This is a genomic window from Anaerospora sp. (assembly GCF_032013335.1).
GTDB lineage: Bacteria > Bacillota > Negativicutes > Sporomusales > DSM-15969 > Anaerospora.
The window spans coordinates 1-57,671 of the sequence record NZ_DALZUO010000006.1 but is presented as its reverse complement, the minus strand read 5'-3'; the positions used below and the strand labels follow the sequence as shown (position 1 = coordinate 57,671).

At 46.7% G+C, this 57,671-nt stretch carries 50 protein-coding genes (1 of these 50 running past the window's edge); all 50 read right to left on the bottom strand.

Annotation, left to right across the window (positions count from 1 at the left end; translation table 11 throughout):
• Positions 1-594, bottom strand: the 5' portion of a protein-coding gene (locus RTR76_RS07180) for a hypothetical protein (RefSeq protein WP_312518491.1). It extends 318 nt beyond the left edge of the window; 594 of the gene's 912 nt are visible here — the first part of the coding sequence; it begins with the start codon at positions 592-594; its stop codon lies beyond the left edge, outside the window.
• Between the two features lie 248 nt (positions 595-842).
• Complete coding sequence (locus tag RTR76_RS07175) at positions 843-1,280, bottom strand: hypothetical protein (protein ID WP_312518488.1); 438 nt, start codon at positions 1,278-1,280, stop codon at positions 843-845.
• Positions 1,281-1,401: 121 nt separating this feature from the next.
• Positions 1,402-2,385, bottom strand: coding sequence for a hypothetical protein (locus RTR76_RS07170; RefSeq protein WP_312518486.1), 984 nt, complete (start codon positions 2,383-2,385; stop codon positions 1,402-1,404).
• Between the two features lie 430 nt (positions 2,386-2,815).
• Complete coding sequence (locus tag RTR76_RS07165; RefSeq protein WP_312518484.1) at positions 2,816-4,192, bottom strand: S-layer homology domain-containing protein; 1,377 nt, start codon at positions 4,190-4,192, stop codon at positions 2,816-2,818.
• Between the two features lie 864 nt (positions 4,193-5,056).
• Entirely contained in the window at positions 5,057-5,473 is a 417-nt protein-coding gene (locus tag RTR76_RS07160; RefSeq protein ID WP_312518482.1) for a pre-16S rRNA-processing nuclease YqgF, read from the bottom strand.
• Positions 5,474-5,721: 248 nt separating this feature from the next.
• The gene (locus RTR76_RS07155) at positions 5,722-6,684 is read right to left on the bottom strand and encodes an aminopeptidase (protein ID WP_312518479.1); all 963 of its coding nucleotides are present in this window, start codon (positions 6,682-6,684) and stop codon (positions 5,722-5,724) included.
• A gap of 14 nt (positions 6,685-6,698) precedes the next feature.
• A complete protein-coding gene (locus RTR76_RS07150; RefSeq protein WP_312518476.1) occupies positions 6,699-7,067 on the bottom strand; it encodes a hypothetical protein in 369 nt (122 codons plus the stop codon).
• A 28-nt stretch (positions 7,068-7,095) separates the two neighbouring features.
• The gene (locus RTR76_RS07145) at positions 7,096-7,428 is read right to left on the bottom strand and encodes a PqqD family protein (protein ID WP_312518473.1); all 333 of its coding nucleotides are present in this window, start codon (positions 7,426-7,428) and stop codon (positions 7,096-7,098) included.
• On the bottom strand, positions 7,428-9,353 hold the full coding sequence (locus RTR76_RS07140; RefSeq protein ID WP_312518471.1) for an OPT family oligopeptide transporter: 1,926 nt from the start codon (positions 9,351-9,353) through the stop codon (positions 7,428-7,430). Before RTR76_RS07140 ends, RTR76_RS07145 begins: the two co-directional genes overlap by 1 nt.
• 155 nt (positions 9,354-9,508) lie before the next feature.
• Positions 9,509-11,197, bottom strand: a complete 1,689-nt coding sequence (locus RTR76_RS07135) for a PucR family transcriptional regulator ligand-binding domain-containing protein (RefSeq protein ID WP_312518468.1) — start codon at positions 11,195-11,197, stop codon at positions 9,509-9,511.
• A gap of 220 nt (positions 11,198-11,417) precedes the next feature.
• The gene (locus tag RTR76_RS07130) at positions 11,418-12,533 is read right to left on the bottom strand and encodes an S-layer homology domain-containing protein (protein ID WP_312518465.1); all 1,116 of its coding nucleotides are present in this window, start codon (positions 12,531-12,533) and stop codon (positions 11,418-11,420) included.
• 1,198 nt (positions 12,534-13,731) lie between these two features.
• Positions 13,732-14,979, bottom strand: coding sequence for a DUF3084 domain-containing protein (locus tag RTR76_RS07125; protein ID WP_312518463.1), 1,248 nt, complete (start codon positions 14,977-14,979; stop codon positions 13,732-13,734).
• A gap of 39 nt (positions 14,980-15,018) precedes the next feature.
• Positions 15,019-16,107 carry an LptF/LptG family permease gene (locus RTR76_RS07120; protein WP_312518460.1) on the bottom strand — a complete coding sequence of 363 codons (1,089 nt, stop codon included), beginning with the start codon at positions 16,105-16,107 and terminating at the stop codon, positions 15,019-15,021.
• A gap of 48 nt (positions 16,108-16,155) precedes the next feature.
• Complete coding sequence (lptB, locus tag RTR76_RS07115) at positions 16,156-16,875, bottom strand: LPS export ABC transporter ATP-binding protein (protein WP_312518457.1); 720 nt, start codon at positions 16,873-16,875, stop codon at positions 16,156-16,158.
• A 39-nt stretch (positions 16,876-16,914) separates the two neighbouring features.
• Positions 16,915-17,628 (bottom strand): LptA/OstA family protein, encoded by a 714-nt coding sequence (locus RTR76_RS07110; protein WP_312518454.1) that lies wholly within the window; start codon positions 17,626-17,628, stop codon positions 16,915-16,917.
• Positions 17,625-18,185: an LPS export ABC transporter periplasmic protein LptC gene (gene lptC, locus RTR76_RS07105; RefSeq protein WP_312518452.1), complete on the bottom strand. Its 561-nt coding sequence runs from the start codon at positions 18,183-18,185 to the stop codon at positions 17,625-17,627. The genes RTR76_RS07110 and lptC overlap by 4 nt, the downstream gene beginning before the upstream one ends.
• The gene (locus RTR76_RS07100) at positions 18,182-19,078 is read right to left on the bottom strand and encodes a lysophospholipid acyltransferase family protein (protein ID WP_312518818.1); all 897 of its coding nucleotides are present in this window, start codon (positions 19,076-19,078) and stop codon (positions 18,182-18,184) included. The genes lptC and RTR76_RS07100 overlap by 4 nt, the downstream gene beginning before the upstream one ends.
• Before the next feature lie 65 nt (positions 19,079-19,143).
• Positions 19,144-19,689, bottom strand: coding sequence for an HAD-IIIA family hydrolase (locus tag RTR76_RS07095; RefSeq protein WP_312518449.1), 546 nt, complete (start codon positions 19,687-19,689; stop codon positions 19,144-19,146).
• Positions 19,689-20,657 carry a KpsF/GutQ family sugar-phosphate isomerase gene (locus tag RTR76_RS07090; protein ID WP_312518446.1) on the bottom strand — a complete coding sequence of 323 codons (969 nt, stop codon included), beginning with the start codon at positions 20,655-20,657 and terminating at the stop codon, positions 19,689-19,691. The genes RTR76_RS07095 and RTR76_RS07090 overlap by 1 nt, the downstream gene beginning before the upstream one ends.
• Positions 20,658-20,801: 144 nt before the next feature.
• Entirely contained in the window at positions 20,802-21,626 is an 825-nt protein-coding gene (gene kdsA / locus RTR76_RS07085) for a 3-deoxy-8-phosphooctulonate synthase (protein ID WP_312518443.1), read from the bottom strand.
• 25 nt (positions 21,627-21,651) lie between these two features.
• Complete coding sequence (gene kdsB, locus RTR76_RS07080) at positions 21,652-22,377, bottom strand: 3-deoxy-manno-octulosonate cytidylyltransferase (protein WP_312518440.1); 726 nt, start codon at positions 22,375-22,377, stop codon at positions 21,652-21,654.
• A gap of 10 nt (positions 22,378-22,387) precedes the next feature.
• Positions 22,388-23,530: a tetraacyldisaccharide 4'-kinase gene (gene lpxK / locus RTR76_RS07075; RefSeq protein WP_312518438.1), complete on the bottom strand. Its 1,143-nt coding sequence runs from the start codon at positions 23,528-23,530 to the stop codon at positions 22,388-22,390.
• A 15-nt stretch (positions 23,531-23,545) separates the two neighbouring features.
• Entirely contained in the window at positions 23,546-24,850 is a 1,305-nt protein-coding gene (locus tag RTR76_RS07070) for a 3-deoxy-D-manno-octulosonic acid transferase (RefSeq protein WP_312518434.1), read from the bottom strand.
• Between the two features lie 27 nt (positions 24,851-24,877).
• Complete coding sequence (locus tag RTR76_RS07065; RefSeq protein WP_312518431.1) at positions 24,878-26,602, bottom strand: ABC transporter ATP-binding protein; 1,725 nt, start codon at positions 26,600-26,602, stop codon at positions 24,878-24,880.
• A complete protein-coding gene (gene lpxB, locus RTR76_RS07060; RefSeq protein ID WP_312518429.1) occupies positions 26,589-27,728 on the bottom strand; it encodes a lipid-A-disaccharide synthase in 1,140 nt (379 codons plus the stop codon). The genes RTR76_RS07065 and lpxB overlap by 14 nt, the downstream gene beginning before the upstream one ends.
• Before the next feature lie 71 nt (positions 27,729-27,799).
• Positions 27,800-28,609: a UDP-2,3-diacylglucosamine diphosphatase LpxI domain-containing protein gene (locus tag RTR76_RS07055; protein WP_312518426.1), complete on the bottom strand. Its 810-nt coding sequence runs from the start codon at positions 28,607-28,609 to the stop codon at positions 27,800-27,802.
• A 63-nt stretch (positions 28,610-28,672) separates the two neighbouring features.
• Positions 28,673-29,494 carry an acyl-ACP--UDP-N-acetylglucosamine O-acyltransferase gene (gene lpxA, locus RTR76_RS07050; protein WP_312518423.1) on the bottom strand — a complete coding sequence of 274 codons (822 nt, stop codon included), beginning with the start codon at positions 29,492-29,494 and terminating at the stop codon, positions 28,673-28,675.
• 230 nt (positions 29,495-29,724) lie between these two features.
• Positions 29,725-30,165 carry a 3-hydroxyacyl-ACP dehydratase FabZ gene (fabZ, locus tag RTR76_RS07045; RefSeq protein WP_207900795.1) on the bottom strand — a complete coding sequence of 147 codons (441 nt, stop codon included), beginning with the start codon at positions 30,163-30,165 and terminating at the stop codon, positions 29,725-29,727.
• A 20-nt stretch (positions 30,166-30,185) separates the two neighbouring features.
• Positions 30,186-31,010: a UDP-3-O-acyl-N-acetylglucosamine deacetylase gene (gene lpxC / locus RTR76_RS07040; protein WP_312518421.1), complete on the bottom strand. Its 825-nt coding sequence runs from the start codon at positions 31,008-31,010 to the stop codon at positions 30,186-30,188.
• 121 nt (positions 31,011-31,131) lie between these two features.
• Positions 31,132-31,905 (bottom strand): amino acid ABC transporter ATP-binding protein, encoded by a 774-nt coding sequence (locus RTR76_RS07035; RefSeq protein WP_312518418.1) that lies wholly within the window; start codon positions 31,903-31,905, stop codon positions 31,132-31,134.
• Between the two features lie 121 nt (positions 31,906-32,026).
• A complete protein-coding gene (locus tag RTR76_RS07030) occupies positions 32,027-34,354 on the bottom strand; it encodes a hypothetical protein (RefSeq protein WP_312518815.1) in 2,328 nt (775 codons plus the stop codon).
• Positions 34,355-34,549: 195 nt separating this feature from the next.
• Complete coding sequence (locus tag RTR76_RS07025) at positions 34,550-35,416, bottom strand: lysophospholipid acyltransferase family protein (RefSeq protein WP_312518415.1); 867 nt, start codon at positions 35,414-35,416, stop codon at positions 34,550-34,552.
• A gap of 29 nt (positions 35,417-35,445) precedes the next feature.
• Complete coding sequence (locus RTR76_RS07020; RefSeq protein WP_312518411.1) at positions 35,446-36,075, bottom strand: YjbH domain-containing protein; 630 nt, start codon at positions 36,073-36,075, stop codon at positions 35,446-35,448.
• 124 nt (positions 36,076-36,199) lie between these two features.
• Positions 36,200-37,225 (bottom strand): UDP-3-O-(3-hydroxymyristoyl)glucosamine N-acyltransferase, encoded by a 1,026-nt coding sequence (gene lpxD / locus RTR76_RS07015; protein WP_312518408.1) that lies wholly within the window; start codon positions 37,223-37,225, stop codon positions 36,200-36,202.
• A 113-nt stretch (positions 37,226-37,338) separates the two neighbouring features.
• Positions 37,339-37,770 (bottom strand): OmpH family outer membrane protein, encoded by a 432-nt coding sequence (locus tag RTR76_RS07010; RefSeq protein ID WP_312518405.1) that lies wholly within the window; start codon positions 37,768-37,770, stop codon positions 37,339-37,341.
• A gap of 90 nt (positions 37,771-37,860) precedes the next feature.
• Positions 37,861-38,805 carry a molecular chaperone Skp gene (locus tag RTR76_RS07005; RefSeq protein ID WP_312518403.1) on the bottom strand — a complete coding sequence of 315 codons (945 nt, stop codon included), beginning with the start codon at positions 38,803-38,805 and terminating at the stop codon, positions 37,861-37,863.
• Positions 38,806-38,880: 75 nt separating this feature from the next.
• On the bottom strand, positions 38,881-39,348 hold the full coding sequence (locus RTR76_RS07000; RefSeq protein WP_312518401.1) for an OmpH family outer membrane protein: 468 nt from the start codon (positions 39,346-39,348) through the stop codon (positions 38,881-38,883).
• 75 nt (positions 39,349-39,423) lie between these two features.
• Positions 39,424-40,722 (bottom strand): hypothetical protein, encoded by a 1,299-nt coding sequence (locus RTR76_RS06995; RefSeq protein WP_312518398.1) that lies wholly within the window; start codon positions 40,720-40,722, stop codon positions 39,424-39,426.
• A gap of 243 nt (positions 40,723-40,965) precedes the next feature.
• The gene (locus RTR76_RS06990; RefSeq protein ID WP_312518395.1) at positions 40,966-42,711 is read right to left on the bottom strand and encodes a BamA/TamA family outer membrane protein; all 1,746 of its coding nucleotides are present in this window, start codon (positions 42,709-42,711) and stop codon (positions 40,966-40,968) included.
• Between the two features lie 19 nt (positions 42,712-42,730).
• Positions 42,731-43,300: a hypothetical protein gene (locus tag RTR76_RS06985; RefSeq protein ID WP_312518392.1), complete on the bottom strand. Its 570-nt coding sequence runs from the start codon at positions 43,298-43,300 to the stop codon at positions 42,731-42,733.
• A gap of 140 nt (positions 43,301-43,440) precedes the next feature.
• Complete coding sequence (locus RTR76_RS06980) at positions 43,441-44,079, bottom strand: sigma-70 family RNA polymerase sigma factor (RefSeq protein ID WP_312518390.1); 639 nt, start codon at positions 44,077-44,079, stop codon at positions 43,441-43,443.
• 14 nt (positions 44,080-44,093) lie between these two features.
• A complete protein-coding gene (locus RTR76_RS06975) occupies positions 44,094-48,389 on the bottom strand; it encodes a translocation/assembly module TamB domain-containing protein (RefSeq protein WP_312518387.1) in 4,296 nt (1,431 codons plus the stop codon).
• 198 nt (positions 48,390-48,587) lie between these two features.
• Positions 48,588-49,883 carry a TolC family protein gene (locus tag RTR76_RS06970; RefSeq protein ID WP_312518384.1) on the bottom strand — a complete coding sequence of 432 codons (1,296 nt, stop codon included), beginning with the start codon at positions 49,881-49,883 and terminating at the stop codon, positions 48,588-48,590.
• Positions 49,884-49,960: 77 nt separating this feature from the next.
• Positions 49,961-51,238 (bottom strand): MlaD family protein, encoded by a 1,278-nt coding sequence (locus tag RTR76_RS06965; protein WP_312518381.1) that lies wholly within the window; start codon positions 51,236-51,238, stop codon positions 49,961-49,963.
• The gene (locus tag RTR76_RS06960; protein WP_312518378.1) at positions 51,235-51,996 is read right to left on the bottom strand and encodes an ABC transporter ATP-binding protein; all 762 of its coding nucleotides are present in this window, start codon (positions 51,994-51,996) and stop codon (positions 51,235-51,237) included. The genes RTR76_RS06965 and RTR76_RS06960 overlap by 4 nt, the downstream gene beginning before the upstream one ends.
• 22 nt (positions 51,997-52,018) lie before the next feature.
• Positions 52,019-52,789, bottom strand: a complete 771-nt coding sequence (locus RTR76_RS06955; RefSeq protein WP_312518376.1) for an ABC transporter permease — start codon at positions 52,787-52,789, stop codon at positions 52,019-52,021.
• Positions 52,790-53,601: 812 nt separating this feature from the next.
• Positions 53,602-55,362, bottom strand: coding sequence for a SpoIVB peptidase S55 domain-containing protein (locus tag RTR76_RS06950; RefSeq protein WP_312518373.1), 1,761 nt, complete (start codon positions 55,360-55,362; stop codon positions 53,602-53,604).
• A gap of 14 nt (positions 55,363-55,376) precedes the next feature.
• Entirely contained in the window at positions 55,377-55,685 is a 309-nt protein-coding gene (locus RTR76_RS06945) for a biotin/lipoyl-containing protein (RefSeq protein WP_312518370.1), read from the bottom strand.
• A 42-nt stretch (positions 55,686-55,727) separates the two neighbouring features.
• Positions 55,728-57,158, bottom strand: coding sequence for a phosphodiester glycosidase family protein (locus tag RTR76_RS06940; RefSeq protein ID WP_312518367.1), 1,431 nt, complete (start codon positions 57,156-57,158; stop codon positions 55,728-55,730).
• A gap of 92 nt (positions 57,159-57,250) precedes the next feature.
• On the bottom strand, positions 57,251-57,517 hold the full coding sequence (locus RTR76_RS06935; protein WP_312518364.1) for a hypothetical protein: 267 nt from the start codon (positions 57,515-57,517) through the stop codon (positions 57,251-57,253).
• Positions 57,518-57,671 lie beyond the last annotated feature (154 nt).

Genomic DNA, 57,671 nt, shown 5'->3' with positions numbered 1-57,671 from the left:
TGCCCCCTTGGCAATCACCAGTACCCCATTGACATAGACGTCTTCAGAAGCCTCAAAAGTAAAAGCATCGCCTTCCCGGTTTTGACGTGTATCTAGGGGCGTGATCATTTTAATTCGCACAAGCGTATCTGGAAATAGTGTTACTTCATTCATTTCAGGTGATTGGGTAAAAGCAATATTGGATACTTTTGTTATGCGCTTATCCAGGGCCCCAGGTGCAGGCGCTCCAATCAGCAATTGCTCCAATTGCTCTAACTTTTGCTTGGCTGGTACTGCCGTCTGATTGTGACTGATTGCCCATTCAACAGCATTTAAACGGGTAATTAAAGAGGGAGCGGTCAGTGTATTTTCCTTCGAATAGGTATAGAGCTTGTCCGCTTTTCCCATTAAAGCTTCTTTGGTTTCAGAACCGTAAATTTCTTTTTCCAGCCTGGTAAGACGTTCCGATAAGGAACCGGTTTGATCAGTACCATATAAAACTTGCTCCACTGCTTTGGTTTTATCCACAATTGTTAATTCTGCATTTTGAGCAAACACAGGTGTACCAGCTAATACCAGTACTGCAAGCGTACCGGAGATCCATTTGCGTAACATAAAATCCCTCCCAGGTTATTATCTCAGACATAGGCCGTTGATAAAGCCCCATCTACGTTGTCAGACCTGCGGGAGCTCGCTCGCCGTACCCGCGCTATACTGTCTTCGCTCGCTTCCTCGGCCTTCCTAGCATCTGGAGCTTTCTGAACGGCCTGGAGTTGGTTCTTTTAACGGACGATACATCTTTTAAATATATTCGTGACGAAAAAAAAAAAATCCTGCCAGTAGCTGGCAGGATGAATAACTTATTAGATTTTTACGTCAATCAAGGCAGATAAGCCTACGCCTTGGACACGGGAGAATTTAGTTGGATTCTTGCTGTCAATTGGAATTAAGACTTTGGCACGGAACTGTTTGCCATTGAAGTTGCCTTCTGCCTGCAGAACAGCCTGCACCTGATCCACCAGTTCAGCCGGTCCCATGACCTGGGCTGCACCAATATAGCCACCACTACCAATTGTAATAATCGGCACTACCTTAGTAGCATAGTCATGCTCGCCACCACTTTGGAAGGTAAGAGTATTAATGAACTTATTGAGTGGTTCAGAAAACTTATCAATTACGAAACCTATACCACCAACCTTTAGTATGTCACCAAGACTAAAAGCCTGCGTAACAGGAACGACTGCGACTGACAGGAGGCAAAAGAGCACTAAACCGATAACAAAAGTTTTTTTTGATTTCATATGTATCCCCCTTCTTAATACCATTATACATAAGAATAAGGATAAGCACAACAAGGAAATGACTGGTCAGTCGGATATAAAGATAAGAAACTCCCATGCGTACGCATGGGAGTTAACAATATTAGAACTTAATGCTAACTGTGGTACGGAAAGAAGTATTCTTTTCCGAGCTGTCCTGTACGCCCTTCATATCGCGCAGGAAGAGTTTTACAGTGGTATCTTTATTGTACTTGTAGTTGTAACCATAGTACATACCCTTCCAGCCAGATTCATAATCAGTCCAGTTATTCATGTCTGCATTAGTTTCAATTTTGTAATTTATAGCATAGAAGGTATTCTTAGCATCTGGTGAGTAAGATACGCCTATACCATAAGCACTATTTTCAGTATCGGCATTAGATTTACCATATTCAGCAAAGTAGGATGCTTTGCCTTGATCATATCCAGCATTTAGTGCCCAATGATTAGTATCTTTAATAGTAGAGTCCTTATAATCGTACTTCGCTAAGGTTCCACCTAAAGTCCAGTTTTGAGCAGGGCTGTAAGATCCGGAAAGTGCAAACAGCTTATTTTCTTTATTGCTTAATTTTCTATCTTCTTTTACCGCAATTACTTTCAAATCAGTTACACCGGACTTACCAGTTACAGTGATACCATCAGCAAACATATATTTGCCAAGATAAGGGCTGGTATTGTAGAAAATAGCGGTCGAGCCAACACTTGCATCCTGGCGGCCTAATTTATAGCTAAATCCGTTTGTATCTTTGAAGATAAAACCAAACTGATCAATTGCTGCTGTGTTTTCTCCACTTGTTGCATCAGATGAGAAATCTGCGCCAATTGTGGCATGTTGAGCAGCAAAGCGAGCAAAGAAATCCACATTCTTGCCAACATTAGTAGTTGCATTCAAGATAACGGTTGACTTAAAGCCATCTTCATTATCAGGAACCAGATTACCATCATCATCTTTCACATTATCCCAGGTATTGTAGCGATACTGATGCTCAAACTTCCCATCAAATACTATTGGAGCGGCGAGTACACTACCAGCGGTAGTAAGAACGAAGGCGGCTGCCAATGCAGCGGAAAGGGCTTTCTTCTTCATTTTTGTTTTCCCCCTTGGTTTTTTAAATAATTATAATGAATTCACCAAGGCTGGTTTTGCTCATGAGTAAGTGTCCACGTTTCCTTATTCCGATCAAATCCAGCCATCTCTATACTAAGAAATCCCGCCGCGACTAAGTAGTGCACATCCTTGTTGCGACAGGATAACCGAAAGAGAATGTATAGTAATTTCTAGGAATAATACAAAACTCCTGCTTATTGTTTGCGTTTTGTTAAAAAAAATTTAACAACTTGTTAACATTCTACCATTACGTATTTTTATGAAGTACAATTGCATCCTGAAGAGTCACATTTAGGAATATATTGTAAATAATAGTATATTTTCGTTATATACTTCTTACTGCTTTACTTGCAGGATTTTAATAATAAAAAAACAGGCTCCCAATTGGGAGCCTGTTTTCAAAAACTGATTAGAACCAGAATTCAGCGCGGGCATAAGTGAATGCCGGACGGTCAATTTTACCATTATAGGACTCAAGATCTTCGTAAGTTACAGTAGTGACAAAGTTTTTCGAGAATGCATAGTTCACACCATAACCAAGACCTTTAACGCCATTATTACGAGTGAATTGATCGTTAATTCCTTCAAATACAGGGATGCTAGTCAAAGTGTAGTCAAGGGCATCTGCACCGTATTTTTTGTAGTTAACGAAGAGACCGAAGGATTTCGGTACTGCTCTGTTGGCGCCTTTGTAGCCCAGTTGAGCATTCCATGCATGGTCATCAGCATTTGCAGCTAAGTCTGCTTCGTTCGTTACATACTCACCAGTTAAGCTAAAGTTTTTATTTAATTGCGCTTTAGCACCTAAGCTGTATACTTCATATGCGTATTTGCTAGTGTTGCTGTAATATACCGAGCCAATTGCCTGGAAGCTTTTGCTTGGAGTATAAGTGATATTCGCAGTAGTAACCATGATATCACTATTACCAGCTTTGTTATTTTTTGCTTGAGTATTGTAAGCAGGAACTGTTACATTTGCAGTACCATTCCAAGCATAAGTACTAGCGGTGTAAGTTCCTAACTTGCTGGAAATGTCGCCATAACCTACAAGAGCTTTTACTTTATCGCCACCGAAAGCAACTTTTACTGAATCATATCCGCCGGTAGGAGCGGAAACCAGGCCATAGCCCAAATTCAAAAGTTGACGGCCAAGCAGAACATCGGCACCATTAGCAACATTTTTGAAAGTGAAGTAGCCATAGTCCAGATATATAGGATCGTTGTTGCCATTAGCAACATCAGTATTGTTAGTGTTTTGTGCAGACAGACGGCCATTGAAAGCTACATTATCATTTACATTGCCATCAACATACAGACGGAAACGTTGTTGGGTGTATGTTTTCGTAGCAGCTTTACCAGCTTCATTTAGTAATTTACCATTCTCGTCTACGGAACCATTTTCGAAGCCGCGAATACGGGAGTCAGCAGAAATCTTTACAGTAGGAGCAGTTTTTTCTAATTTTTTCACGCGAACGCCCAGGTTATCCAATTCTTCGCTGAATTCAGCGGAAAGTTTGTTCAGAAGAGCTTTTTGCTCAGCGTTAGCTTTTTCTTCTTTTGCAAGAGCTTTAGCTACGATTTGAGCCATTTCATAACGGGTGATGTTTTTGTCGCCACGGAAAGTTCCGTCGCCATAACCATCAACGATACCAGCTTGAGCCAATTTGCTTACAGCGTCATAAGCCCAATGTTTTGCAGGAACGTCAACGAAAGGATTAGCAGCGAAAGCGCTAGTTACGCCAAGAGCGAAAGTAACCGCAAGAGCAGCAGCAATTTTCTTTTTCATTTAGAATAGCCCCCTTAGATTTTTTTATTTTTTTGATCTATCGATGAGCCTAAGAAGGGTTTCCATTCGAGTGTCCATGTTTCCTCAGAACGTGTTTTCCTTTTTCAGCTCATACCCTATTCATGATCCCGCATAACAACCCGAGCGCTTATAAGGTGTGCACCCCTCGCCGCCTCTCTGTTTGTCAGGCAGTCCCATGATTAGAATCATATGGTTGGAATAATATCCCATAACAATCTTCTAGGTAATATATTCAACATGAGGAAGAGTATTCCTGCCAAAAATTTGTCGATTTATAAAAATTATTTCAGATAATTTATTTTTTCCATGTAAGCTTGTTAACTTTGTAAACTGAAATGGGGTAAATGATGAGATTACAAAGCCCTTTAGGAGGGCTGGATACTATGAAGCTACAAGATGAGATTGCCACGTCGCTGCGCTCCTCGCAATGACAGTTAGGCTGTGAGTCACCGAGTCTTGACTAGCTGTAGTTAATGGTGCATCCCACAGGGGAGCTATCTACCACTAATAGCAGTAAGCCTGCTCCTCGTCTCTCTGCCAATAAGCCTAAACGTTGTGAAAGGCTAGGTAAGCAAAAGACGAGATTGCCGCGTCGCTGCGCTCCTCGCAATGACAGACGGGCTGGGAGTCATTGTCTTTGCTAGCTATAGTTAACTGTGCACCCCGCAGGGGAACTTATCACGCCCAAACGCCAGAAGCCCGTTCCCCCTCAGTTCCCATTGCCACTCAGCCTAGGCCGTCGAGAAGGCTCCAGATGCTAGGCGGAGCGAGGACGTGAGTGAAGACAGTACAGCGGCGGTACGGCAAACGAACGCCCGCAGCGACAACAACGCAGATGGGGCCTTATCGGCGGCCGCCCCCGAAATAACGGTGGGCTAGGATTATGGCGACGTATCCATCCACCGGCTCTGGCGGCACCTGCATAGAAACCGGTATCAACCGTTTCAGCCCCTTTGGCGGGTTATGCTTCCAATAGAGATGGCGTGCTTCTTCTGTAGAATGCTTTTCGTCGACAAGCTTGACGATTAATGGCCTGTCCTCAATCCGAGCACTAAGCAGCTCAACTTCAGCCTGCTTATGAGCTGTTCCGTCACCGAGAATAACGGTGGTTGTATCATATTGGTCAGCCAGCTTACGTACGCAGTTTACCAGGTTTGTCGTTTCTACGACCTGTTGGAGAACAGCGCCTTCCTTGTTATGGACAACGGCAATGCCACATTTTTCTCTGCCTGGGTCGACAGCTATAATATATTGACTCATTAGTCATCCCTTCTTTGCTTATTATATTCTTTCTAAGGAAGTTTATTCCTTTCCTGACAAAAAAAATAGGAGGAATTTTCCTCCGTGTAGTCAAGAAAAGTTTAGGCGGCAAAGATGAGATTGCCACGTCGCTGCGCTCCTCGCAATGACAGATGGGCTGGAATTAGGTCATTTTAAATAATCGGCCGACAACAAACAAGAAAAAATATACACCAGTAAACTTTTCACTGGTGTATCAGTCGCCACTTTTAAGCTGTAAGGACGTGTTTGCCGTCTTTAATCACGACTTGACCGTCAATTGTCAACGTTGGGTTCAACAATATCCCATCCAGATGAAGCGGTATCTGGCAGGTGCCGCCAAAGCCAAAGTTATTGCCAAGGGCGATATGGACTGTTCCCATTACTTTTTCATCTTCCAGAACACGTCCTGAAAGAATAGCCTGATCATTGGTTCCGATTCCAAGTTCAGCAATGTTCCGGGCCTCCTTGCCGTATTCATCAAGCGTCGCTTCGAGCTTTCGCCCTTCCTGGCCGCCTTCGATTTTACTGACATAGCCCTTTTCTACCGTCAATTTAATGGGAGTTTCCAAAACACCGATACCAGCCATGGCACCATCGATAACGAAAATGCCTTCTGTGGTTCCTTCGACCGGTGCTATGTACGCTTCACCGGCCGGCAGGTTGCCAAGATCACCGGGCGCGTGGTTAATACCTGTATCAGGATGACCGTCCCGGCCTGCAATGGACAGCGTGAGGTTAGTTCCGGCAGGCGTAGAAATATGAACATGGCTGCCCTTGCTGAGCAAATCGGCAAATAATGTGCTCAGTTTGGCAATGCGCTGATAATCAGCATTCAAGGTCCGCTGCATAATGTCTTCCGTAATTCCCGGCAGCGTGGCGATACGAACGCCCTTTTTACTGGCTTCTTTACGCGCCTGTGTATGGGAGAAGGAACGCGACGTGGCCCCAAGCACGACATCAGCCTGCAGCATGGCTGCCGCAATAGCTGCCGGCGGTTCGGCACCGTCATTTTTGCGAGGCACCATTTCCATATACAGCGCTTCCGCTCCAGCCTCCACTGCTTTTTCCCACAAAGCCTGACCTACACTGCGGGTAGGCATGTCGGTTATAACCAGCACTGTTTCCCCCGGCTTAACCGCCATACATTGGCGGATTGCAATATCCGCGCTGTTACCCAATCGGGTTGTCATCGCCATCCCCCCTATTACGCTTCTTCAGGCAGGCGCAAAACATATTTGCGGGATTTGCCCTGTCCCTGTTCACTAATGATTCCCCGGTCAATCATCCGGTCTAAGACCGCACCGGCAGCAGCATCGGTATCTGCTACTTCGAGCTTATACCCCTGCAGTTGATTGCCTACGCTAAGCCCTGCAATCGCTTTCGCAATTTCTTTGCGAGTTGCGCCCTGAGGACGCTCTGTCAGGCAAAGCTGAATTTGCCGTTCAATAACCTGCCCCATGCGCTGGTGCAGCTGCCGGGGAGCTCTGCGCGCTTTGCGATAGCCCCAGACGTATAGGATAGCACCCATAACAGCAAATCCTAATGTACCCATTACAAAAACTTCGCCTGACATGACGTAATTCCTCCCCTGACCGTACTATTCAGTCCACTAACACAATTAATTTTCTGCCTAACAGCATGCGCAGGAAGACGATCAACCGTTCCAAAACAGGTTCAGCCTGCTCGCCAAATTCCTCACCCATCAACCGGGCAATATCAGCAACTGTATATTCACCGTTACAATGGCGCCAGACAAAAGCACCATAAGCATCAAGCTTGATATACGTTTGCTGCGGCGTCCGAAAGAACCGGGAACACAGTTTGCTCAGCCAGTGGTTATGATACACAACCAGCTGCTGCTCATCCGCTATTGCTGCCACATGCTCACGACCGGCTGGGCGCTTTATCATGAGATTATTTTGCCGCTTGGTCATTATTCATTTTCCTTATTCCATTTGAAGCTCAGGCAGTGTCGCAGGAAGCCAATAGCCAATATCACGAATATGCCCATCGACACCTCATTGACAAAACCGCCCCACTTCATGCCTAAGGACATATCAACATTTTCATATACCAACAGTGCCAATACAACTCCCATCAAAGAATCGCCGGCAATCAAACCGGAGGCAAGCAGAATGCCTTCTTCGGTCCGCTTTTTAAGCTCTTCAACGTGCTTCACTGTTTTAGTCAGAAGCAAGCTGAGCAAGCCGCCGACAGCAATTGCTGCATTCAAATGGATTGGCAAATACATACCTACGGCAAATGCCAAGACGGAGATACCTAATAGCTCAGCAACCACTGCTACGAAAGCACCGATACCAACTAGAGCCCATGGCAGCGAGCCATCAATAACGCCTTTTACAACAAGGGACATTAAGGTAGCCTGCGGTGCAGCCAGTTCTTTGGTACCGAAACCATAAGCACTGTTCAGCATCATCAGTGTCCAGCCGATAACGGCAGCTGAAGCTACTACGCCGATAAGTAATGCATATTGCTGCCGGTAAGGTGTTGCACCAATTAAAAAAGCTGTTTTCAAGTCTTGTGAAGTGTCGCCAGCCATGGCAATAGAGATGCAGACAAGAGCACCGATGCTCAAAGCCGCCAACATCCCTTCCGTACCAGTATAACCCATGGCTTTTAAGAGGACGCTGACCAGAATCAGTGTGCCAATGGTCATACCAGAGACCGGATTGCTGGAAGATCCGATTAAACCAACAATGCGCGACGACACGGTAGTGAAGAAAAAGCCGAATACTACTACCATAATAGCGCCGATTACGCCCATATGCAGCTGTGGCAGGAAAGCGCAGGCAAGGAAAATAATCACCGTTCCGATTAGGATCGACATGACAGGCATGTCTTTTTGTGTTCTGAGACTGTCGTTAGCAGCTGCAGCGCCGCCTTTTGTCAGTCCGCTCATTGAGGCTTTAAAAGAACTAATGATGGTAGGCATGGACTTCAGCAGGCTGAACATACCGCCCACTGCCACGCCGCCAGCTCCAATATAGCGAATGTATTTACTCCACAATGCCCAGTGATCCATTTCTGAAATGGGTGTTGTTGCCGGAAAAACCGGTATTGTCAGCCCACTGCCGAAATAGGAAATCAAAGGCATCAGTACCAGCCAGCTGAGAATACTGCCGGCAAACATCGTGAAGGCTGCTCGCGGCCCTATAATAAAGCCGACGCCCATTAGTGCAGGCAATACGTCAAAGCCGATTGCTGCTCCCTTTAAACCGGGGATGGCCCATTCAGGATTTTCTTCCCAAATGCCTAAAGCACCCATCAGAAACTTATAGCCTGCCCCAATACCAATACCGGCAAATACCGTTTTGGCACCAGTACCTCCCTGGTCACCGACAACAAGTACTTCGGCACAGGCTGTACCTTCAGGGTAAGGTAAATTGGCATGTTCGTCAACAATTAAATAGCGACGCAGCGGGATCATCAGCAGAACTCCCAGTGAACCGCCAAGTAAAGCCATTATGGTCATGGTCATCATGTCCGGCGCATAGCCCCATAAGAAAAATGCCGGCACAGTAAAAATCATACCGGCTGCTACTGCTTCGCCGGAAGAGGCAATTGATTGGGCTACTGTGTTTTCCAGAACAGTTCCCCGTTTAAAGACACCCTTTAACAGCCCCATGGAAATAACGGCTGCCGGAATAGTGGCACTTACCGTCATCCCCGCCTTAAGACCGAGATAGGCGTTGGCCATGCCGAAGATAATTGCCAATACTGCCCCCATGATAATTGCGGTTGCCGTAAACTCCGGGATAACTTTGTCGGCAGCCACGTAAGGAGCGTACTCCCGCCCTGACACATTCAGATAATCGAGGCGGCGTTCTTCACTGCTCATAAAATCCTCCCCTTTAAATAAAAAATGATAACTACTCAGACTTATCTTACTGCTAAACATTTGTGCACCGCATTAGCACTGTAGCACAAAAAAAATCACCAATCACTGTCCGAATGTGACAATGGGTGATTTCCTTTGCAAGACAAGCCTGTCCGTTAGCGCTGCATGAGCGGCCGGATTTTCAAGGCTAATTGCAAGTTGAACCGGACTTCCGCATCATCCAGATCAACTCCCAATATTTCCTGAATCCGTTCCAGACGGTACTTCATGCTGTTGCGATGAAGAAAAAGTCCCTGCGCCGCCTTAAAGACATTGCCATTGGCAGTAAAATATTGTTCCAGTGTCTTTACTAAATCATGCCGGACACTGGGCTCCACCTGATCAAGCTTGCCGATAACCGCCTGATAGTAGGCTTTGACCTCAGGCATATCCCGAACTTTTGTCAGGAACTGATATACACCTAATTCGTCAAAGTAATACACACAGCCGATTCGGTTAAGCTTGCGGCCAATCTCTAAAGCCTCTTTTGCTTCTCCGTAAGCCTCTGGCAGCAATCGATAGTCCCGGCAAGGTCGGCTGACGCCCAGGGCGATCTCCAATTCGGGGGAAAATACATGCAGTTCATGGCGGATTAGTTCAATGCGTTTCGCTATCGTCTCACTACTTGCCTCTGTCATCAGCGGGCACAAAATAGTGATGCCGCTTTGCTTGCCCACTACCAACAGGTCGCTTTGCCTGGCTGTGAGCTGAGTAGTCAGCATTGCAATGCCCCATTGCTTAGCAGCAGCATCATCCTGCTCTTCATTCGCTAAAGGGTGTTGTGTGAATTTTATTGGACTCCGGATTTCAAGCTGAACAGCAAGCCAGGTTTTATTCAGATCCAACTGCAAGGCTGCCGCCTGCTCCAGGACAGCCTGCCCTTCCTGTACGCTGCCCTCAAGAATACCAGAGAGAAAGTCATTGCGCCGCCGTCTTACGACTTCCCCCTCAGCCAGCTGCTTATAGATAGCCACTGCCGTTACATTAGCAGCCTGAACCAATACCTGCCAGTCTTGCTCACACAACCTGTGCTGATCCTCCAGCATCGCAATATAACCGAGTATCTCACCGTTGATTAAAACCGGGACAATAACCCAGGCTTGCTGCCCCAGATTACTGAACAACACCTCAGCCCGCTCGGCTTTTTTTCTGCAGCGAATTTTATCAATGAAACCAGTTCGCTTTAAGTTGTATAAGTATTTATCTATTATTTTGCCGGCATATACTTTAGGATTGCGCCCTTTATACGGCTTATCGAGATACGCATACGACAAGAGAGAAAAATCCCGGTCTGCTACAATAATCGTATTAGCTACCAGACTAACAATCGTTTGCGCAATTTGCTGCAGTTCAGCACCAGTATAGGCCAGTTCTGCAAGCCGTTTCTGAATTTCTTGAGAACGGCGAATTTCTTTGCCTTGCTGAAAAAACACCTGTTCCAAACCTTCTTTAATAACTGCCGCAAAACTGCTGCCCTCAGGTAAGACAATAACCGGGAATCCCAGCCGGTTCGCTGTCGTCAGAATTTCAGCCGGCACCTCTTTTATATAGCGACCTACCTGCAAAACAATACCTGCTGCGCCTTTTTCCTCAAGCTGCTCAATCAGCGTTTCCTGCAGCTTCTCAGAGCTCTGAAATACAAAGCCGCTGGTCAAATACAGTCCCCGTGATTTTAGACCGCTGTCATCAGGACTGTCCAGTACATCAATATATTCAACTTCCCGTGTCAGTCCCTGTTCGCCAGCGCTGACTTTAGCCAAGCGCAAGGCTGGCAATTTTAACAGATCGGCTATCACAACAGCCATTTTTTATCATCTCCGCCACTACATACTCGGATGCATTAGCTTGTATTTTACTATAAATGCAATACTTTATTTGTCCTTGTTCTTCTCGAAGGAACAAAATCCCTGCTCCAAGTCATTAGAAAAGACTTGGCTTGCACCAAGTCCTTTAGGACGCAGGTGGAAGCAGATAAAAAAACAGGGCGCGATTGCTCGCGCCCTGACAGGTATGCTTAAGAGATTATTAGAATTTAACGTTAACGTAAGCGTTAGTATGAGCGTCCAGGTTGTCAAAGTCTTGGTGTTTAACAGTCAACACTGCATTTTTGCCAAGAGCTCTGTCATATTGGTATTCCATGCCTTTGAGGGCAACAGATCCGAAGGTGTTGATATCGCTTGTGATATTGGAGTATGCATTTACGATACCGGCATCAACATCTCTGTGCATTACAGAAAGACCAACTTTGTCAAATTTCACACCATAAGCTTGTGCTTTCAGGTCGTCTTGTTTGAAGTATTCAGCTACGGCACTTACGTTTTTAGCAAGACCGAAGGTAGCGTTAGCACCATATACTTCAGTATCTTGAGAATCGTTTTTCAGGTAATCGGCAGTTACTTTAGCGCCTAAGATATCATGTTTGTATTCTGCACCATAGAAACGATCTTTGTTGCTGCTGGAATCTTTGAAGTTACCGGCAAACAATTTCAGGTCGCCAGCTTTAGTTGCAATGGCATTACCTTGCGTATCCATAAGGAAACCGGAACCAAGTTTCACGTCTTGACGACCAATAGTAGTGTTTAGGCCAAGTGCATTGAAGGAAACGTTGGCAGTGTCAAGCTTGATACCGCTGTTGCTGTCGTCATAAGCAATGTTACCGCTAGTTACGCGGGCATTGAACTTCATGTCGTCATTGATTTTGCCATCAAAGCTTACACGGGCACGGAAGTCAGTGTTGTCACTGTTGTCTTCAACAGCGCCATAACGGACACGAGCGTCACCGGAGATTTTAACCATTTTGTCCATTTGGTCTTGCAGACCGTCAACTTTTACACCAAGAGTAGTCAGTTCAGTACCGAACTCTTTGGAGAGTTTATCAAGAGTTTCTTTTTGATCAGCGTTTACACTCTTAGTCATTGCTTTTGCAATGATTTGAGCCATTTCATAACGGGTAACGGTTTTGTCGCCACGGAAAGTTCCGTCGCCATAACCATCAACTACACCAGCTTGAGCAAGTTTGTTTACAGCGTCATAAGCCCAGTGTTTAGCAGGAACGTCAGCAAAAGGATTAGCGAAGGCAGGAACCGCGAAGGCCACAGTTAAAGCAGTGGTAACAGCGACTTTTAAAAGTCTTTTTTTCACGATGGAATCCCCCTTAAGTGTTTTGTTTTTTTCGCGGGTGTTTTCACCAGCATGCCGATTGGTTTGTCTTTCTCCGCCAGGGGGTGTCGACGGGAGTATCCACGTTTCCTCCACTCTACTTCCCTTCCGGCAGAAAGGTTCTTATCCTCTCTTTATGCCCCTGCCGCTTTTCGCAGGTGTTTGTCTTACTGTTTACATAATTCTACGTTTCTTATTAAAGTCCTGCTTAATGAGTACTTGTAGTTTTTGGTAAAACCTTTATTATTAAGCACTGACTAATTAGTCACGTAGTTTCAAAAAAATATGCTTGTTAACATATTATCTTGATAGCTATGTAATTCTACAAAAGGGGGGAGAATCCTTCTTTTAGAAACTGGTACTTTATGTTAAGTGCTGATCTCCTTTTGTCATCGCCACAAACGGACCAAAAAGGCTAGGCCTACTCTTCCAATTGCCTTGGCAAAGCGCCAGCTTACTAAAATTCGTAAACTCGCGATTGCTCAAACAGTACGAATTTCTTAACGTAAGCTGGCGCTTTGCCATCCTTCGGACCGGCTATTTCCAGAAAGGCCGAAGAGAACGAAAACAGAGATCGAAATAAGCAAGCCTCATGTCTCCTCCGTTCTTTGTTTTCGTATCCCCTGACCCTTATAAAAATTGCCGACCTGCAGGGTGGAAGCAGACCTTTCTTGCGTAAAGAAATTCCGACTGTTTGAGCGCAGCGAGTTTCGGAATTTTAGCAGGGAAGGTCTGCTTCCAAGGCCATTTTTATACAGGTCTTGATTTTTTGGTACTTTTGCATCAAGGCAAAAGCACAGAGCCGTTTACTTCTCCTCTTAATAAAGATGCCAGAGCTACACGCATCTATTTATCGACAAAGATAACGCCTAGAGAAATGCCCGGGTTCGTCCTTTTGTCATCGAAACAAAAAGGACCAAAAATTCTAGGCCTGTCTTCCAATTGCCTTGGAGAATTACCAGCTTACTAAAATTCGTAAACTCGCTTTGCTCAAACAGCACGAATTTCTTAACGTAAGCTGGCAATTCTCCATCCTGCGGACCTGCTATTTCCAGAAGGGCCAAAAAGAACGAAGACAAGAACTGAGGAAAGCGAGGCTTCCAAAGAAAAAGGGGACTGTCCCCATTTCCTAAATAAAAAAGACTCCAGCAGAAAGTCCTGCTGGAGTCCTACACCCTACTTATTGAATTGCTCTTACGCGAATTGTAATTTTTAATGGTCCAGCAGTGTGAATATCATCAGTTGTGACTGCCGCAATTTCTACTTTGCTGTTAAACCGTTTTACTTTATTGATTGTCTCAAAGAGCTGCGATCCGCTCATAGCACCTACTGTGCCTTGGATAGGATCGGGCAGTATCCCCTCTTTAATTGCTTCCGCATTTACTTTTTGCAGAAAAAGCAGTACTGCTTCTTCTGCCTGCTTGTTATTTTTACCGGCATCGAATACTTCCGAGTATACAACAGCACCGGTGTCATAGACTAATTTATTGGGATAAAGGTCAATGCGGCTAATGGTTGGTTCCCCATAGATGGTATTACCAGCCGCAGTGATTCGCACAATGATGCTTCCCGGTGTAGACGAAATCAGTGACGCTGCCTGCTGATAATCATTTTTAGCTACCCAGAGCATTTCCAAATCGCTTTGAACACCTAGTTTATCGGTAATACTGCGATTTGTACCATAAATGATCTGGCTGAGCGCCTGTTCTGTCTGTTCCTGGGGCAGGCCGCCCTGCATAACCGTAGTCGACAACACTTCTCCGGCCCGGAAGATCACGACGCCCTCGCGTACTACTTCAATCCCCTTTTTCAGGTTAACGGCCAATTCATTTAAGCGGTCAACATCACTTTGTAAGGAAACCTTGGCTTCATTTAAGGAAGCAACCCGTTTATCTAATTCTGTTTTGGTCGTTTGAAGTGCAGCAATTTCTTTTGTCGCTTTTGTTAAATCACCTTTGGCTGTTGTATAGTCCTTTTGAACCTTCGATAAGGCAGCAATGGTTCTATCCCGTTCATCCGTTACTTGCGACAGTTCATCAGTGATTTCAGCTAATTGCCGTGCCGATTCCTTGACCTTGGCATCTAACGTTGAAAACTCGGCGATCTTTGCCTGCAAAGCTGCCCGGCTGGTTTCCAGTTCGCTGTTTTTGACCGTAACCTCCTGGGAGAGACGAATCAGCTCGGTCTTGAGCGCTTCCATGCCAAAGAGGGCAGTCCGTACATCCCGTGAGGTAAGTGACAATATTCCCAGCGTTGAAGCAGCAATTAGAATCCCTGTCACAATGGTGACAATTATCGAGGTGTGTTTAGGCCGGAGGCCAAACATACTTAGTTTCTTTTTTCCTACTTTGGTACCTAGTTTATCGCCGATATAGGCAATTGCACCGCCCATGACGGCAAGGATAGCAATAAGCGCGAGGCCGTACATAGTCTTCCCTCCTTTCTGGAGAAGTGATGATCTTATTTTTTATTGGGAAGCTCGACGAATCAGATAGATACCAACAATCATGCCAATGATGTTCGGAATCCAGGCGGCTATGAAAGCCGGCATGGCACCGCCCTGGCCAAGAGCTGTCGTAATTGTCATAAAGGAGTAGTAAATGAAGATAATGATAATACTAAGACCAAGGCCGATTGAGGAGCTTGACCGGTGTGGCTGCAGTCCCAGCGGCGTACCAATCAGAGCAAAGACAAAGCTCGCTACCGGAATGGTGATGCGTTGATGAAGCTCGATCTCATATTTACTTGTTTTCACATATTCAGCCTGCAGAATCTTAATCTGCTGCTTGAGTTCCTTTATTGTCATTTCTTCCGGCTTCTTTTGCTCACGGCTGATAGCTGTCGGCGTTTTGTTAATCGGCATTACCTGCTGTTCAAACTTCATGGTACGCTCTAAGCCGCCTTCACCGGAAAGATCATAGATAATCCCTGAATACATGACCCACTGGTTGTTCTGCCACAATGCCTTTTCGGCATTTTCCACTCTTACCAGTTTTTCATCCTGAAACTCCTGAATTGTCACTGCCTGCATAGTGCTGGTAGCCTCATCAAATTTACGGGCATAAGTTAGGCGCTGGATAGAACCTTCCTTCACATCCTTGATGACTATATGCTCTTCCGACTTCGGCGAATTATTGCGTTCTATTTCATAGCGAAGTACGTTCTGATAAGCAGCATTGGCCTTAGGCACTACTAACTCATTAAAAGTAACTGCCATTAGACTGACTAGCAAAGCAACAACAAACACAGGCGCTGCCAACCGGTAAAAGCTTAAGCCCCCCGAACGCATTGCCGTAATTTCACTGGAGCCGGATAACCGGCCAAAGGATAACAGCGAAGCCAGCAGCATGGACATGGGAAATGTCAGCACGATGATGGACGGCAGACTGAGAAAAAAGAGCTTTGTTACGGATGTCAGCGATGCGCCGTATTTGGCAATATACTGGGCAATCCGGAATAAGGTTGAAGTACCGATAAACACGCTGGAAAAAGCGCAGATACCGAAGATGAAAGGGCCAAGCAGCTCTTTTACTATATATTTATCTAAAATGCGCATGAAGTTCTCCTACTCTGAAGTAATAAATCGCACCGACATGTCCCAGAATTATAAGGTAAACTTGTCTCCGAGATAAAACTTACGGGCAATTTCACTGTTAGCAATAGTTGCACTGTCGCCGGAGATAAGGATTTGCCCTTCATTTAAAATATATGCTTTATCAACAATACTAAGTGTTTCGCGAACATTGTGGTCCGTAATCAGGACACCGATGCCTCTGTCCCTAAGATAGCTGATAATACTCTGGATATCGGCTACCGCAATGGGGTCAACACCGGCAAAAGGTTCATCAAGCAAAATGAAGGTCGGATCGGTGGCCAGACAGCGGGCGATTTCTACCCGGCGCCGTTCGCCTCCCGACAATTCAGAGCCTTTACGCTTGCGAACATGAGTGACATGAAACTCCTCCAGGAGACCTTCCATTTTTGCGTTGCGCTCTGCTTCGGTCAGCGAAGTAGTCTCCAAAATTGCCATGAGATTATCCTCTACCGAAAGTTTGCGAAAGATAGAAGCCTCTTGTGGCAGATAACCGATACCATAGCGGGACCGCTGGTACATGGGCATATTCGTTATATCTTCGCCATTTACGGATATATGTCCGGAATTAGGCCGTTCAAGCCCTACTATCATATAAAAAGTCGTCGTCTTACCGGCACCATTCGGACCTAAGAGTCCAACAATCTGCCCTTTTTCAACCCTGAGGCTTACACCATTCACTACATTGCGTTCTTTAAAGGTTTTCACCAGATCTTTTGTTTCAATATACATAGAGATAACCTCTGCTCTAAAAGTATGGGGGTTTATAACCTACTGAGGAGTAATGACAAGCTTTGTGCGGCCCTGTGCGTTCAGCGCCTTTTCACCAAGCAGAATGGTCAGTGTATTCCCGGTCAGCGTATTGCCCTGCTGGACAGCACGGGCATTGCCGGATAATACGATCCTGCCTGGCTCCCCGTTACCACTGGTATAGGCAGCCTGATCAGCGGTTGCATCTACTTGATGCGTATCGCTGACGATGTGAACACCGCCGGTACCGACAGCCCGGTTCTCACTTATCCAGCTTTCCAGTTGTGGCGCAGTCATAACTGCATCACTTGTTGTTAAGCGAGCGCCACCGGACAGTAATGCATAGCTTTTATCAGAGTAGTAATCAAGCTGCGTACCTGTTAAGCGCTGATCTTCTTTTATCAGCACTACATCGCCGGTAGCAGTCATATGATTGCCGTCAAGCGACTGTACTTCGTCAGCCGTCAGGGTAGCCTGATCCTGCACTACCTTCACGCCGCCGCTCAGCACTGTTTCACCCGTATTGGCATTGTAACGGACGGCATACCCAGTCATGACCGCTTTATCGCGAACAATCCGCACGCCACCTTGAGCAACTGCGACTCCCTGAACCGAGTCATACTCAATGGTATCGGCCGTTAGTTCAACAGGAGAATTGCTGCCTGCCGCATAAGGATTAGCCACCCCCAATGAACAGAAAATAGCGAGCATGTAAATCATTAGTTTCTTTTTCATTGGGCTTTCCCTCCCCGTAGTACCTTGGCGTTACCGGTTATTTTAAATTTCGTCAATGTTGTATCGCTCTCCAAGTTATCACCGCTCAATACTGTGCCCTGCTGGGTTACCGCTACTCCACCGGAGCCAAAGATCCGGCTTTGCTGCGAAATATAACGCAGCTGGGCAGCCTCTAAGCGTGCTCCATCGCTGGCAGTAGCTACAATCTGACCTTCCATAATAATATCCTTTGTTGTGGCATCTAAGGTCCCCCTAAGAGCAGCCATCTCCAGTTTACCACCGGAAGGCTGATAAAAAATGCCTTTCAGGTTATGCAGTGTTACTTGCTTGGTCGCTGCATCAACTTCTATATTTTCGGCACTAAGCTCCCACAAACGTTTTCCATCCCGCTCTTCAACAATCGAGCTGCCGGAAAACGTCACATTTGCCGGTAAGCTGTTTGTTGTCTCTGCTGGCGGAACTTTAGGCGGCAATGGCTCGTCTTTGACGAAATACCACACCCCGGCAGCCAGAAACAATACAAAACAGGCGATAGCCAGATATGTGGTTTTCTTCAAATTGCTTCACCTGCCATCGGAGGAGATTTCGGCACCTCGTGATTTTCAATTTTGGTATTCCATCGTTTCTGGAACCATAACCACTCATCGGGATAGGTACGAATAACCTCTTCTGTTATTTGGGTCATTTTCAAAGTGAGCTCATAGATATCACGGTCTTCATTTCCTGTATCCTGATAATAAAACGGCTCATACAGCAAAACCCGATGACCGCCTTCAGGCTGCCGGACAATGAATGCCGGCACAATCGGAGACTTGAAGCGCTTAGCAAAAACAGCCGGTCCCATAGGAGTTGATGCCAGCTTGCCAAGGAAAGGTAAGGCAATCCCGCTTGTTCCGGCATCCTGATCTGCTAAGAAACCGAGAATTTTACCTTTTTTCAGAGCTTTAGCCGCTCCAACTAATTCAGAGCTGCCCCGGGCAAAAACTTCTATACCGGCATTTTCCCGGTATTCGTTTAGGATACGTGTATGCTGGTCATTAGGCTGTCTTTTAATAACTGTGGTCAACGGAAAGCCTTCCATCGCCAGAACTGCTCCCAGCCACTCCCAGTTGCCGATATGAGCGGTAAGCAGGACAACCCCTTTGTCCTCTTTCAGGGCAGCATCCAGGTAATGCCGGTTTTCAATGGTAATATATTGTTTCGCTTTAGCCGGAGTAAGTGACGGCATATACATCACTTCGAGGAAAGTTTGTCCTAGTTTGACAAACAGCCTGTCGATGATACGTTCCGCTTCTTCCTTGCTAATATGAAGACTCTCTATCATCTGTTCCAGAGCCCGCTTACGCTGTCTGCCGGCAACACGGGCATATACCGGTCCCAGCATCCGTCCCAGAAAAAGAACGGTACGATACGGCAGCAGGCTGATCAGGCGGCTGAACATTTTCAGCATATGATATTGCCATTCATTATTAGAAAATATCACGATAGATACTCCTCTCTACTAGGGCGGCCTACTTATTGCTGGGCATCTTGTTGGCCCGGGCGCAAGTATGCCTCTACTATGGCTTCCCATTTGCCCTGGGATTTCAAAATCAGCTCAATGACTTCACGGACAGCGCCGCGCCCGCCTTCACGGTTGGTAATAAAATGAGCTCGTTCTTTTACATCAGGTACGGCATTCGCAACCGTGCAAGCCAGGCCTACCTGGCTCATAACAGCAAGATCATTGAGATCATCGCCTACGTAAGCCACTTGCTCCGGTGAAAGAGCATGCTTGCTAAGCAATTCGTGAAAGGCCTGTACCTTGTCCATAGCGCCTTGATACACATCACCTATTTTGAGTTCTAGTCCGCGGCGGCGGACCATTTCCGTTTCCCGTCCGGTAATAATGGCCGTCTTGAGCCCAGCCTTATGAGCGGCGGTGATTCCCAAGCCATCCTGAGTATGAAAAACTTTCATTCCTTCTCCCTCAGGGCCAAAGACAAGCTGGCCATTGGTTAACACGCCATCTACATCTAAAATGAGCAGGGCAATATGTTTTGCCCGAGCTTCATATTCCATTATACCACTCCTTGGCGTAATAAGTCAGTAAGGTGAATGATTCCAATTGCACGAAACTGATCATCCACTACCGGCAATACTGTAATGGGACGGGGCTTATTTTTTTCCATGAGATTAAGCGCTTGAGCCGCCAACTTGTCTTTGGTAATGGTTCGCGGGGTTTTTGTCATGATCGCATCAACTGGTCTATCGAGGAAATCATGCCCATTTTCAAGGCCTCGCCGGATGTCTCCATCGGTAACAATTCCCAGCAATTTTCCTTCCTTATCGACCACTGAAGTGACACCTAATCCCTTGGCAGTCATAACAAACAATGCCTCTTTTACCAATCGATTGGCCACAACGACAGGATTATCTTCACCGGTATGCATTACATTATCTACCGTTAACAACAGTTTTCTTCCTAAAGAGCCGCCAGGATGAAAGAGTGCAAAATCCTCAGGCGTAAATTTCCGGCTCGATAAAAGAGCAACCGCCAGGGCATCTCCCATGGCAAGCGCAGCTGTTGTACTGGCAGTTGGCGCAAGTCCCATCGGGCAGGCTTCTTTTGCCACCGCTACATCCAAAAACACATCGGCATTTTGGGCCAGCGTCGATTGTTCCCGGCCAGCCATTGCGATAATCCGGGCGCCAATTCGCCGGATTGCAGGCAAAATACCAATTACTTCTGCTGTCTCACCGCTGTTGGACAAAGCTAATACGATGTCTTCACTCGTCACCATCCCAAGATCTCCATGGATACCTTCTGCCGGGTGAAGAAAAAAGGATGGTGTGCCTGTGCTGGCCAGTGTGGCAGCTATCTTTTTGCCAATCAGGCCTGATTTGCCCATGCCGGTAACAATCACTCTGCCCCGACCTTCTAGTATCAGTTGAACGGCAGCAGTAAACTGCCCGTTAATGCGCGGAATGAGTGCTTCAATTGCCGCTGCTTCTGCAGCAAGTACCTGTCGGGCTTGTTCAATAATCATAGCTGCTCCTCCTCTCGTGAATCGCTTTTCTGCAAGATGAGATCGCCACGTCATTGCATTCCTCGCGATGACACCTAACTTGTGTCATTGCGAATGGAACGCAGTGCAATGTGGCAATCTCATATTTTGTATGACTGATGAAGCTTACTTATGTTTTCTCACAATCTGATCAAGAGCAATTAAGTCCTTCAGTAGGTCTTCCAGCTGGTTTATATATAACATATTGGGCCCGTCCGACAACGCCTCAGCCGGGTTATCGTGAACTTCCATAAACAGCATGTCTACACCGGATGCCACTGCCGCACGGGCAAGATTAGCGACAAATTCCCGCTGTCCGGTAGAGGTGGTGCCGGCACCGCCGGGCAGTTGAACACTGTGGGTTGCATCAAATACAACGGGATATCCCAGTGATCGCATGATCGGCAAAGAGCGCATATCCACTACCAGGTTATTGTAGCCGAAGCTAAAGCCCCGCTCGGTAAGCAGAATTTTTTCATTCTTGGCTTCCTGTACTTTAGAGATCACGTTTTTCATATCCAATGGAGCCAGAAACTGACCTTTTTTTACATTTACAACGCGGCCGGTAAGCGCTGCTTCATATACTAAATCCGTCTGGCGGCAGAGAAAAGCCGGTATTTGCAGAATATCCAATACCTCTGCAGCAGCTTCCACTTGGGTAACATCATGAATATCGCTGACAACCGGAACAGCCAGTTCTTTTTTAATATGAGCTAAAACGGCCAGCCCCTCTTTAAGTCCGGGACCGCGAAAAGAGTTAAAGGACGAACGGTTCGCTTTATCAAAAGATGCTTTAAAAATATAAGGCATGCCAAGTCTTTCGCAAATCGCCTTGACAGCTTTACCGATTTCCAGTGTACGCTCTGCATCTTCAATGACGCAAGGACCAGCAATCAGTGCGATAGGCTGTTGCCCACCTACTGTAAATGATCCAATCGCTACGTTTTTCATGAGTTAGCCTCCTTCTATTCGTGTTTTATTTATTTAACAGCTGATTCACTTTCTCCAGATCTTCGGGAGTATCTACTCCGATAGACTGGAAGTCAGTCTTCAATACTTTGATGCGATGACCATATTCAAGCGCCCGCAATTGTTCCAGTGATTCGGTCCGTTCCAATGGCGTCGGTTTAAGTGTAGCAAAGGCAAGTAGAAAGTCCCGGCGATATGCGTAAATGCCGATATGTTTATATACCGGCATTTCTTCCACTTTAACCCGTGGAAACGGAATAAGTGACCGCGAGAAATAAAGCGCATAACCCTGTAAGTCAGTAACAACTTTAACGGCATTAGGGTTGCCATACTCACTTTCGTCCATCACACTAGCCAGCGTTGCCATTACAAGGTCCGGTTCCTCATCGAAAGCAGCAGCCAGCATATCAATAATCTCTGGCGCTATCAGCGGTTCATCGCCTTGAACGTTAATGATAATGTCATAATCAGCATGTGCTCTGGCTACTTCCGCCAGCCGGTCTGTACCGGTCGGATGTTCTGGTGAGGTAAGCATCCCTTTGCCGCCAAAAGCCTGTACGGCCTCATAGACCAGCTCATGGTCTGTCGCCACGAGTACTGCCTGGGGCCGCTTGGCCTGACTGGCACGTTCATATACATGCTGAATCATCGGTTTACCGGCAATCATTGCCAGTGGTTTGCCGGGCAGGCGGGTAGATGCATACCTGGCAGGAATGACACAAAGAAATTTCATCAATGCACCTCTATTTCAGCGTTTCTTCAATCAATTGCATAAATTCTTCGTAGCCGTCCAGAAAGCGCACTTCGATTCCAAGAACATATACCGGAAGCGGCCGGTGAGAATGAATAAATTCCGCTGGTATTTTAACGGCATCTTTTTCTGTTGTAACCAAAGCGTTAGCGCCTTTTTTCACAGCTCGCTCCATCGCCCACTGCATTTCAGACATTGTGTAGTGATGATGATCGGGAAAGCGCAGTGAATCGATGACGTTGACCTCAATATCAGCAATTGTCTGCTCAAAAGAGGAAGGATTACCAATAGCGGAAATAGCGACTACAGACTGTCCCCGGACGTTCTCCAGGGCAATACCACAATCGCGAACTCCTTTATACCAGCTTTCAATCTCAATAAACCAGCGTGGCCGGTGGATACTTTCCACAATCAACGCTTTATCGTTGTATTGGATTAAGGTATCCCGGATGGAATCGCGGGCATTATCTGTCGTCTGATCAACCTTGGTAAGCAGAAAGGCGTGAGCACGGTTGAGATTAGTTAAGGGCTCGCGCAGTGTCCCCCTTGGAAGCAAGAAGTTGTTCCCAAAGCGGTTTAGCGAGTCAATGAGCACAATATCGAGATCCCTGGCCAGTTGCCAGTGCTGATAGGCATCATCGAGGATGATGACCTGCGCATTCAGCTGCTTAACGGCATATTCGCCGCTTACGGCCCGCTCTTTGCCAATAACAACCGGTACTCCAGGCAGGCTCTTGGCTAACAGATAGGCTTCATCGCCCGCTTCAGCAGCCGTCATATATATTTTTTGCCCGTCAGACACTAAACCAACATCCTCTTGCCAGGCAGCGCGATAGCCTCTGTTGAGAATGACTACCCGGTAGCCCATGTCGCGTATTAAAGTAGCGAGTCGCTGCGCAGTTGGTGTTTTTCCGGTCCCACCGACAGTAATATTCCCCAGACTGATCACATAGCAGGGCAATTTATGCTGCTCCAGGATACCCAAGCGATACATGGAAAGCTTGACATTGACACCAAGAGCATATACGGACGAAAAAAGGCGCAGGAACAGTAACAATATGGTTGGCAGCAAGCCTCGCCGCTCACCGTGAATGACCCGATATAAATATGTTTGTATAGTTTCGCGTAGGCGCATGTGCAGTTCCGCCTTCTATAAGTTATTCGCTTTTTTTTCTAAAAGCATTTTCAATTGAAGGGTGTTTTTACGGGCAGCTCCGCGATTTTCTTCAATAATTGCCCGGGCATTTTTACTCATAGTTGTACTAAGCTCCCTATCTTGCAAAATAGCCAGCAGCTTGTCTGTCAGCAAGACCGGATCTTTTGCTGTAATACAGGCCTTACGGTCTGATAACAGGGCGTAAATATCTTTAAAGTTAAACATGTGAGGTCCTACAATGATTGGCTTTCCATGGGCAGCCGGCTCCAATATATTGTGGCCGCCTTGCGGAATCAGACTGCCGCCGACAAAAACAACATCAGCAATGCTGTACACCCGCCCCAATTCGCCGATCGTATCAAGAATCACTACATTATGACCGACAGCAGTTTCTTTGTGCAGCAGACTTCGCCTAATAGCTTTGTTCCCATAACCAGCTGCCATACTTACTAACTCATCGGCTCGCTGAATATCGCGCGGTGCAATGACCATTCCCGCTTGGGGAAAGCTCTTTCGCACTTCACTGAATGAGGAAAACAGACTTTCTTCTTCGCCTTTATGCGTACTCCCGGCAACGATAATGGGAGTATGCCTATCAAAGCTATATTGGCTGATAAGCTGCTGCTGTTCTTCTTCACTAACATCAGTATAGGTTTGGTCATACTTGGTATTACCAGTAACCATTACTCGCTGAGGATCAGCTCCCAGCTTGATGATATACTGTGCGTCAATGGATGACTGCATGCAAAACTTAACAACAGTTTGCAGCATATCTTTGAGCACACTGCCGAGATAGCGATAATTACCAAAGCTTTTGTCACCAATACGACCGTTGACCATCATCACTGGTATCCCTGACTGCCGGGAAGCCTTCAAGAAGTTTGGCCACAGCTCGGTTTCTACAAGTAGAAACGCCTGTGGAGCAATTTTCTTAACCACACGGCAGCTCAGCCAGGGCAAATCAAGCGGAAAAAAGATCACTCCATCAGCCTCAGGAATAATCCGTTTGGCCATGTCATATCCGCTTGCCGTTACCACTGAGATCACGACTACGCTATCGGGCATTTCTTTTTTAATTTCCTTAACCATGGGGCTGGTGGCTACAATTTCACCAACAGAAGCTGCATGAAGCCAAATAGCATTTTTATTGGCTACTTTAGCTACTGTTTCGGCTGGCAGCCAGCCAAAGCTTTGCTTCAGCCGCTCGCCGAAACCAGCTTCCCGGATCAGCCGGTACAGGAAGACTGGTGCAGCCAGTATTACCAGAACCAAAGCCAACAGGTTATACAACAAATGCATATTCATCCCTACTTTTCGGTTCTGTTCTCACTCTTCTCTGAATTGCACCTGATACAAGGTACTGTATAGACCGCCTAAAGCCAGCAGTTCGCTGTGCGTTCCCTGCTCAACAAGACGCCCTTTGTCCAGTACCACAATCATATCGGCCCGTTGAACGGTAGACAAACGATGAGCAATAACAAAGGAAGTCCTGCCAATCATTAGTTTATCCAAAGCCTGCTGCACTAATTTCTCGCTTTCTGTATCAAGTGCAGAAGTAGCTTCATCCAGAATCAAAATACGTGGATCTTTTAAAATGGCCCTGGCAATTGAAATACGCTGTCTTTGACCGCCAGAGAGTTTTGCGCCCCGTTCGCCAATATGCGTTTGGTATTGATCAGGCATTCTATCAATAAAGTTATGCGCATTGGCAGCCTTAGCAGCAGCAATCACTTCTTCGTGAGTAGCATCCAGACGACCATAGAGAATGTTATCATAAACAGTACCATTAAACAGTACCGTTTCCTGCGGCACAATCCCTATTTGCTGACGAAGCGACTGCATGGTGACAGTACGAATATCCTTACCATCTACCAGAATACTCCCCTCTGTAGCCTCATAAAAGCGTGGCAGCAGATTAGCAATTGTTGTTTTTCCTGCTCCGCTTGGTCCGACAATCGCGATAGTTTGGCCCGGTTTTACTTCCAGCGATACATCGCGCAGTGCATATTGACCGGGACTATAAGCAAAACTTAGGTGCTCAAGTGCAACGTGGCCTTCGATAGCCGGTAGTGCCACAGCACCGGGCATATCTTTAATATCCGGTTCCGTATCTAAGATATCAAAAACCCGCTCAGCCGCAGCCAGCGACTTTTGGATATTACCATAAACCCGGCTTAACCGTTTGACCGGATTTGCCAAATTAACGACATAAATTAAAAAAGCAATTAAGGCGCCAGAGGTTAAATTGCCATCGATGACTTCCATGCCGCCATACCAAATAATCACCGTTACACCGATAGCGCTGAGAAACTCAATGACTGGTGTTAAGGTGGCCAGTAATTGAGAAGTTTTCATTTGGGCGCGAAAGTTATAAAAATTTTCCTGTTTAAAGCGATCTGTTTCATAGTCTTCCCTGGCGAAGGATTTTATGACACGAATACCGGAGATCGTCTCCTGCAAGATAGCAGTAATATCCGCCGCCCGTTCCTGCAGTACCCGGCCTGCCTTGCGCAGCTTTTTCCCGAATGTGTTAATTGCCTGCAGCACCAAAGGCATCGTAATTAACGTCAGCAAGGATAATTTCCAATGAAGGAAAAACATCGCTCCCAGTGAGCCAATCAAAATCATTGCTTCTGTAACCAACTCAACCATACTTTCTACAAGTGCAGCCTGCAATGCGGACACATCATTCGTTACCGAACTCATAATAGCGCCTGTCTGACGTTTATCAAAATAGGTGAGTGATAAGCGCTGCAATTGCCGGTAAACTGCTTCCCGGATATCGATAATTACCCGCTGTCCAATATAGGACATTAAGTAGGTTTGTCCAAAAAAGAAAATCCCTCTTAAAAAGAAGATGATCAATATCCCGATGGCAATGATATTCAGCATCGCCATATCTTTATTAATCAGGACCTGATCAATTACGTCCTTAATAATCCAGGGTACCGCTAAGTTGCCGCCAGCTGCCAGGATAATACAGGCAATTGCAGCAATCAAACGTCCCATATAGGGTCGGACATAGCTGATGAGGCGTTTATACGTGTTCATTCTGAGCTACCTCCAAAATCACCTGCGCCACCCGGTTAACTGCCCCTGTTTCGCCAAGTTTTTCCCTCACTTCTGTCAAGTCAGCCATAGCCTGCTCACGGACAGCCTTGTCTGTCAATAAGGCAATTGACTGCCTGGCAATATTAGCTGGAGTCACTTCACTTTGCAGTAGTTCCGGCATAATACGGCGGCCTGCAATAATATTAGGCAAGCCGATATCCGGAATCTTAACAAGCAGTTTACCAAGAACATACGTTAATGTAGCCAGCCGGTACACAATTACGGTAGGCACCTTCATTAGTGATGTCTCCAGCGTAGCTGTTCCCGAAGAGGCAATCGCCAAGTCACAAACATTCATTAAATCATAATTATTTCCAATTGTTACGGTTACGGGAACCTTGTATTTATCGATGATGTTTTGCAGCATTTCCCGGGAAATTGTCGAAGCCACCGGCAGAAAAAATTGACAGTTTGGTACTTGTTCGACAATTTTTTCCCCTGCAGCAAGCATGTCCGGCAGCAAGCTGGTAATCTCCTGCTGGCGGCTGCCTGGCATAAGCAGAATGTGATACTGGTCAGACTGGGCGTTAAAATGCCGCAGTGCCTCATCACGCTCCATCGCGGGCTTAACAATATCCAGCAGGGGGTGTCCGACAAAGGTAACCTTAGCCCCCGCCTCGCGGTAAACGTCAGCTTCAAAAGGAAATATAGCTGCTACCCGTTCCACAATTTGCGCCAATTCTTTCGCTCTGCCTTTTCCCCAGGCCCAGGCAGACGGGCTAATATAAGAAACGACAGGAATACCTTTTTGCTGCGCAACTTTTGCCAGCCGGACATTAAAACCCGGATAGTCAATTATTACCAACACATCAGGCCGTTCCTGTTCCATATAATCGCTGAGAAAATCACGCAGTTTGAAAAGTCTGCGTAAATTTTTGACCACTTCGACAAATCCGATAACACCTAGGTCAGCAATATCGTAAATAATGTCTACCCCGGCATCCCGCATCGCCTGACCGCCCATCCCGACTAACTGCACATCAGGCTGCAGAAGTTTCAGAGCGTTGGCAACACTGGCGCCATGCAAATCACCTGAGGCTTCACCGACAGAGATCATAATTTTCATATAAACAGGCCTCCTGGTTTGGATGTGGGAGGATGACAAAAAAGGGGGGCCATTCGCAGACCTCCCTTTCTTTATTCTACCATGGCTACAATCGCTATATTGTTATTGTCGGCTAAAGCAAGCACATTATGCTTATCAATCAACAGTGTTTTTCCTGCTTCAATGACCAAGGCTGATGCTTTTGCTTCAATCATCGCCTGCAGTGTCTCCACACCTACAGCCGGCACATCAAAGCGCAAATCCTGGTTCGGCTTAGCAACCTTAGCGACTGTAATACCGCCCCGGCCAAGCTGACCGCCTCTCCGGATACAGGCATCGGTACCCTCTATTGCTTCGACTGCCATAACCGCTCTATTCTTTACAACTACTGTCTGTCCAATATCCAGCCCGCCGATCGCTTTCGCCATCGCGAAACCAAATTGCATATCTGCTGTTTCTGCCTCTGTCGGCTGGCGCTTGCTGAGCACTCCGGCAGCAGGCATTAGCTGACGAATAAACGCAGTCTGATCTAGCACGCCTATGCCTGCTGCAGCTAACTCACGAACCAATGCAAGCATGATGGTATCATCACTTTGATCAGGCAATTGTACCAGCAATTTTTTCATGCGGTCATCTAAAGCGACTGCACCGGCAAACAGCAGTTCTTTCGTCACTTTACCGATCATGGTAACCTGCGTTACCTCAGCCTGCTTTAAGGTTTCGATAATCTTCGTTAATTCGCCGGCACTGATCGTATGCACAATATCTGCAGCATCAGCCAGATCCGCCTCTACTCCCGGGACAACAGCAATAGCAGTCACGGCAAAGCCCATGCCGCGAGCGGCACGGGCAAATTCTACCGGTAATCTGCCGACGCCGGCCAATAAGCCAATTTTTTGCATCTGAATCACCTATACTTTAGAATACCCTTTTGTATGATATTTTACTTAAGGTAATCTTATATTTTAATCAGCACTGTCTTTGCGGCTGCGGCAGATGCCACGTTCGGCATTACGCAGAAAACGCAGTAAATGCTCCACTTCTTCACAGGATTCCAACTCCTGTTCCATTACAGCAATAGCTTGCGCCAGATTGAGACCGGAGCGGTACAAAATCTTATACGCTTTTTTAAGATTGCGGCGAGTTTGTTCACTTAAGCCCGAACGGGATAACCCAACATTGTTCAGACCGGCAACTTTAGCCGGATGTCCGTCAACAATTACAAAGGGAGGAACATCCTGGACCACTTTTGATGCGCCGCCAATCATCGCATTACGGCCAATTTTAACAAATTGGTGAACGCCGGCTAAACCGCCGATAACTGCGCGATCTTCTACAATAACATGACCGGCAAGGGTGGCAGCGTTAGACATGACTACGTGGTTGCCGACAATACAGTTATGAGCCACATGCGTATAGGCCATCAACAGACAGTTGGAACCAATTCGTGTTTCTTCCCCTTCGCCGGTTGCCCGGTTAACAGTGGCAAATTCACGAATTTTGGTATTGTCACCAATAAACACATAACTTTTTTCACCGCGGAATTTCAAGTCCTGCGGTTCCCCTCCAATAGAGGCACTAGGATAAATGACACAGTTTTTACCAATACTTGTCCAGCCGTCAACGACGACGTGAGCACCGATTTTAGTACCGTCTCCAATAAGCACATTTTCGCCAATTACGGCGTAAGGGCCAATCTCCACATCCTTACCCAAACGGGCAGCAGGATGGATGACGGCTGTTTCGTGTATTTTACGAATTGATATAACAACCGCTTCTGGTTTCATGAGAATTTCACTCCTTGCTACTACAGCTAATTTTATCTTTGGCGCAGCCTGCCATCTGCCTAACACAAGAGCTGCAGAACTGCAAAAATCGAAATAAACGATGGTCTCATAGATTCTTTTTATATAATCCGACTATCCAGTCGAATATTCACGGTGTTTTTTTTGCTAAATTCGACTGTTTTTTCGCTTTTTAGGCTAATATCTTTATTTATTACCATGCAACGGCCTATTTACGCCTCTTTTTGTGGCAATAAGGCAAAAAGGAATTCTCCTTCTGCAACTAATTGATCATCCACATAGGCTTCGCCCCAAACTTTACCCATAGAGCCTCGCAATTTAATAATTTCTCCCACTAAACGAAGCTGGTCGCCAGGCACTACGGGACGACGAAATTTAACGCGATCAATACCGGCAAAAACAGCGAGCTTACCACGGTATTCTTTCGGATAAAGCAGCGCAATACCACCAACCTGGGCCATTGCTTCAATAAGCAGTACTCCGGGCATAACCGGTTCACTTGGAAAATGACCTAAGAAAAAATTCTCATTAATGGTCACATTCTTTATTCCTACAGCTCTTTTCAACGGTTCTAACTCAATAATACGATCTACCAATAGCATTGGATACCGATGGGCAATAATTTGTTGTATTTCAGTTACTGACAACACCATGAATGCATTCTCCTCCTCAACTATACGCTTGCAAGTATTTCTTTAGCCAGTGCCGTATTTAGCGCATGACTTGATTTAACTGCAATCACATGACCGCTCACTCTACCGGCAAGGGCCAGGTCACCAACAATATCTAATATCTTATGCCGAACCAGCTCGTCAGGAAAGCGCAGCGGCGTTAGTGCTTTCTCATGATCATATACCACCGCATTGTCCAGACTGCCACCCAAAGCCAGCCCCTGAGCCTGTAACGCCTCTACTTCATGCATAAACCCAATCGTACGGGCCGGCGCCAATTCACGGATAAAATTATCCGGTGTAATTTCGTAATCACCAAATTGTACGCCTAACTGAGGGTGTGGATTGATAGAAGTGAAGGTAATCCGAAACCCCTCGTAAGGTAATATGGTGATAAATTTATCATCCTGGCGGACTGTTATAGCCTGGGTAACGGCAATCCTAGGGCGCTTAGCAGTTTGCTCCACTATGCCGGCCTCTTCAATGAGGCGAATAAACGGCAGGGAACTGCCATCCGCTACCGGCGGTTCGACAGCTGTAATTTCGATCAGGCAGTTATCCACCTTCATCGCATAAAAAGCGGCCAGAAGATGTTCTACGGTAAAGACCTTGGCTGTTCCTGCTTCTAATGTGGTGGCCCGCATGGCAGCCGTTACATTAGAGGCTATAGCTGCGACGCGAGGCGCTCCGGGTAAATCTACCCTGGCAAATACAATCCCCGTATTTACAGGCGCAGCCTTCAAGGTAATGGTGACATCTTGGCCGGAATGAAGTCCAATACCGGTGTATGTTACCGTGGCGGCCACGGTTGTCTGGTACTCAGTCATGAGGTTCCTCCTTGCGATAACTCTCATCTATTCTACAAAAAAATACCTCTTCCTGCAAGCATAATCGTATAACAGAATCGAAAAGTGCAGACTTTTCGTGCAATACGCTAAAAACAGCTGCTTATTCAATGCGCTTGCCCGCTAAAGTCTGAGCGCCAGTATTCATCTGATAGGCAATTAGTTCTTTGTATTGCTGGCCAATCCGGGAGACGGGATTGACAAATACCTCTGACGGCATTCCCACCTCCACGATATTCCCTTTGTCCATAAGAACAATTCTGTCAGCTACATGCAGCGCAAAAGACAATTCATGGGTAACCACAATCATCGTACTGGCCCGGTATTTGGCCAGCTCCTCCATAACTACTAATACTTCGCGCACCAAAATAGGGTCAAGTGAAGCTGTCGGCTCGTCCCACAACATTAGTTCCGGTTCAAAAGCAAGAGCCCGGGCTATTCCCACCCGCTGCTGCTGGCCGCCTGACAATTCACTCGGCTTATGGTCGATATGATTTTCCAGACCAACCTTGACTATTGCTTCCATCGCTTTGCTGCGGGCTGTTTCCCGGTCCATCCCACCCATAACTAAGCCCAGCATAACATTATCCAAAGCGCTCAGCCTACTGATCAGGTTAAAATGCTGAAAAACAAAACCAATCCGTTTGCGGATATCCCGTAATTCATCACCGTTTAAGCGAAGAATATCAACTCCATCAAACACTACGGAACCTTTTTCCGGCTCTATAAGACGGTTAATGGAACGAATCGTTGTTGATTTCCCGCAGCCCGATGGTCCCATTAGAACAATGGTTTCGCCCTTATCTACGTCAAGGCTGATACCGTTAACGGCAATTAATTGTCCAAATTCTTTAACCAAGTTATCAATCTTCAGCATCGTCCCGGCTCCTTTCTAGCTTTGTCACGGGGACGGTTCCGTTGACACATTTTGCAGTGTGTCAACGGAACCGTCCCCGTGACATTTATCTCTTGTACAGGCTTATCATAGCAAAGATCTTTCAGCGAAATTTCAATTTGCGGTTATTCAGCTTCTGCATAAGACCCGGCCGTCCGCTGGGAATGACGATCTCACGCATAACCTCATCAAAAGATAAGCCAAGGGCTTCACCGGCTACTACTTCTTCTGTAGAAACAGGACTGATTTTTTCTGTATTGTTCGCTACGATCAGTCCTAGCACCGCGCCAATCACCGGCACCCCAATCCAGGGTAGATAGGGAATACCACCGCCCGCTAATACAAACATGGCTGTGAGCATTGCCGCTCCCATAAACATGCCATAGCGCCGCTCAGGGGCAGTAAAAGTAAGGGTGAAACGGGTCCAGAATTTTCGCCAGCCTTTGGCTGGTAGTTTTACAGCCAGACGCTTACTGCGTATAACCGTCATGACGGCTGTATGATCAAGTACCAGAAAAAGTACGGTAGCAATGATGGCTGTCATACCTGCCAGGATTGCTTTAACCTGGCTGAGAATCTGCATGACTTCGGCCCGCGTATTGGGCTCAATAACACCTAGTGATGTCGAATAAAGTGATGCATCATTGTGGCCCGCATCGCGTTGAACGATGGGCGCTACTGCCTCGGTACTGATATTGTTAGTAGTCAGCACCTGAATGCGGGCACCAGGAATGACTTGTCCGGCAATAAACTGGTCCAACAGCGCCACTGAGTGACTAATATCTTCATCTTTCAAGTTCGGTACTGAAGCCGCCATATATTGCAGCTGTGCTGTAATCAGCGGTACATCCAGTTTTTGCACTTCTGTCAGACGGCCGCTGATATTGGTTAAATTTGTCCGGGCACCAGCAGCGTCAAAGGCTTTTAAGTTATTGAGTGTGCTCTGTCCATTTGTCACAATATTATCGATGGCAGAGCGCGCCTGCCTGCCCTGAGCAGCTACATTATCGAGTGCTCCAAGTCCGCTTTTCAGCGTGTCCAGATTTTGCTGTGTAGCCGTCAGTCCTGCAATGCTATTATTTACATCAGGACTAATCAACCTGACTACCTGGAGACTATTAATCATAGACCCCATCGCTCTGCTTGAGCTGTCCAGCTGCGTTTGAATTCCTCTTGTATCTAAGTTGGCCAATGCACCGGTAGCCGCTTGAATAGTAGCACCTGCTACCGAGAGACTGCCCAAGGTCTGCTCCATGGCGGTAACTGTACTGCTGTAGTTATTTAAGGCAGACAGTGTTATCGCGCTCATATTTTGAGCATCCTGGGCAAAGGCGGGAATTTGGGTTACCAGCTTAGTTGTCTCTGAAAGAGCCCCGCCTAATTGTTGGCGGGGATTGGTATAAGCCGCAGTACCAGCCAGTCCTGCTACCACTTCTTTATCCAGTTTGTAGCCTTGTAGGTTGGTCAATTGGCTGGCATCGCCCTGCGTAACAGCCCCTTCGGCTGTTCCGTCAGCACGAACACCCGTTACTAGAACAACTACATTGTTTTTTTGCACTGCGCTGCCTGCTGCCGGAGTTGTATCAGCGGTGCCCTGAAATATAACAACATCCCCTTGGGCCAAACGCATACCCGGGGCTGGAGTAATCGTAATTCGCGAGGCATAAGCAAGTAAAAATCGCTTTAATTCTAGCATTGTACTTACCATGTAGGCCATATCGTCATTCTTACTATCAACAGAAACGTTGCTGGCATACTCGAGTTTTAATTCATTTTTCATATCATTGGCGATGGTCTCACCCAGACGAATTGGATTAGCCGGTTCACTGCCAACAGGAAACGTAATTTCAATAACCTGGTACTGGTTTAATACTGCTTTAATCTCAGTATTAACTGCAGGCGCTTTTTCTAATGATAATAAGACAACTCCAATTGATGCACCGTCACGAAAAACGAATCGCACACCCTCCATTTGCTGAATCCGTTCTATTAACGTATCTTTAGCCCCTTCCGGAACCCCCCGAATCGTCAATCGCGGTTCCGTCATCACGCCAACGCTGCCGCCCCCGGGAATACTGCCAAAGGTTTTTCCTAGTTCTTCAAAAGTCTTTTTTGTTTTAAACTCTTCAGGTAAAGCAATGAATAAATTCGTTTTACCGGTCACAGTAGGACCTTCTTTAAACTTGGCTCCAGGAAAAACTTCATTCATAATCTTGTTAATCTGTGTAGTTGCGTCATCCTTCATTTCTTCCCGGACTTGGATGATTAGGTCATATTCGCCATATTCACCAACCAAGCCTGACAGGGCGCCGGAAAAATACGAGTTAGCCGCCAGTGACAGCGTGCTTGCCAAAACTGAGCCGACAAAAATACTTACCAGCAATAATACTGCTAAGTCTCGTGTGAAAGAATTTTTGACCAGATTCTTCATGAACGCCACACTATCACCTCATTTCGTACACTGTATTATAGCACATCTATCACTTTTATGTCCATATGTATATACTTTTTTGTATATTTTGTATATACTTTTTCTTTTGAAAGTTGCTATTAAGGAAGCAGAAGAACCGTCCCCTTGCTTCCTTATAGAAAAAGCCACGCGCTGCCGAAGCATTGCGTGGTTTTTTCACGATTGAGTATATTTTGTTTTCCAGCGGTTGTGCAGCCAGAACCAATCACCGGGATAAGTGCGCACATGGCTTTCAATAATAGCATTCAGCTTGGTTGTCACAGTAAGGAGATCTTGCTCACGGTCACTGGTTTTGGCAGCCCAAACCGGCGGGTGAATGATTACTGCATGAGTGCCATCTGACTGGCGGGTAATAAAGGCTGGTACAATGGGTGCCCCCTTCATCCTGGCTAAGGCTGCCGGCCCCTGAGGAGTGGACGCCAGCCTGCCGAAAAAAGTGACTGGCAAACCATCGGAATGGGCATCCTGATCCATCAATAGACCAATTATTTTTCCTTCTGCCAGCAGGCGTGCCATCTCGAGAACACTGGATTTATAGGTTACATGCATTCCTGCCAGAGTACGGTATTCATTGATGAATTGATCTGCTCCGGCACTCGTCTGCTTCTGGACAACTGCAACCAGGGGGAATTCGTAAAAAGCCAAAGCAGCCCCCAGCAGTTCCCAGTTACCGCTATGTGCAGTAGCTAAAACCGCGCCTTTGCCATGTTCTAAAGCGGTCTGCAAATGCTCTGCTCCATTAATCGTAACCATGCTTCTAACCTTATCACGGGTTAATTCAGGAAAACACAGCACCTCTGTCATCATCGGGCCAAAGCGATAAACACTTTGCTGAACAATAGAGGCAGCAGCATGTTCATCTGCTGCAAGGCCACTTTCCAATACATTGTTAATCGCCATTTGCTTACGCTGCCTGGGTACTGCCAGCCAGCAGAATCTCCCGATTGCACTGGCAGTGAGACTGCGCAGCGAGGCTGGCAGCAGGCAAACAAATTTACTTAATGCTTTAATCATAAGATACATAATGGTGTCCTCATTTCAGCAAGGGTAAATTAGTGCGTAAAGCTCAAACCAACATAGAAATCGCTATGACGCCAGCCGGCATCTAATTTCATGCCTGGTACGATCGACATACGGGCTCCGTAATTCATCCGGCTGCCGTCATATTCGGCAATTAGCGTAGTAGCAGGAAAGGCATTGTTTCCAGTAATCACACTGACAGGATTAATGGTTTTTTCAATAGCGCCAAAGAAGCCATCATAGCGTCCATTGCCCACACCAGCATGAATCCGAAAGCCGAAAGGCAGCGCTTTGCTGGCAGCAGCATAAGTGGTACGGCCATTTTTGTCACCAATGTCTTCTACACCTACTGACAAACCAGGAGTTAATACTGTTTCAGGCACTAATGCAAATTTAGCATTTAGAAGTGTATCATTGTCATGATTATCATAACGGAATCCGGCTACCCCGACCTCTAAGTTGCGGGCTAAATTAAGATTGAATACGCCTACTCCGCCATCTTTCAGATTGTAATAACCGATGCTAAACTCTCCATCCTGTAATACATCAGCCGTCGGATTATTAATTAAGCCTGTTGAGCCATTAATCGATGGTGCGGCAAAGGCCGTAACGCTAGTCAATATCATTGTACAAATTGCAGCAAACATTGTTTTTCTAAGCAAAGTTAGTTCCTCCTCATAGCAAATTCGTATAGCAAAATTAGTATACGTATCTATCATATTCTCTGCCTGTTTGTCGAATCCTGCCGAAAACAAGCTAGTAATATCTGTAATGAAGGCCTTGAGCCTATTTCCCCTGCTTTTCCAGCGCTGCCAGACGCAGCTCCAGATCACGTACTTTCTTCAGTAAGTCCGGCACTTTGCCGGCAGCAGCTTCCGTTCGCAGCCATTCCCGGTGCGGGCGTGCGGGAAAACCAGCATAGAAGACTTTTTCCGGTATGTCACTAATGGGAGCACTCCGGGCGGCAAAAACCGAATGATCGCCGATGGTAATATGTCCCGCGCAGCCTGATTGGCCCGCAAAAGTGACATTATTGCCAATGCGGGTACTGCCAGCAATGCCTGTCTGGGCAACAAAAAAGCAATTTTCACCAACAGTTACATTATGCGCTAAATGGACAAGATTATCAATTTTTGTTCCCGCTCTCACCAGCGTGCTGCCGGTTGTTGCCCGGTCGATTGTCGTACAAGCTCCAATTTCCACGTCATCTTCAATGACAACATTACCAACCTGGGGAACTTTGGTATGTTTGCCGCCGACGGTAACAAAACCAAAGCCGTCACTGCCAATAACAGCATTGCTGTGAATGATAACACGGCTGCCGATATAACAGCCTTCTCTAACGGAAACTCCTGGGTAAAGCAGGCAGTCACTGCCTACTTGTGTGTCGGCACCGATATAAGTATGGGGATAAATTACCGTGTTATTGCCAATAGATACATTGTCGGCTATAACAGCATGCGGTAAGATTGCAACATTTTCACCAAGTGTTACATTGTCTCCTAGCACTGCAGCGGGGTGAACTCCCCGGGCAACTGCTACAGGCGGAGTAAACACCGAAAGCAGCGTAGTAAAAGCCAAACGGGGGTTGGCGACACGTATAGCCGGTTTATCAAAATCTGTAATTGTTTCAGGAATAATAACAGCTGCCGCTGCCGAGGATACTGCTTTCTCCAAATGAGGCGGCACCGCAAACGTAATATCTCCCGGGCCGGCTTCGGCAATATTGGTAACGCCGCTAATAACCATTGAGGCATCACCTGTTGGTAAGCCATTCACTAAGTCGGCAATTTCTTGTAAAGTTAGCTGCAAGTGAAACACTCCTATATTATTTTTAAAAGAAGGAAATCCAGACGAAAAGATGAGATCACCGTACTATTTTACGGTAATCTCATTTTTCACCACTTGATGGTTCTATAAGCAAGTTACTGCATTTTCTTTAATACATCTTCCGTAATGTCAGTACCGCCTTGAGCGACCCCATTTTTATACAGGACTACACCCATTTTCTTTTCCTGGGCTACTTGTTCAAGGGCCTGTTTAATGGTGCTGTCAATTTGGCCTTCCAGATCCTGTTTTGTTTTAAGAAACTCAGCATAGGCTGCTTCCTGACGTTTTTGGTACTCTTCAGCACTAATGCTTGCTTTGTCTTTCTCCAGTTGATCACTTAATTCTTTACCGCGGACATTCAGCTGATCCTGAAATTGCTTGACCTTCGGGCTGTCAGACATTACTTTATTGACATCCAATACACCAACCGCAGTTTGCCCCGAACCGGAACAACCGCCTAATAGCGTCGCAGCAGCAATCATAAACACCGCTAGCACAAGCAATCTAACTCTTTTTTGCATCATCATCTTACAAATCCTCCCAATCGTACATTATTGCCTAGTTGAGGCCTTTTTCATAGCTTTCTCAACAATCCGGGCCAATTATACCAGCCCAAATTATTTCTTGATTTCAGCAATAACTGCATCGGTAATATCAACAGCAGAAACATTCACTTTATATACACCCAAAACAGCTTCCAAACCACGTTCAGCGGCTATTTTTGCGGTTTTATCCTGTATATCTTTGATAATAGAATCCTGCAGCACAGTAATCTCCTGGCTTTTGAGCGCCGCTTTCTGTTCGGTTTCCGTTCTGCCCTGTCCTGCTTGCGACTGGAGCGGAGCAGGTTGCATACGGGCAGCAATTTCCGCACTTTTTGCAGTTGCTTGCTGCTGTAGTGCTGTATTCACTTCATTTGCATAAGCGGAAAGTTCTTTTTCAGCAGCCGCTTTTTCCGGAGCCATGGCCGCCTCTAACTGACCGGATAATTCTTTCTCTTTTGCAGAAAGCTTAGCTGAACGTTCCCCTTGCAGTTGTTCCATTTGTTTTTGCAGAGCTTCCATTTCTTCTTTGCTAAGTTGTACTGTTTTTAACTTCAATTGAAGACTAAAAATCTGACTTTGGTAGGTCTCATCAATTTCTTTGGTATAAGCATCGAATTGCCCCGCTAAATCGCGTCTTACCTGGTCTGCCTTTTGATTGAGACGGACACTGATTTCATTTTGCTTAGCTGCCACTTTGCTGTTAAATTCCTGTCCTAAGGCCTCATTAAGTCCTTGCAAAGCGCCATCAGGCATAGCGTTATCCTGGGCTTGTCCCTGAGCTGCAGCTTGTTTTTCCACCGACGCCTGAGCCGCCAGCGTATTATATTCCTTTTGGAGACGCTGATAGTCAGCATATTTGGGGTGAGCCTGGACTGCTTTATCTACATTCAGAATACCCACTTGCGGTACTGCCGTTGTTTTTGTTTCGGGAGTTGATTTTGTTCCACAACCGGCTGCCAGCAGCGTTACTGTCAGCAGGGCTGAGAGGAACACGATCTTGGCACGATTGATGTTCACCAAAACCACCTCTTTTCTAGTAGAAGAGCCGAGACAGCATCGCTACCGCCCGGCCCTGCATCATTTCACCTACAACTATTTCAGTTTTTTGCTTACTTCATCAGTAATGTCGGTGCCGCCATAGACTACATTGCCTTTTTCCAGCACAACCGACAGACCTTTAGCTTCTGCTACCGATTTAACAGCTGCCGTTACTTTATCCATGAGAGCACCTTTTAACTCTTGCTCTTTCAGCATCAAACGCTGTTGCAGCTGATTGGCATAGTCTTGCTTCTCTTTGTCATTCATTGTCGCTGTTTTCGCGTCAAAATCCTGCTTGAGGGTTTGGTACTCTGCCTGCATGGCTTCATTTACTTTTTTTACTTCCGGATTATCATCACCTAACAGTGTTTGGTAGTTGACAATACCGATATTCGATGAGGGGGCTGCACTTGCAGTATGCGTTACTCCTGTTTGGGTGAGCGCAATGCTTGCTACGCCTAATATGAACATTGCAGCAATAGCCAAAGCAATAACCTTTACTTTACGTTTGTCTTTGAACATGAAGAATTCCCTTCTTTCTGCACTTGGCAATTTTGTCCTATTTCATTATAACAGGGACCTGATCCTTATTCAAGACTATAAATGACCGATCAGTCGGAGCCAATTTTCATGCTCGCCGACTACATATTCAGCACTTAAAAAGTCATGAATTTTATAGCGAAGGCCGATCTCGTCACCTTCCGTAGAGGAGGCGTGCTCCAGCCGGAGTGACCAGTCAGAGCCGAAATTTTGATTGATCCAGAGGATATTATCCTTATCGGATATATCGTACTTCATACCGGCATAGGTGGTTGTTCCAATTCTATGGCTCCACCCCGGATAAAACTTCCAGGAGACGGAGGAAGGAATGAATTCTACCTCGGCAAATAACTCATCGGCCGAATTGATAAATTTACCGGCATGCAGTTTGATGGCCGTATTGTCGTCCTCACGCCCCATATCGACATACCCTTCCAAAGTCAGTCGATATTTGGTCGTCTCTGCTTTTAGCTGAATTTGCGTTTGCTTACCAGCTATAACTTCAGGCGTAAGCGTTAAGCCATACTCTTTCGCGACCGGGTGGTCTCTTACCACTTCAGCGAGACGGGTATTAAAATATGCGCTGTGGCGTTCGACAAAGGCCACCGGCAAGCCATTCATCATTTTAGCTGCTTCCTCTACTGCCGGTTTCGCTTTCCACAGCAATACATTCGGTATGGTTCTGGACCTCAGCGTTACTCGCGTATCCTGTACTACCGGACCTTGTGGCGCCAGTGATAATTTCACTGTTGTTTGAGTACCCGAGATAATGTCAAAATTGGAACGAAACTCCGGCAATTGGGCAGTAAGCAGCTCGCGAATCACCGTTTTGGAAACTCCGCCTGCCCAATCCAATGAATCAATCGGCAAACCTACCAGAACACCGGCAAGCATCTCTTCCAGATCACCCATATCCTTGGTAATAAGACCGGCTACTTCCGGTGATAAATTGCCGAAATCCATTTCTAAATGAACGTCGCGCACAACGTCCCCCCAGGGAGTGATGGTAACGGCAATCTGGGTAGTGCGGCCAGGAGAAATATGAACTTCCTCTACTGAATAGCCTACTAGCACCCTGCCAATCACATCACTGACAATGCGCTCATAGGCATCTTTGCCTGCGGCGATTTCAGCAACACTGCGGCCGGTGAAAACATGGTTCCCCACTGTAGCCACACTGGCTTCCATCCGCTTGGCAATGCGTGCAGGCGGTTTGCCCTCTGGGGAAGTGATCGAAACGGTAACTATTTCAACCGTATCGGCAGCCGCATAAGCAAAAGAGCCCAGCGGCATATGCAGGACAAAAGCAACAAGTACTAGTACAGGCATTAGCATAAATTGGCGTCTTATGTGCATGCACCTCCCTCAGGGAAACCTAGTATCTTGACCAAGTTAAATCTTAGCTTAGCCAGCGTATCTTTTTTCGTACTGCTGCGTTGTCGTCGCCTTACATATTCCCGATATGCGCGGACTCCTCCGCCTTGCATCGCAAAAAAAATCTACACTGTCTAATTCTAATTCACAACTTTGCCAAGACACTAGCCTAGCTTTTGCAGCAAGAGTCAGGTACTGCTACCTGACTCTTGCCTGCTATGAGTATTAGAATTGTCCACCAAAGCTGAAGTGCGTTTTACCGCCTTCACCACCCTGGGCATAGTCAAGCCGGATCGGACCAATCGGCGTGGTAATACGTAGCCCCACACCGACGCTTGCTTCCAGATCATTCAGTTTGTAGCCTTCACCATCCCAGGCATTACCGACATCAGTAAAGACAACGCCCTGCACTTTCTTGGCTACCGGGAAACGGTATTCTGCTGTAGCAGCAAGCATTTTGTCGCCTTTAAATTCATCATCTTCATAGCCGCGCAGTGTATCAGCTCCACCAACTGCAAAACGGCCCGAATCAGGCATGTGACCGTCGGCGTAACCGGCTGTCAGGCGAAGTGCAACAACTTGCTCTTTACCTACTTTCAGATATTGACGGGCTTCGGCCGTATATTTGTTGTAATTAAAGTCGCCGCCTAGCGCCTTACCGGCAAACTCAGCTGACAGAGAGTAACGTTTTCCTTCGGTAGCATTAAAGACATTGTCACGAGAGTCAAATACACGGGTAAGAGTAACACTTCGGGTCAGACCGAAGTTCTTACCAATATAGTCTTCTTCAACATAGGGTGAGTCTTTACTGTAGTCTTTACCCTCAACCGCTTCTTTCCACTCATCTTTGCGGTTTTTGAATGTTATATAGTTTTGCATATATTCACCGCTAGGACGCCCCAGCGTGATATCCCAGCCCTTACGCTCTTTGTCATAGCTGGATACCAAATCCCCATGCTCATAATCACTGTATTCATTGGTCATATCATAAACGGTAAAGCCGAGGGAAGTTTGTTTGTCATCGAGCCATGGTTTCGTATAGCCAAACTCATAATTCTTATTGCCGCCATTACCGCCGAACTCCCAGTGAACTTTAACTTTGTCACCAGTGCCGCGGAAGTTGTTATCACCTAATTCAATGATACCCACCATACCGTCGGCTTTCGAGTAACCGGCACCAATCGAGAATGTCCCTGTTTTCTGCTCGACTACGCTGGTTTCCAGCACTACGGCATTCGGTTCTTTACCAGGGTTAAGCTTCATGTTGACATCTTCGAAGTAGCCCAGGTTGTACACCTTTTGCATACTGCGACGGGCATCCTTAACGTTAAAGGCCTCTCCCGTCTTCAGCTTAACTTCACGGGTAATAACATTGGTTTTGGTCTTATCATTGCCTTTGACAGTAATACCTTCCAGTACACCTTCATTGACGCTGATGGTCAGCACACCACCTGTACCCATGGCAACATCATTGACTTTTGCCAAAATGAAGCCTTGGTCATGGTAGTACTGCTCAACGGCTCTCATATTATCATTAAGGGTCTTCGCATTCAAAACCGTACCCGGTTGAATGGTCAGCAGCTCTTTAATCTTCTCGTTGGAAACTTTGGTATTGCCTTTGATCACAATCTCTTTTAACTGGGGGTTTTCCATTACGGTATACACGACTTGAATGCCTTCAGGAACCTCAGTGAAATTGGCGACAACGTCGAAAAAGTATCCCAGCTCATAAATAGACTGCAAATCCTGCTTTACTGTTTCCGGATCAGCTTTATCGCCTACTTTTGTCTTAACAGCAGCAAGTACAGCATTCTCACCTACTGTCGACATCCCGGTAATTTTCACAGCAGTTACTGTTTTACCGGCAATATCTGCAGCAGAAGCGGGAGCAAAACCGGTTAAGCTAACCGATAGACCCAAAATAGCCGCTAGCAGCAATTGTCTATAGCGTTTCTTATTACTAGTACTCATGGACTACCTCCTATTTCATTTACTGGCCGCGCAAGGACTTGCCTGCTGCTCTGATCAGCTGCTGCATTTCGTCCGGAGCCAGCCGGACTTCTTTAGTCTGACTGGTTTCGGTTGATACGGGCCTGTTTATCGTTGCAGTTACAGGTGTTTTACTGCTCTGGGCTGCTTCCGGCTCATGAACAGGCTGTCTAGCCGGAACGGCAGTAACAGGAATCAGGGATGCAGCCGTGACCGGCGATAGAGATCGTTCTGTTTCCAGTACCATCGGCTTGTCTATCGTCACAATACGTTCGCTGGCAGCTACCGGAACAGGCTCTACAGAAACATCCTGCCTATCCCACCAATAGAAGCCGCCTGCAGCAAGGAGAACAGCCAAAGAGACCGCCAGACCTTGCTTAAGCACCGGATATTTCCAGCGCCAACGCCCGGAACGGTTCACTTCCCGCACCCGCTGCAATTCTGCCTGAGCCAGCAGCAGGTTAAGTTCACCCCGTACATCGGAATCCTTGTCAAACGAGTCTTCAGCCCGGTCAAGCCATGCTTTTGCTGACTTAAGGTGCCGGGAGATATGGTTTTTGGAATCTGCCATTTCACCACCCCTATTATAACCACAATTCTATAATCCTGGGAAGAGTCCAGATTATGGTCACGCCTGTTCAGTGAAAATGAGGCGAATTTAAGGAATATACGAAATTAGGTCCTGTTTTCTCCAGGATTCGACTTCTTCTCTTATTTAAACTCCTGCATCATGCGGGAAAGCATGCCTCTGACCCGGCGAATACCCTGCTTTTGCAAACGATAGACATGAGATAGGCTAAGATTGAGTTTATCCGCCAGCTCTTTAGGCTGCTGATCATCAAGATAAACACCACTTAGCACAACCTGCTCCCGTTCAGGCAAACGCCCCACAGCCGAGCGCAGTTGCTCCAGCAAATAGTTATGCTCAGCCTGATCAGACACAGCGACAGCCGTATCCACCAGTGTATCGCCAAGAGTGGCCTTCTCGGTATCAACCGGACTATCCATATATACCCAGTTGAGTTTGCCTTCCCGTTCCAAATAGTTTAAAATACGGCCCCGGATACGATGAGTAGCAAAAAGACTAAAGGCAACTCCCCGGTCTGGCTGAAAGTTTTCCGCAGCCTCAATAAGGCCGACTGTCCCCTCCTGCACCAGATCCATCATTACGGCCTGGTTGCCGCGCCATCGCATAACCGTTTTGAAAACCAGAGGCTGGTAATGCTCAATCAGCTGACTCCGGCAAGTCAAATCACCGTCTACTTTATAGCCCTGCCAAAGGTTCTGCTCCTTTTCGGGAGTTAACAGCTCCACTTTTTTTAATTCAGCAACATAATGTTCAAACAGCATTACCTCTCACCTCTCTAGAAGGTAAATCGCGCCTCTAAGCCAAACAGGTTACGATCCTTGTTATCACGGGATGCCGTGACACTAAACCGCCGGCTCAGATCATAACGGAAGCCCATACTTCTCTCATCGTGATCAACACCCATGGTATAACTGAGCATCAGCCGGTCCGTAATATACTTACCTACTTCCAGATTATATACTTCCCGGTCAATTGTGTGGTCTTTTTTATTGTCATCAGGAGCAAGAGTCCCCCGGACAACGCGGAACTCATCAATACCGAACGCCTTGCGGAAAGCCCCTTCCATCTCGGAAATAAACCGCATCTGCAATCCTGCATCCAGAAGACCGACGATTTCATCCCGTCCTAAGCCGCTATCCCGGCCGTCATTACCATTTTTATTATCAAAGTAATGGCTTCTGAGTGTCAGAAGTGACAAGATCTCCTGCTGGCTCATCTGCGGCTCGGCAGTCAGTTTCATTTCCATTTCCTGAACCGGTCCAGTTATTGCCAGATTGATTGTTGTTTGTTCCAGACGTGTAGAAGCGTCCAATCGCAAAACCGGCATAAAAGAACCAACTTGCGTGAAATCAGCCACAGCATCTTTAATTTTAAACGATGTCCGCAAATAGCTTACCGTTCCCCTGACGGCACTGATCCGTCCTGAGGTTGACGGCCGCTGCGTACTGCCACCAAATTTCACTTTACCTTCAGCCATAATGTCATACAAATAACTATTATACAACCGAACGCGTTTTCCCGCAACAACCTCCAGGTCAAGAGCCACATTCAGATCGCTAGCCTCCAGATCCGGAATCAGCGGTATATCAATTGTTGCATTCTCAAATAACAGGTTTCCTGCCACTAGCGGACGGCCCCTTCTATTTGTGGTCAATTGCAGTTTCCCTTGCAGCGGACCCTTAAAATACTTATGCTCCACCCCTAAGCGTTCAAGCGTAAGCACCACATCATAATCCGTCAAAGTCAGTCCCTGCCAGCCGATCTGCCCGGTGAGATTGTAAGATCCTCCCCCCATTGACCCGTTGAAGGCTTTAATATTCATTGTATCACCTTCGAACTGAATATCAACCGCCACTTTTTGGATGGGCTGACCGAGCGACTTAAATTTAATGGTACCATCCTGAACTAAAAATTGTCCGGTAACAGTCGGTTCAAACAAGGTTCCACCGATTTTCAGCTGCCCCTTTGTATCGCCCACTGCCCAGGATACTTCATTAGTCAGCATTGGTAAAATGCTTAAGTTTGCTTTATCAAGCGTAACGGTCAGATTCATTTGATCTACAGCCGAGGCCTTGGCCCGGCCTTCTTTATTGAGAGCCGCAATGGGAACAAGTCCGTACGCGCTAGCCTTATATGGACCTTTTAACAGCATCACCTGATTGACATGAATGCTGCCTTTATTCACTGTGAACAGCCCGTAAAGTTCATCAAAACTGGCATTAGCTACTTTTCCATCATTAATTTGCAACGATATGGCCATCTGAGGATCCTGAGTCTGACCGGTTACTTCGGCACTAAAGGTTAATTTGCCGCTTGTCGCGACAGTAGAGTCCAGCCATGCTGTCAGCAACCCGGCATCAATGTCCCTGCCGCCGATTTCCAGGTTAGCCGGACCATTGAGATTAGCTGTACCACGTGCTACCAGTATGCCGCTGCCTTGCTTGGCAGAAAATGTATTGATTGTTACAACTTCATTTTTCAGAGCAATATCCATCTCAATATTATCAAGGGGATAATTTTTCACTTTGCCTGCCAGCAGGTTGCCCTGCACCGCAATATCCGGTTTATCGAGCGTCCCGCCAATTACAATGCTGCCATTTAGCTTGCCGTCAATTTCTTTCACCGGCGAATTCAGCATCGTAAGCAGACTCCCCAGTTGGCCGTTTTCCACTGTGACTGTTCCATAAATGGTATCACTCGCCAGCTCCATACCGCCGGTAAAAGCAAAAGCCCCCTCATTTTGCTTGAATCCAAAATGACTAATGTGAATGCGGTTACCGTCGGAGTAAACGGTTCCGTTAATACCGGTTATCTCCTGCCGGTTAAGCACCAGTTTATCTGCCGTGAGCTGTCCTTCAAAAGCGGGTGAGGCTACCGTTCCGCCAAGATGTCCTACAAAGCTTGCTTTGCCGGACATTGGATACCCAGCTGTATGGCTGAGTTTTGCTAATTCAATATCTTTTGCTGCCAGGTTAAAATTCAGTTGTTGATCTGCAGAGATCGTACCTGCCAGTTGTACTTCGGTATTGAGGGACTGAAGCACAACATTTTCGAGGCTGATAACACCCTGGTGCCGCTGGTAGCGCCCTTCAATACTAGAAATCAGCTGCCCACGGAAGCTGCCGTCATACAGTCTGAAATGCCCCTGAGCATTTAGGTCCGCAAGCGAACCAGTCAACACCACTTCATTATCTACATTACCCGTTAATTGCTCACCAGGCATTAGCATCGCAATAAGCGTTTCGGCTCGGGCCGCTTTGGTAACAAGCACCAGGTTAACAGGATGATCGCCGCTTAATTCAACCGTTCCAGCCAAATTATGGGTCGTATTTCGATTGACAATTGTCGCTTGTTCAATCTTCAGCTGATCGGGGGTTAGCAGTAACGTACCCGCTGCAGACGAGAAAGGCTGCTGCAGTACCTGACCGTCTCTTGCTTTAAAATCAACAGTAAGGACCGGATGACTCAGACTGCCTCCTGCAGTGCCTTCAAAATCAAGCGTCCCACTCATGTCGGCTGATGTTTGAGCACCAATAAGACCAAGCGGAATTGACCGCCCCAGCAGAGTAAGCGCCAGCTGTTCATCCTGCATGCTTCCCTTAGCTGTTATTTTGGCCTGTCCGGCCGTAATATTCAAATAATCAATAATAGCCGATTTACCTGACCAGCTAAAGCCAGTGGCCACCTCATCAATAGCAAGCGCATTCCAGCGCCCCTGCTTGATGACTGCCGTGCCGCTAATAGCAGGCTGGGAAAAGTCCTCTCCGTCCAACATTACATCAAAATCGGCACGACCTGCTGCCTGTACCGGGACTCCCGGTACTTGTGAACTGTCAATACCAGTTCCCCGCACCCGTCCCTGATAACGCCGGGTAGCGGTATCCAGCTGCCCCTCCAGCGTAACGGCACCGCCCAGTGTTTTACCGGCAGAGCGCTTAAGCGTGAGCAAGCCGTCAGACAAAAGCACACTGCCTTTAGCCTCTTCAACCGTTACACCGGCAATGGACCCCTTTTCCAGCACGATCTCACCCTGTACCTCGGGATTTGTTGCCAGACCGCGGACGGTAGCCTGAACAGCAAATTTTCCGCTCACTGGCAGGGATTTATCAAAAGCAGTCGGATCAATACCGGCAGATTGAACCGCCAAATCGAGTACCGGCTCGGAAGTATCCAGGGTAATACGGCCATGTCCCTGTACCGGCTGTTCGTTGACCGTGCCGGAAGCCTGATAAAGATATAAATTCTGGTGGGTAAACGTCAGGCTCGCCTCACCATTTTTGACGGAGATTCCCGAGGCATCAACCGCCAGCTTGTGAACTTGCGCCTCTCCGGCATATGCAAGCACACCTTGCTCCTGCCGCACCGTTGCCGTCACATTCTCAAGCTGTCCGCTATGAACAACAATCGAATGATCCGCCGGCAGCATCGGCTTAAGAGTAGTCAGATCCAGCCCACTGACTTTTAACCGGGCAAACAGGCTGTCCTTGCTTTTCACCGAGCCTTCTGCGACGATCGGCTCCCCCTGAAAAGTCCCTGCGACAGAAAAAGCAACAGCCGGTTTATGTATGAAATTAAAAGATCCGTTTATGTCAGCAACCGTATAGGTTACACCGTCATGCAAGAGATGGATCTGGCCGTTTGTTAATTTTATTAAACCAGCAAAGGACATTTCCTGATTATTCTGGTTTTTCAGCAATTGCTCTATATTCCAAAGTCCGTTGCTTTGCCTGACGAGAAATAAACCCGGTTCGCTTAACTCCACTTCCTTAATGGCTGCTAATGCCACTTCTCCCTGCAAGGCAGCCCATAAATCGAACCTGGCCGTTACTTTTGCGGCAGAAGCAACAATTTGTCCTTGATTGTCCTGAATAACAGCGTCATAAAGAACTGCTGATCGAAAAGAAGTAATCTCCAGGCGTTTAAACGTTACTTGACCATTCAGCATTTTATTCATTTCTTCAACAAGCGCGTTCTGCGCCCTGCCAAGTACATTTTCACTTTGGCTAGTCCAGAAAGCAGCGCCAATGGTCACAACGATTGCAAGTAATAGCAGCCAAGCCTTATAACGCATGTTCCGCCTCCTACACAAAGATATTAAATTAAATTCGACGCTGTTTGAGGATGTCCTTGTCCCTAATTCTGGAAACTATTCTGTCGCTTTTATTGTCTCCGGTAAATCCTGGTCTATACAGCAATAACTGGAAGATAACATACAGAATTCAAAGGTATTTCAAATTAAAAATAGCCGGAAAATTTCCGGCTATTCACGTTATTTTACAGGTATTCCCATGGCCTTATCCAGCTTCGCTTTGCTGGTATTGTAGTCATAAAGAGCTTGAATATTATTTGTTTTCGCCTGGGTAAGTGCCAGCTGCGCATCAATTACATCCAGATTGGTACCTACACCGGCGCTATAGCGGACTTGAGCAATCTTGAAATCTTCTTCGGCTTTATCTACCGCTACTTTGCTTGTCTCAATGCGTTTTTCCGCTTCTTTCATATTGAGAAATGCCTGCCGTACTTCAAGTTGAACGCTGTCGCGGGACTGGCGGGCTTGCTCGGTTGCTTTGTCCAACCCTGCATCTGCTTGTTTTACTTTGGATTTGGCCAATCCCGAGTCAAACAGTTTGTAGCTGGCGGTTACACTGGCACCCCAATTATCATTGTCTGTTCCCGGTAAGTCTTTGTCATACCAGTCGGTATAGCCGGTTAAGGAAACTGTTGGTTTTTTATCGGCACCGGCAATTTTAATTTGTTGTTTAGCAACTGCCACATTGGCATCAGCCTGGGCTACCTCCGGCCGGTTGGCAAGAGAATAGGTAATGCTGTCATTCAGCGTTTGATTATTGGCCACATAAGCCAATGCGGACTGTTTAGGATTTATTTGCGTTTCAAGCGGTAAGCCAGTGACGTTGTTAAAGCTGGCTACTGCCAGTTCAAGATTATTTTTTGCGATAATCAACTTTTGATCGGCATCGGCCAGTTCAACTTCAGAGCGCAGCATGTCTGATTTGGCTACAGTGCCTACATCATATTGAGCCTGGACATTTTTCAAATGTGCGGTTAAGCCATCAACTGATTCCTGGGCAACTTTCACTAAATTGGCGGTTTGTAAAATGTTGAAATAACCGGTAGTTGCGTCCAGTTTTATTTGCTGTTTAGCTTTTTCTATGCCGAGGTCAGCCGACTTTAAGCCTAATTTAGCAGCTTCAATGGAGCCTTCTACTTTGCCGCCAGTATAGAGTGGCAAGGTCAATGCTATTTTGTTATCATAGTTTTCTTTGTTACCATTAAGTTTGGTAGCATTAGAATCAGTGTATGATCCGGTAAAATTATAATTTACCGATGGCTTTTTGCCTGCCTTGGCTTCACTTACCGCCCAGTCAGCCTTTTCTCTTTCCGATTCGGAAATTTTAATATCCGAATTATTCTGAAGTGCCAAAGCGACAGCTTCATCCAGTGTCAGTTCTACCGGAGCGGCCCATGCAGCTGCTGTGCTAAGTATAAAAACGCCACCAGCTAAAGCAGCAGTAAGGCGCTTTTTCCAATTTTTCTGTTTGATCATGTACTATTCCCCCTACAAAATGACTAATTAGTCAGCAGTCTATTTCCATTATATGTCCAATCATTTTTCAGTGTCAATCAAAAAGTATGTCTAAGGCCAACGTAACTCCCTGTCTCGCCCTCACGATCGGGTTTCGTCCTTTGGCCAACGACGAAGATATCGGGCGCTAACTGGAACTCTGTTCGCAGCTTATAACGCACATCATTGGGATCATATACATCCACCGACAGTCTGAGAGGGCCACTGGTATTAGCATCAAAGCCAATCCCTGCCTTACCTTCCATAATACCGGCACGGCTGGCAAAAGAACCATTTGTCTTGCCAACCTGCAAGTTAAGTTTCTCATTCTCTCCGATATGAGTTACACCAACAACGGCAAAGTCTTTTGGTGAAGTACTGATTTTAACATCAGCATTGCTCTGGTATTTGCCGCTGTCTGTATTATAGAGTAATTCAGCGTTGACTTCTGTTTCAATATCACTTACCGAATTTAACATTTTGTTTGCCTTTTCCGATGCTTCCCGTGCATTTTTCAACGTATCTTTGATGTTCCGGGAGCTTTCCGGATCAGTCACTACTCCTTCCAGAGATGCAGCCATTTTTTCGACACGGGAACTAGTTGTCTTCAAATTGCTGATCATTTCCCGTAAGTCAGCAGCCGTCTGACCGTTGTTATCGATATTGGTCATCATGTTGTCCACTCTGCCGGCAACATCGCGCAGCGACTGCGACATCGCTGCCAGATTCGTAATCATGGTGTGCGTGTCCTGTTCATTGGACTCTGCCATACGGGCAAGAGAGGCACTTAAGCGATTTAGGTTGGCAGTAATCTCCTTTGAATTGAGCATGGAATCTTTGAGAGCCGCCTTCACTTTGTCATCACCGATAACTTCATTCAACGACTGTACCAGTTTTTGAATATCCGCTAAGACTTTATCAGCATTGGTGATAAGAGTGTCCAGTCCCTGGGGCTCCTCGCCTTTCACAAGAGCATTAGGGCCAATAAAACCAGAGCTTTTAGGCGGTGGAGCTATATTAATAAACTTCTCCCCTAACAAGCCGTCAGTACCAATGGTAAAATGAGAGCCTTCAGGAATTTTTGTGTCAGGGTTAATAATCAGCAGGACCTTGACTCCCTCCGGAATAATTTGCACCTGCTGTACCCGACCCACATCTACTCCGGCATACCGGACAACATTGCCCTCTTTTAACCCGCCTACATGGCTAAAGACAGCCTGAACAGGATATCCTTTATCGCCAAAGCTGAAACCTCCAATATGCACTACCATAAAGCCAAGCAAGAGGAGAGCAATCAGCGTTACTGCACCGACCTTTGCTTCTGTTGACATATTCATGCTTTTTGCCTCCTTTTGACCGGTAATCCCGGCGATTTCCAGCCGTGAATAAATTGCTGCACTTTCGGATTAACCGATTGTTGAAATTCTTCCGGCGTCCCCACTTCAATAATCTGACCGTCATAGATCATAGCAATCCGGTCGGCTACAGTGAAGGCAGAGTTCATATCATGCGTCACTACGACTGATGTAACTCCCAGCATCCGTTTTGTACTGCTAATCAATCTGTCAATCGCACTGGATTTAACCGGATCAAGTCCGGCAGTGGGTTCGTCATATAACACAATTTTGGGATTAAGGGCAATAGCCCGGGCTAGACTGACTCTTTTTTTCATACCGCCTGACAGTTCATTCGGCATAACATTTTCCTGTCCCCACAGCCCCACCATACGCAATTTGCGTCTGACTACTGAAGAAATTTCCTCTTCAGTCAAATCGGTATGCTGCCGTAACCCAAATGCTACATTTTCCCCTACCGTCATCGAGTCAAACAATGCCGAATATTGAAAGACCATCCCCATGTGGCGGCGAAGCTCATTTAATTGGTCTTCGCTCATAGCAGTGACTTCCTGGTCATTAATCCATACTTGACCACTGGTAGGACGCAGCAAACCGATGATCAGGCGCAGCAGTGTACTCTTACCTGAACCGCTTGGTCCGATAATAACCATTGTCTCTTTTTCGGCAATTTCCAGATTAATATTGTCTAGGACTTTTTTGCCGCCAAAATTCATATGAATGTTGCTTAATTTAATCATGTTCCACCTCTTCGGCAGGTTACTATCGGTATAGTACCAATGATAAGAAATAATTGCTGATAAAAATAAGAATAATGGAGGTTACTACTGAACCGGTAGTGGCTTTCCCCACTCCTTCAGCCCCTGCAGCCGTTGTCAGGCCTTTATAGCAGCCAATTATGGCAATAATGGCACCAAAAAACATGGATTTAACCATTCCGCCCGTTATGTCATTAATCACAGTAAATACTTTAATAGACTGTAAATACGTAAAAGAACCGATACCAGCATGGAGAGTAGCTACTAGGTAGCCGCCGATTGTGCCAATTAAGTCGGCAAATACGACTAATATAGGCATCATGAGCGCACACGCTACCAGCCGGGGCACCACCAGATATGCAACGGGATTAGTGGCCATAACGCGCAAGGCATCAATCTGTTCTGTGACTTTCATGGAACCGATTTCCGCTGTTATCGCCGCTCCCACACGTCCGGCAACGACTACCCCCGTAAGCACCGGTGCCAATTCCCGGCCCATAGCAATCGATACGACGCCTCCTACCGAAGACTGAGCACCATATTTAATAAATTCCTGGGCACTCTGCAACGTCATGACCATACCGGTAAACAGCATTGTCAACATTACAATAGGCAGTGAGTCTACGCCTAAGTGCGACATCTGTTGCAGGCAATGCCGGACGTTTAGTCGCCGCAAATGCATGAGCGCTTCAACAAACAGCAAGACAACGCGGCCCATTCTTTCCATTTGTACCAGTACCATGTGCCCCAATTGTTCCAGCAATGCTATGATCATTTTTGCTCCCCCTATCCGCTGCAGCACATAGCGGCAATACATTACTATTTCATTTACTTGGTTTTATTCCATACTTTACGGACAATTCCCTGCTAAACCCCTTTTTTCGGAGCTGGTGGATTTTACCCTGCAAAAGTGGGGCTATTAAGGCAGCTCCACTTTTGCTTCTCTGATGTTATTAAGATGCAAATATTAGTATAATATTTCGGTTTCTTTGTTAAGAGAGAAATACAACGGCTCAATACGGTTCGTTCTTGGTTCTAACGTTCTTATCGGCCCTTCTGGAGATAGCCGTTCCGCAGGATGGAGAATTGCCAGCTTACGTTAAGAAATTCGTGCTGTTTGAGCGAAGTGAGTTTACGAATTTTAGTAAGTTGGTAATTCTCCAAGGCTATTGGAAGACAGGCCTAGAATTTTTGGTCCTTTTGTTTCGATGACAAAAGGACGAACCCAGGCATTATCCATGGAGTTACATTGCCGTAAAGCTGTTATAATACTGGCTTCTTTGTTAAGAGGGAAATATAACGGTTCTGTACTTTTACCTTGATGCAAAAGTACCAAAAGATCAAGACCTGTACAAAAATGGCCTTGGAAGCAGACCTCCTTGCTAAAATTCCGAAACTCGCTGCGCTCAAACAATCGGAATTTCTATACGCAAGAAGATCTGCTTCCACCCTGCGGGGCGGCAATTTTTGTAACGGTCGGGAGATACGAACACAAAGAACGGAGAGGATACGAGATTCACGTTCGCATGCCAAGAGATAAAAAAAGGCTGCAGCACTAATTTCTTAGTGCTACAGCCCCTTACTTACTTACTTTTTTTCGTCAGTTACAATTTGCAGCATTACCTGAGTATCGCTCTCAATGATATAGTCAGTTGTGGTAAAATACTTGTTTTTACTGTCGCCGCTTTTTTTAGCAAGCTGGGAAAGCTGAGGCTCCAGTTCAACTGCCGGCTTCTTCACCTTGCCAGTCTGAGGCATCATGCCGCCTTCGGCAAGACCTTCAAAATTCATATCCATCACTTCTACTACCAGATCATTATTGCGATCCCGGTTTGCCAGTTCGGCAACCGTCTCAGCGAAGGACTGTTGCTTCCTGGTTAACTTAATCAGCTCACTGTCCATTCCCTGCCCTTTTAAAATGTAAAGGAGAGGGACCATCCCACCGCCCCGGACCTCCAAGGTCAATGGGCCTGCTGGCTGATTCTTCGGAACAACGAAATTCACTACTCGCGTAATGGGTTCGCCCCTAAATGGTTTCAATTTTACAGTGATTGGTACAGTATCCCCCGGGCGGGCAGCAGCCACAGCAGCTCTTGCCTCGGTAATCGCGGCTGTCTTGCGTTCGCTGTCGATACCGACATTGACTTTTACGTCAATAATATCAACCGGATTATACTGGTTGCTTAAGAGCATAGTAAGCGCCTCATGGAGCTCAGCGATTGCCAATTCACCAATATTTCCGGCAGTATAAAACATGTTCTCCCGTTTTAATGACTCTACAGGCGCCTGATTGCCGGTAATCTCAAAACTTACCCGGGCCGTACCTGCTCCTACCCGGTCAAGAGTCTTATCAATCACACTGAAAACAGTGCTTGCCGCAAGCACAGGCGTCAATTGTTCATCCTGTACAATCTGAACGGCAGCATCCCGGCTGTTGCCGGTATTCGTATCATGCACCATGATCCGCATAGGCACAATTACCGGATACCGTCCGGTAACCCCTGCGACACCAGCTCCACGGTCCTGGTTAATAATCCCGACCATTTGTCCCGTAGTGCCTACTTTAAATGAATTCTCCAGACCACTAACTGTGGTATAGATCTGTGCATTCGTCATGAAGAGATTGGTATTTCCTTTTTTCATGAAAGGATGGCCAAAAGCCAGAACTTTATCTCCTTCCACATAGGTCACCGTTCCCAAAGCACCCAGACTGACATCGCCCCTTACCAGCTCAACACCAACAGCACTGCCTGGCTGCAAAGGCTCCGGGGCATTCTCTTCTGATCCTGCGCCTACAGCATAGGGAACAAAATTAAGAGGTTTTAGTTTTTCTTTCAACATATTCATGGCTTGATCACTAAATCCGGCAGCCATCAGCGGCGTTGCCACCGGCTCTAGCTCTTCCGATACCTGCTGTACAAAAGGAACATTGGAAGGAGCGGTTATATCCCATATTTTCATCATATCCTGAATAGGAGTAACCATGCCCACCTTGTGGTCGGTAAGTGACCAGCCATAGGCAACAGCTCCGACAAGTTTGCCGTCAATGTAGACAGGACTGCCGCTCATCCCTTGCGCAATGCCGCCAGTACGATCAATCAAATCTCCGTATACACGTACAAGAATAAGATCGCCCGACGGTCCCTTATCCTTCATGATACCGAGCACTTCTACACCAAATTCTTCGATTTTACTGCCTGTTACTACTGTTTTGGCAATGCCATGCATCCCTGTCTTAACCTGATCCACAGGCATTATGTCGGCAGCAAAAACAGCCGCTGCCGGTAATAAAAACAACAGCGCCAGTATTCCTGTGAGCAACCGGCGCCAAATAAGTACAATTGACAATCCACTCATCCTCTCTATTTTTGAGCCGCTTCAATACGAACGACCAAATCCCCTTGACGGATGATATCACCAGGCTTTACAAGCACTTCCTTAACAACTCCATCTGTTGTAGCACGTGCCGCTGGAATGGGCCCCGTGAGAGTACCAACAACAACAAGTACCGTTCCTTCCTGCACAGTTGCACCCGGATTAACAACGCTCAGTACATGACCGGACAGAACGCTGCGGTGATCTACTGTTTGACCGGCAGCCATAACCCAAGCTGTAACAGATATAACTAAAATCAGCGTTACTAATAAAATACTTCTTTTACTGGGAAGCATACTATCACCTCCATGCTATACCTTTATTATAATCTTTTTGCACTAATTAGCAAGCGTAGCCGAAATAACGGCAAGGGCATTCCCCACCTTGCGTTCCCGGCCATCGGAGGGAATGTTGACTACCTTGTCATTAATTACCATCTCACTAGAGCCGCCACCATCGAGATTCATTGCATCAACAGCTCCTAGCTCCTGCATAAACAGTGCCAGTTCCAAAAGCGACATACCAACGCTAGCCGTTTGGCGGCCATCAATTACTACTAAGAGAATATGCCCCTCTTTCGTAACTCCTATTGCCGTACGGGGAGCACGCCCGCCTGCCACATCAGCACCAAATTCCTCAAGCTTGGTAGTAAGGAATACACTGTTATTATGAACGAGCATGGGGCCAGCACCAATCGCATGTACCGTCTTATCCCATTCTTCGCCCAGCGTATGCTTAACCGTTACAGCATCCCCCTGTTTTAAAGCAGCTAGTGCCTTCATTGCCTTCCCATGAGCAGACAACACTACCGTATTGGCCGACAGCGGCGTATTCGAGCTGCTTACAGTCGTAACGATGCCATTACTTATTATGTATTCGATACCAAAGCCGTTTGTACCTGTTGCCTCATTATAATATCCATTATATACAATTAACTCATCCTGTCCTCGCTCACGGTTAATCCCATTAATGGGTACCTGACTGCCATCAGGCAATTGAACAAATCCGTGATAAGCGACTTGCTCCATCAGCACAGATTTGTCAGCCATAATACCCAGAGCAGTTCTCGCTAGTTCTGGAGTGCTGACAAGTGTCCCATTTACTTTCATTAGTCCAATAATCTCGCCGGACAGACTAAAATACGAACCATTAACCGCGGCAATTGCCTTACTACTCCGAGCCATAGAGCTGACCGAATCAAGTCCGCTCACCAGTCCGTTCGATAAGACTGGCTGCAGCACAAATCCCGCCTGGGGACTCACATCCAAAATATGTGCGCTGACCGGACCTGCTGAACGGGCCTTGAACCAGGAAGTATACGCTACGCCTGGTGCAATTTGAGTCTGCACCTTTTGCTCAACAAACCGGGTAACATCAATAACAAGCCGGTTTGGGTTGACTAAAGTAAAGACCTTGTGCAGTACTGCTTCTTTTAAATTGACCACAATTTGAAGCTTACCGCCATCTCCCTGAACCAGCCGGATTGTGGATACAAGCGAATTGTTGACAAGCACCTGAGGCAGCCCGGTTTTATTAGCCGTTGATGGTAAATCAATAATCAGCCGCAATGGGTCTTCTTCTACTTTTACCTTGTAATCCGGAAAAGCTGTCATATCCAGCACAATCCGCGATTGACCGGGCGCTTGGCTGAACCGGACTTTAAGCACTGCCGGTGCCTCAGCAGCGGCAGGAGCCGGAGCCGCAAAAGCAATATAAGGCATCAACAGCAAAGCAATTAGAACAATACTGATACTACGGAAAGCACGCATGACAAAACCTCCTAGAATGATGAACAAAAGCCAGACACTCTTTCGGTGCCTGGCTTTTCATTTGTTTGAATTCAGCGAAACTACTTAACTACTTATCCAGCTGTGCACCCTGCAGGGGAGCTTAGCACCACCAGCATCAACAAGCCCATTTCTCGTCTCCCATTGGCACAAACTGCAAGGAGGCTAAAGATGAGATTGCCACGTCGCTTTGCTCCTCGCAATGACAATATGAGCCTAGCACCTTTAGCCTTCCCCCCGTGCACCCCGCAGGGGAGTTTAGCACCACCAACGGTAACAAGCCCGTTTTTCTCGTCTCCCATTGGCACAAGCTGCAAGGAGGCTAAAGATGAGATTGCCACGTCGCTTTGCTCCTCACAATGACAAGGTGGAGCCTAGTACCTTTAGCCCTACCCCCATGCATCCCGCAGGGGAGCTTGTCACACCCAAACGCCAGAGGCCCCCATTCCCCTCGTCCCCATTGCCGACAAGCTTAGGCCGTCGAGAAGGCTCCAG

What these genes read in the sequence shown, in the direction of transcription:
- RTR76_RS07175 (WP_312518488.1), bottom strand. Translation starts at nt 1,280, where the DNA reads ATGAAATCAAAAAAAACTTTTGTTATCGGTTTAGTGCTCTTTTGCCTC.
- RTR76_RS07170 (WP_312518486.1), bottom strand. Translation starts at nt 2,385, where the DNA reads ATGAAGAAGAAAGCCCTTTCCGCTGCATTGGCAGCCGCCTTCGTTCTT.
- RTR76_RS07165 (WP_312518484.1), bottom strand. Translation starts at nt 4,192, where the DNA reads ATGAAAAAGAAAATTGCTGCTGCTCTTGCGGTTACTTTCGCTCTTGGC.
- RTR76_RS07160 (WP_312518482.1), bottom strand. Translation starts at nt 5,473, where the DNA reads ATGAGTCAATATATTATAGCTGTCGACCCAGGCAGAGAAAAATGTGGC.
- RTR76_RS07155 (WP_312518479.1), bottom strand. Translation starts at nt 6,684, where the DNA reads ATGACAACCCGATTGGGTAACAGCGCGGATATTGCAATCCGCCAATGT.
- RTR76_RS07150 (WP_312518476.1), bottom strand. Translation starts at nt 7,067, where the DNA reads ATGTCAGGCGAAGTTTTTGTAATGGGTACATTAGGATTTGCTGTTATG.
- RTR76_RS07145 (WP_312518473.1), bottom strand. Translation starts at nt 7,428, where the DNA reads ATGACCAAGCGGCAAAATAATCTCATGATAAAGCGCCCAGCCGGTCGT.
- RTR76_RS07140 (WP_312518471.1), bottom strand. Translation starts at nt 9,353, where the DNA reads ATGAGCAGTGAAGAACGCCGCCTCGATTATCTGAATGTGTCAGGGCGG.
- RTR76_RS07135 (WP_312518468.1), bottom strand. Translation starts at nt 11,197, where the DNA reads ATGGCTGTTGTGATAGCCGATCTGTTAAAATTGCCAGCCTTGCGCTTG.
- RTR76_RS07125 (WP_312518463.1), bottom strand. Translation starts at nt 14,979, where the DNA reads ATGTACGGCCTCGCGCTTATTGCTATCCTTGCCGTCATGGGCGGTGCA.
- RTR76_RS07120 (WP_312518460.1), bottom strand. Translation starts at nt 16,107, where the DNA reads ATGCGCATTTTAGATAAATATATAGTAAAAGAGCTGCTTGGCCCTTTC.
- lptB (WP_312518457.1), bottom strand. Translation starts at nt 16,875, where the DNA reads ATGTATATTGAAACAAAAGATCTGGTGAAAACCTTTAAAGAACGCAAT.
- RTR76_RS07110 (WP_312518454.1), bottom strand. Translation starts at nt 17,628, where the DNA reads ATGAAAAAGAAACTAATGATTTACATGCTCGCTATTTTCTGTTCATTG.
- RTR76_RS07100 (WP_312518818.1), bottom strand. Translation starts at nt 19,078, where the DNA reads ATGCTGAAAATGTTCAGCCGCCTGATCAGCCTGCTGCCGTATCGTACC.
- RTR76_RS07095 (WP_312518449.1), bottom strand. Translation starts at nt 19,689, where the DNA reads ATGGAATATGAAGCTCGGGCAAAACATATTGCCCTGCTCATTTTAGAT.
- RTR76_RS07090 (WP_312518446.1), bottom strand. Translation starts at nt 20,657, where the DNA reads ATGATTATTGAACAAGCCCGACAGGTACTTGCTGCAGAAGCAGCGGCA.
- kdsA (WP_312518443.1), bottom strand. Translation starts at nt 21,626, where the DNA reads ATGAAAAACGTAGCGATTGGATCATTTACAGTAGGTGGGCAACAGCCT.
- kdsB (WP_312518440.1), bottom strand. Translation starts at nt 22,377, where the DNA reads ATGAAATTTCTTTGTGTCATTCCTGCCAGGTATGCATCTACCCGCCTG.
- lpxK (WP_312518438.1), bottom strand. Translation starts at nt 23,530, where the DNA reads ATGCGCCTACGCGAAACTATACAAACATATTTATATCGGGTCATTCAC.
- RTR76_RS07070 (WP_312518434.1), bottom strand. Translation starts at nt 24,850, where the DNA reads ATGCATTTGTTGTATAACCTGTTGGCTTTGGTTCTGGTAATACTGGCT.
- RTR76_RS07065 (WP_312518431.1), bottom strand. Translation starts at nt 26,602, where the DNA reads ATGAACACGTATAAACGCCTCATCAGCTATGTCCGACCCTATATGGGA.
- lpxB (WP_312518429.1), bottom strand. Translation starts at nt 27,728, where the DNA reads ATGAAAATTATGATCTCTGTCGGTGAAGCCTCAGGTGATTTGCATGGC.
- RTR76_RS07055 (WP_312518426.1), bottom strand. Translation starts at nt 28,609, where the DNA reads ATGCAAAAAATTGGCTTATTGGCCGGCGTCGGCAGATTACCGGTAGAA.
- lpxA (WP_312518423.1), bottom strand. Translation starts at nt 29,494, where the DNA reads ATGAAACCAGAAGCGGTTGTTATATCAATTCGTAAAATACACGAAACA.
- fabZ (WP_207900795.1), bottom strand. Translation starts at nt 30,165, where the DNA reads ATGGTGTTGTCAGTAACTGAAATACAACAAATTATTGCCCATCGGTAT.
- lpxC (WP_312518421.1), bottom strand. Translation starts at nt 31,010, where the DNA reads ATGACTGAGTACCAGACAACCGTGGCCGCCACGGTAACATACACCGGT.
- RTR76_RS07035 (WP_312518418.1), bottom strand. Translation starts at nt 31,905, where the DNA reads ATGCTGAAGATTGATAACTTGGTTAAAGAATTTGGACAATTAATTGCC.
- RTR76_RS07030 (WP_312518815.1), bottom strand. Translation starts at nt 34,354, where the DNA reads ATGAAGAATCTGGTCAAAAATTCTTTCACACGAGACTTAGCAGTATTA.
- RTR76_RS07025 (WP_312518415.1), bottom strand. Translation starts at nt 35,416, where the DNA reads ATGTATCTTATGATTAAAGCATTAAGTAAATTTGTTTGCCTGCTGCCA.
- RTR76_RS07010 (WP_312518405.1), bottom strand. Translation starts at nt 37,770, where the DNA reads ATGATGATGCAAAAAAGAGTTAGATTGCTTGTGCTAGCGGTGTTTATG.
- RTR76_RS07000 (WP_312518401.1), bottom strand. Translation starts at nt 39,348, where the DNA reads ATGTTCAAAGACAAACGTAAAGTAAAGGTTATTGCTTTGGCTATTGCT.
- RTR76_RS06995 (WP_312518398.1), bottom strand. Translation starts at nt 40,722, where the DNA reads ATGCACATAAGACGCCAATTTATGCTAATGCCTGTACTAGTACTTGTT.
- RTR76_RS06990 (WP_312518395.1), bottom strand. Translation starts at nt 42,711, where the DNA reads ATGAGTACTAGTAATAAGAAACGCTATAGACAATTGCTGCTAGCGGCT.
- RTR76_RS06985 (WP_312518392.1), bottom strand. Translation starts at nt 43,300, where the DNA reads ATGGCAGATTCCAAAAACCATATCTCCCGGCACCTTAAGTCAGCAAAA.
- RTR76_RS06980 (WP_312518390.1), bottom strand. Translation starts at nt 44,079, where the DNA reads ATGCTGTTTGAACATTATGTTGCTGAATTAAAAAAAGTGGAGCTGTTA.
- RTR76_RS06975 (WP_312518387.1), bottom strand. Translation starts at nt 48,389, where the DNA reads ATGCGTTATAAGGCTTGGCTGCTATTACTTGCAATCGTTGTGACCATT.
- RTR76_RS06970 (WP_312518384.1), bottom strand. Translation starts at nt 49,883, where the DNA reads ATGATCAAACAGAAAAATTGGAAAAAGCGCCTTACTGCTGCTTTAGCT.
- RTR76_RS06965 (WP_312518381.1), bottom strand. Translation starts at nt 51,238, where the DNA reads ATGAATATGTCAACAGAAGCAAAGGTCGGTGCAGTAACGCTGATTGCT.
- RTR76_RS06960 (WP_312518378.1), bottom strand. Translation starts at nt 51,996, where the DNA reads ATGATTAAATTAAGCAACATTCATATGAATTTTGGCGGCAAAAAAGTC.
- RTR76_RS06955 (WP_312518376.1), bottom strand. Translation starts at nt 52,789, where the DNA reads ATGATCATAGCATTGCTGGAACAATTGGGGCACATGGTACTGGTACAA.
- RTR76_RS06945 (WP_312518370.1), bottom strand. Translation starts at nt 55,685, where the DNA reads ATGCTTCCCAGTAAAAGAAGTATTTTATTAGTAACGCTGATTTTAGTT.
- RTR76_RS06940 (WP_312518367.1), bottom strand. Translation starts at nt 57,158, where the DNA reads ATGCGTGCTTTCCGTAGTATCAGTATTGTTCTAATTGCTTTGCTGTTG.